This window comes from Tessaracoccus sp., assembly GCF_016714275.1.
Classification (GTDB): domain Bacteria; phylum Actinomycetota; class Actinomycetes; order Propionibacteriales; family Propionibacteriaceae; genus Arachnia.
In genome coordinates this window covers 1,075,070-1,129,926 of the sequence record NZ_JADJNP010000001.1, presented here as the reverse complement: position 1 = coordinate 1,129,926, position 54,857 = coordinate 1,075,070, and the positions used below count along the sequence as shown (strand labels likewise).

At 69.7% G+C, this 54,857-nt stretch carries 54 protein-coding genes (2 of these 54 running past the window's edge); 23 read left to right on the top strand and 31 right to left on the bottom strand.

Annotated elements, in window-relative coordinates:
* The 5 genes from IPJ61_RS05255 to IPJ61_RS05235 all read right to left on the bottom strand — a co-directional run.
* On the bottom strand, positions 1 to 19 hold the 5' end (the start) of the coding sequence (locus tag IPJ61_RS05255) for a YdeI/OmpD-associated family protein (protein WP_297103856.1). It extends 650 nt beyond the left edge of the window; 19 of the gene's 669 nt are visible here — the first part of the coding sequence; its start codon is at positions 17 to 19; its stop codon lies beyond the left edge, outside the window.
* 22 nt (positions 20 to 41) lie between these two features.
* On the bottom strand, positions 42 to 452 hold the full coding sequence (locus IPJ61_RS05250; protein ID WP_297103854.1) for a VOC family protein: 411 nt from the start codon (positions 450 to 452) through the stop codon (positions 42 to 44).
* Between the two features lie 10 nt (positions 453 to 462).
* Positions 463 to 918 (bottom strand): helix-turn-helix transcriptional regulator, encoded by a 456-nt coding sequence (locus IPJ61_RS05245; RefSeq protein WP_297105540.1) that lies wholly within the window; start codon positions 916 to 918, stop codon positions 463 to 465.
* 5 nt (positions 919 to 923) lie between these two features.
* On the bottom strand, positions 924 to 1,895 hold the full coding sequence (locus tag IPJ61_RS05240; RefSeq protein ID WP_297103852.1) for an arsenic resistance protein: 972 nt from the start codon (positions 1,893 to 1,895) through the stop codon (positions 924 to 926).
* A 141-nt stretch (positions 1,896 to 2,036) separates the two neighbouring features.
* Positions 2,037 to 2,777: an EI24 domain-containing protein gene (locus tag IPJ61_RS05235; RefSeq protein ID WP_297103850.1), complete on the bottom strand. Its 741-nt coding sequence runs from the start codon at positions 2,775 to 2,777 to the stop codon at positions 2,037 to 2,039.
* A 32-nt stretch (positions 2,778 to 2,809) separates the two neighbouring features.
* On the opposite strand from IPJ61_RS05235, the gene IPJ61_RS05230 reads away from it, so the two are divergent.
* From IPJ61_RS05230 to IPJ61_RS05215, 4 genes are all read left to right on the top strand, one after another.
* A complete protein-coding gene (locus tag IPJ61_RS05230) occupies positions 2,810 to 3,457 on the top strand; it encodes a GyrI-like domain-containing protein (RefSeq protein ID WP_297103848.1) in 648 nt (215 codons plus the stop codon).
* A 3-nt stretch (positions 3,458 to 3,460) separates the two neighbouring features.
* A complete protein-coding gene (locus IPJ61_RS05225; RefSeq protein WP_297103845.1) occupies positions 3,461 to 3,847 on the top strand; it encodes an MmcQ/YjbR family DNA-binding protein in 387 nt (128 codons plus the stop codon).
* 150 nt (positions 3,848 to 3,997) lie between these two features.
* Positions 3,998 to 4,474, top strand: coding sequence for a CoA-binding protein (locus tag IPJ61_RS05220; protein ID WP_297103843.1), 477 nt, complete (start codon positions 3,998 to 4,000; stop codon positions 4,472 to 4,474).
* Positions 4,475 to 4,547: 73 nt separating this feature from the next.
* Entirely contained in the window at positions 4,548 to 5,474 is a 927-nt protein-coding gene (locus IPJ61_RS05215) for a VOC family protein (RefSeq protein WP_297103842.1), read from the top strand.
* Here the strand turns inward: IPJ61_RS05215 and IPJ61_RS05210 are convergent.
* The 3 genes from IPJ61_RS05210 to IPJ61_RS05200 form a co-directional block, all read right to left on the bottom strand.
* A complete protein-coding gene (locus IPJ61_RS05210) occupies positions 5,458 to 6,432 on the bottom strand; it encodes a threonine dehydratase (RefSeq protein ID WP_297103841.1) in 975 nt (324 codons plus the stop codon). The two genes, IPJ61_RS05215 and IPJ61_RS05210, sit on opposite strands and share 17 nt — an antisense overlap.
* Positions 6,433 to 6,521: 89 nt before the next feature.
* Positions 6,522 to 7,058: a YdeI/OmpD-associated family protein gene (locus tag IPJ61_RS05205; protein ID WP_297103840.1), complete on the bottom strand. Its 537-nt coding sequence runs from the start codon at positions 7,056 to 7,058 to the stop codon at positions 6,522 to 6,524.
* 9 nt (positions 7,059 to 7,067) lie between these two features.
* Positions 7,068 to 8,003 carry a hypothetical protein gene (locus IPJ61_RS05200; protein ID WP_297103838.1) on the bottom strand — a complete coding sequence of 312 codons (936 nt, stop codon included), beginning with the start codon at positions 8,001 to 8,003 and terminating at the stop codon, positions 7,068 to 7,070.
* A 121-nt stretch (positions 8,004 to 8,124) separates the two neighbouring features.
* On the opposite strand from IPJ61_RS05200, the gene IPJ61_RS05195 reads away from it, so the two are divergent.
* From IPJ61_RS05195 to IPJ61_RS05180, 4 genes are read left to right on the top strand one after another with little or no spacing between them, the layout of a single operon-like run.
* Complete coding sequence (locus IPJ61_RS05195; RefSeq protein ID WP_297103836.1) at positions 8,125 to 9,183, top strand: AAA family ATPase; 1,059 nt, start codon at positions 8,125 to 8,127, stop codon at positions 9,181 to 9,183.
* A gap of 59 nt (positions 9,184 to 9,242) precedes the next feature.
* Positions 9,243 to 10,265, top strand: coding sequence for a DUF58 domain-containing protein (locus IPJ61_RS05190; protein ID WP_297105537.1), 1,023 nt, complete (start codon positions 9,243 to 9,245; stop codon positions 10,263 to 10,265).
* Positions 10,265 to 11,227, top strand: a complete 963-nt coding sequence (locus IPJ61_RS05185) for a VWA domain-containing protein (protein ID WP_297103835.1) — start codon at positions 10,265 to 10,267, stop codon at positions 11,225 to 11,227. The genes IPJ61_RS05190 and IPJ61_RS05185 overlap by 1 nt, the downstream gene beginning before the upstream one ends.
* Positions 11,228 to 11,247: 20 nt before the next feature.
* Positions 11,248 to 12,180, top strand: coding sequence for a VWA domain-containing protein (locus tag IPJ61_RS05180; RefSeq protein WP_297105534.1), 933 nt, complete (start codon positions 11,248 to 11,250; stop codon positions 12,178 to 12,180).
* On the opposite strand, the gene IPJ61_RS05175 is transcribed toward IPJ61_RS05180, so the two are convergent.
* A complete protein-coding gene (locus IPJ61_RS05175; protein ID WP_297103833.1) occupies positions 12,177 to 14,072 on the bottom strand; it encodes a S9 family peptidase in 1,896 nt (631 codons plus the stop codon). The genes IPJ61_RS05180 and IPJ61_RS05175 overlap by 4 nt on opposite strands.
* Before the next feature lie 195 nt (positions 14,073 to 14,267).
* On the opposite strand from IPJ61_RS05175, the gene IPJ61_RS05170 reads away from it, so the two are divergent.
* From IPJ61_RS05170 to IPJ61_RS05150, 5 genes are all read left to right on the top strand, one after another.
* Complete coding sequence (locus IPJ61_RS05170; RefSeq protein WP_297103831.1) at positions 14,268 to 14,888, top strand: response regulator; 621 nt, start codon at positions 14,268 to 14,270, stop codon at positions 14,886 to 14,888.
* A gap of 4 nt (positions 14,889 to 14,892) precedes the next feature.
* Complete coding sequence (locus tag IPJ61_RS05165) at positions 14,893 to 16,134, top strand: sensor histidine kinase (RefSeq protein WP_297103829.1); 1,242 nt, start codon at positions 14,893 to 14,895, stop codon at positions 16,132 to 16,134.
* A 100-nt stretch (positions 16,135 to 16,234) separates the two neighbouring features.
* Positions 16,235 to 16,822 carry a DUF4956 domain-containing protein gene (locus tag IPJ61_RS05160; RefSeq protein WP_297103826.1) on the top strand — a complete coding sequence of 196 codons (588 nt, stop codon included), beginning with the start codon at positions 16,235 to 16,237 and terminating at the stop codon, positions 16,820 to 16,822.
* Positions 16,822 to 17,607, top strand: coding sequence for a polyphosphate polymerase domain-containing protein (locus IPJ61_RS05155; protein ID WP_297103825.1), 786 nt, complete (start codon positions 16,822 to 16,824; stop codon positions 17,605 to 17,607). The genes IPJ61_RS05160 and IPJ61_RS05155 overlap by 1 nt, the downstream gene beginning before the upstream one ends.
* A gap of 147 nt (positions 17,608 to 17,754) precedes the next feature.
* A complete protein-coding gene (locus IPJ61_RS05150; RefSeq protein ID WP_297103824.1) occupies positions 17,755 to 18,258 on the top strand; it encodes a DUF3145 family protein in 504 nt (167 codons plus the stop codon).
* Here the strand turns inward: IPJ61_RS05150 and IPJ61_RS05145 are convergent.
* From IPJ61_RS05145 to IPJ61_RS05125, 5 genes are all read right to left on the bottom strand, one after another.
* The gene (locus tag IPJ61_RS05145) at positions 18,255 to 19,514 is read right to left on the bottom strand and encodes a beta-ketoacyl-[acyl-carrier-protein] synthase family protein (protein ID WP_297103823.1); all 1,260 of its coding nucleotides are present in this window, start codon (positions 19,512 to 19,514) and stop codon (positions 18,255 to 18,257) included. The genes IPJ61_RS05150 and IPJ61_RS05145 overlap by 4 nt on opposite strands.
* 168 nt (positions 19,515 to 19,682) lie before the next feature.
* On the bottom strand, positions 19,683 to 19,928 hold the full coding sequence (locus IPJ61_RS05140; RefSeq protein ID WP_297103821.1) for an acyl carrier protein: 246 nt from the start codon (positions 19,926 to 19,928) through the stop codon (positions 19,683 to 19,685).
* Positions 19,929 to 19,967: 39 nt separating this feature from the next.
* A complete protein-coding gene (locus tag IPJ61_RS05135) occupies positions 19,968 to 20,954 on the bottom strand; it encodes a beta-ketoacyl-ACP synthase III (RefSeq protein WP_297103818.1) in 987 nt (328 codons plus the stop codon).
* 2 nt (positions 20,955 to 20,956) lie between these two features.
* Positions 20,957 to 21,889 carry an ACP S-malonyltransferase gene (locus IPJ61_RS05130; protein WP_297103816.1) on the bottom strand — a complete coding sequence of 311 codons (933 nt, stop codon included), beginning with the start codon at positions 21,887 to 21,889 and terminating at the stop codon, positions 20,957 to 20,959.
* A gap of 227 nt (positions 21,890 to 22,116) precedes the next feature.
* Positions 22,117 to 23,208 (bottom strand): PucR family transcriptional regulator, encoded by a 1,092-nt coding sequence (locus tag IPJ61_RS05125; RefSeq protein WP_459251263.1) that lies wholly within the window; start codon positions 23,206 to 23,208, stop codon positions 22,117 to 22,119.
* Between the two features lie 146 nt (positions 23,209 to 23,354).
* Between IPJ61_RS05125 and IPJ61_RS05120 the strand changes: the two genes are divergently transcribed.
* The 4 genes from IPJ61_RS05120 to IPJ61_RS05105 all read left to right on the top strand — a co-directional run bounded on the left by IPJ61_RS05120 (position 23,355) and on the right by IPJ61_RS05105 (position 29,747).
* The gene (locus IPJ61_RS05120; protein ID WP_297103812.1) at positions 23,355 to 24,128 is read left to right on the top strand and encodes a PHP domain-containing protein; all 774 of its coding nucleotides are present in this window, start codon (positions 23,355 to 23,357) and stop codon (positions 24,126 to 24,128) included.
* A gap of 104 nt (positions 24,129 to 24,232) precedes the next feature.
* Positions 24,233 to 26,992 (top strand): pyruvate dehydrogenase (acetyl-transferring), homodimeric type, encoded by a 2,760-nt coding sequence (aceE, locus tag IPJ61_RS05115; RefSeq protein WP_366505255.1) that lies wholly within the window; start codon positions 24,233 to 24,235, stop codon positions 26,990 to 26,992.
* A gap of 113 nt (positions 26,993 to 27,105) precedes the next feature.
* Complete coding sequence (locus tag IPJ61_RS05110) at positions 27,106 to 27,540, top strand: DUF3052 domain-containing protein (RefSeq protein WP_297103810.1); 435 nt, start codon at positions 27,106 to 27,108, stop codon at positions 27,538 to 27,540.
* Positions 27,537 to 29,747 carry a 6-phosphofructokinase gene (locus tag IPJ61_RS05105; RefSeq protein WP_297103808.1) on the top strand — a complete coding sequence of 737 codons (2,211 nt, stop codon included), beginning with the start codon at positions 27,537 to 27,539 and terminating at the stop codon, positions 29,745 to 29,747. The genes IPJ61_RS05110 and IPJ61_RS05105 overlap by 4 nt, the downstream gene beginning before the upstream one ends.
* A gap of 30 nt (positions 29,748 to 29,777) precedes the next feature.
* On the opposite strand, the gene IPJ61_RS05100 is transcribed toward IPJ61_RS05105, so the two are convergent.
* The 11 genes from IPJ61_RS05100 to IPJ61_RS05050 form a co-directional block, all read right to left on the bottom strand.
* On the bottom strand, positions 29,778 to 30,608 hold the full coding sequence (locus tag IPJ61_RS05100; RefSeq protein WP_297103806.1) for a hypothetical protein: 831 nt from the start codon (positions 30,606 to 30,608) through the stop codon (positions 29,778 to 29,780).
* 66 nt (positions 30,609 to 30,674) lie between these two features.
* The gene (locus tag IPJ61_RS05095; protein WP_297103804.1) at positions 30,675 to 31,778 is read right to left on the bottom strand and encodes a hypothetical protein; all 1,104 of its coding nucleotides are present in this window, start codon (positions 31,776 to 31,778) and stop codon (positions 30,675 to 30,677) included.
* 34 nt (positions 31,779 to 31,812) lie between these two features.
* Entirely contained in the window at positions 31,813 to 32,811 is a 999-nt protein-coding gene (locus IPJ61_RS05090; protein WP_297103802.1) for a hypothetical protein, read from the bottom strand.
* A 1-nt stretch (position 32,812) separates the two neighbouring features.
* The gene (locus IPJ61_RS05085; protein ID WP_297103801.1) at positions 32,813 to 33,871 is read right to left on the bottom strand and encodes a hypothetical protein; all 1,059 of its coding nucleotides are present in this window, start codon (positions 33,869 to 33,871) and stop codon (positions 32,813 to 32,815) included.
* A gap of 115 nt (positions 33,872 to 33,986) precedes the next feature.
* Positions 33,987 to 34,202: a hypothetical protein gene (locus IPJ61_RS05080; RefSeq protein ID WP_297103799.1), complete on the bottom strand. Its 216-nt coding sequence runs from the start codon at positions 34,200 to 34,202 to the stop codon at positions 33,987 to 33,989.
* Positions 34,168 to 35,826, bottom strand: a complete 1,659-nt coding sequence (locus tag IPJ61_RS05075; RefSeq protein WP_297103797.1) for a hypothetical protein — start codon at positions 35,824 to 35,826, stop codon at positions 34,168 to 34,170. The genes IPJ61_RS05080 and IPJ61_RS05075 overlap by 35 nt, the downstream gene beginning before the upstream one ends.
* A gap of 17 nt (positions 35,827 to 35,843) precedes the next feature.
* Positions 35,844 to 38,138, bottom strand: coding sequence for a hypothetical protein (locus tag IPJ61_RS05070; protein ID WP_297103795.1), 2,295 nt, complete (start codon positions 38,136 to 38,138; stop codon positions 35,844 to 35,846).
* 22 nt (positions 38,139 to 38,160) lie between these two features.
* Complete coding sequence (locus tag IPJ61_RS05065; protein WP_297103793.1) at positions 38,161 to 40,641, bottom strand: hypothetical protein; 2,481 nt, start codon at positions 40,639 to 40,641, stop codon at positions 38,161 to 38,163.
* Between the two features lie 34 nt (positions 40,642 to 40,675).
* On the bottom strand, positions 40,676 to 41,191 hold the full coding sequence (locus IPJ61_RS05060) for a hypothetical protein (RefSeq protein WP_297103792.1): 516 nt from the start codon (positions 41,189 to 41,191) through the stop codon (positions 40,676 to 40,678).
* 5 nt (positions 41,192 to 41,196) lie between these two features.
* On the bottom strand, positions 41,197 to 43,359 hold the full coding sequence (locus IPJ61_RS05055) for a hypothetical protein (protein WP_297103791.1): 2,163 nt from the start codon (positions 43,357 to 43,359) through the stop codon (positions 41,197 to 41,199).
* 9 nt (positions 43,360 to 43,368) lie between these two features.
* Entirely contained in the window at positions 43,369 to 45,684 is a 2,316-nt protein-coding gene (locus IPJ61_RS05050) for a hypothetical protein (protein ID WP_297103790.1), read from the bottom strand.
* A gap of 146 nt (positions 45,685 to 45,830) precedes the next feature.
* Here IPJ61_RS05050 and IPJ61_RS05045 point away from each other — a divergent pair, with 146 nt between their 5' ends.
* Positions 45,831 to 46,568, top strand: a complete 738-nt coding sequence (locus IPJ61_RS05045; RefSeq protein ID WP_297103788.1) for a hypothetical protein — start codon at positions 45,831 to 45,833, stop codon at positions 46,566 to 46,568.
* Between the two features lie 20 nt (positions 46,569 to 46,588).
* Here IPJ61_RS05045 and IPJ61_RS05040 read toward each other — a convergent pair whose 3' ends face one another.
* The 3 genes from IPJ61_RS05040 to IPJ61_RS05030 are packed head-to-tail and all read right to left on the bottom strand — an operon-like array spanning position 46,589 to position 48,485.
* On the bottom strand, positions 46,589 to 47,386 hold the full coding sequence (locus IPJ61_RS05040; protein WP_366505410.1) for a sensor histidine kinase: 798 nt from the start codon (positions 47,384 to 47,386) through the stop codon (positions 46,589 to 46,591).
* Entirely contained in the window at positions 47,320 to 47,823 is a 504-nt protein-coding gene (locus IPJ61_RS05035) for a hypothetical protein (RefSeq protein ID WP_297103785.1), read from the bottom strand. The genes IPJ61_RS05040 and IPJ61_RS05035 overlap by 67 nt, the downstream gene beginning before the upstream one ends.
* Entirely contained in the window at positions 47,820 to 48,485 is a 666-nt protein-coding gene (locus IPJ61_RS05030; RefSeq protein WP_297103784.1) for a response regulator transcription factor, read from the bottom strand. The genes IPJ61_RS05035 and IPJ61_RS05030 overlap by 4 nt, the downstream gene beginning before the upstream one ends.
* Positions 48,486 to 48,648: 163 nt before the next feature.
* Here IPJ61_RS05030 and IPJ61_RS05025 point away from each other — a divergent pair, with 163 nt between their 5' ends.
* The 5 genes from IPJ61_RS05025 to IPJ61_RS05005 are packed head-to-tail and all read left to right on the top strand — an operon-like array spanning position 48,649 to position 52,622.
* Entirely contained in the window at positions 48,649 to 49,338 is a 690-nt protein-coding gene (locus IPJ61_RS05025; RefSeq protein WP_297103783.1) for a hypothetical protein, read from the top strand.
* Entirely contained in the window at positions 49,335 to 50,447 is a 1,113-nt protein-coding gene (locus tag IPJ61_RS05020) for a peptidoglycan-binding domain-containing protein (RefSeq protein ID WP_297103781.1), read from the top strand. The genes IPJ61_RS05025 and IPJ61_RS05020 overlap by 4 nt, the downstream gene beginning before the upstream one ends.
* On the top strand, positions 50,444 to 51,121 hold the full coding sequence (locus IPJ61_RS05015) for an ABC transporter ATP-binding protein (protein ID WP_297103779.1): 678 nt from the start codon (positions 50,444 to 50,446) through the stop codon (positions 51,119 to 51,121). The genes IPJ61_RS05020 and IPJ61_RS05015 overlap by 4 nt, the downstream gene beginning before the upstream one ends.
* Positions 51,121 to 52,326, top strand: coding sequence for an ABC transporter permease (locus tag IPJ61_RS05010; RefSeq protein ID WP_297103777.1), 1,206 nt, complete (start codon positions 51,121 to 51,123; stop codon positions 52,324 to 52,326). The genes IPJ61_RS05015 and IPJ61_RS05010 overlap by 1 nt, the downstream gene beginning before the upstream one ends.
* A 20-nt stretch (positions 52,327 to 52,346) precedes the next feature.
* The gene (locus tag IPJ61_RS05005) at positions 52,347 to 52,622 is read left to right on the top strand and encodes an acylphosphatase (RefSeq protein ID WP_297103775.1); all 276 of its coding nucleotides are present in this window, start codon (positions 52,347 to 52,349) and stop codon (positions 52,620 to 52,622) included.
* Positions 52,623 to 52,652: 30 nt separating this feature from the next.
* Here IPJ61_RS05005 and IPJ61_RS05000 read toward each other — a convergent pair whose 3' ends face one another.
* The 3 genes from IPJ61_RS05000 to IPJ61_RS04990 all read right to left on the bottom strand — a co-directional run.
* Entirely contained in the window at positions 52,653 to 53,594 is a 942-nt protein-coding gene (locus IPJ61_RS05000) for a hypothetical protein (RefSeq protein WP_297103772.1), read from the bottom strand.
* 31 nt (positions 53,595 to 53,625) lie between these two features.
* Positions 53,626 to 54,405 carry a helix-turn-helix domain-containing protein gene (locus IPJ61_RS04995; RefSeq protein ID WP_297103771.1) on the bottom strand — a complete coding sequence of 260 codons (780 nt, stop codon included), beginning with the start codon at positions 54,403 to 54,405 and terminating at the stop codon, positions 53,626 to 53,628.
* A gap of 87 nt (positions 54,406 to 54,492) precedes the next feature.
* On the bottom strand, positions 54,493 to 54,857 hold the final stretch of the coding sequence (locus tag IPJ61_RS04990) for an aldo/keto reductase (RefSeq protein ID WP_297103769.1). It continues 622 nt past the right edge of the window; only the last 365 of its 987 coding nucleotides appear in the window; its start codon lies off the right edge, out of view; its stop codon occupies positions 54,493 to 54,495.

Here is a 54,857-nt window from a genome sequence, read left to right as displayed (position 1 = left end):
CGCCATGGCGTCCGATCATGACGCCATCCTGCCAGGCGCCGTCAGCCGGCCTGGTTGATCCGGATCATGTTGCCGGACGGGTCGCGGAACGCGCAGTCGCGGACGCCGTAGTCCTGATCGATCGGCTCCTGGACGACGTCGGCCCCCGCGGAGGCGAGCTTCTCGAACAGGCCGTCGAGGTCGTCGGTGGCCAGCGTGATGCCGGCGAACTCGCCCTTCGCCATCAGGGCGAGGATGGTCTCCTTCTCCTCAGCGGTGATGCCGGGGGTGACCGCGGGCGGCGTCAGGACGATGCCGGTCTCCGGCTGGTTGGCAGGGCCGACGGTGATCCAGCGCATGTTCTGGTAGCCGACATCCTGGCGGACCTCGAAGCCGAGCAGGTCACGGTAGAAGCCGAGGGCGGCCTCGGCGTCGGTGTGGGGGAGGAACGCGTAGTGAATGGTGATGAACATGTCGGTAACGCTACGACGCCGACCCGCCCCGCGCTTCTCGATTCCTGACCGGTCTCGTCACCTGCTTCGCCAGGCAGGGTGGGATGCCCTCGATGGCGCGGGAGGGGTCGTCCCGGTAGGCGGAAGGCGACACACCGACCAGCTCTGAGAACCGGGTGCTGAACGTGCCGAGGGACGAGAAGCCGACGGCGAAGCAGATGTCGGTGATGCTGAGGTCACCACGCCTGAGGAGCGTCATCGCCCGCTCGACCCGTCGGGTCATGAGGTACTGATACGGCGACTCGCCGTAGATCCGGCGGAACTCCCGGCTCAGGTGACCAGCCGACATGAAGGCGTCGCGGGCCAGCTGCTCGACGTTCAGCGGCGCGGCGTACTCGCGGTCGATCCTGTCCTTGACCCGCCGGATCGCGACGATGTTCTGCCGCTCGCGGGCGGCCTTGTCGTCGGCTGCGGACTTGCCGGGCATTGCGCTCACACCTCCTCGGGGATGGGGATGAGCCAGGGGATCAGCCGGACGAAGATCACCATGACAACCAATTCGACGAGTGTCTGGGTGAGGACGACGAGCGGGGCGAGCGCGAAGCGGTCGGGGAGGGCGAGCACCAGCGGGAGAACCACGAGCGAGTTGCGCGTGGCACCGCTGAACACGATCGCGCGGCGTCCCGGCGCGTCGAGCCCGGCGAGCCTGCTCGCGGCCATGCCGACGGGAACCATGATGGCGGCGAACGCCACGTACACGGGCACGGTCAGCAGCAGCGAACCGGACTGTGCGCCGACACCCGCGATTTGCGACGCCACGACCACCGCCAGCGTGAGCATCATCAACGGCACCATCGCGCCCAACACGACCTTTTGCGCGCGGACACCCCACTGCGTGCGCGCGGCGGCGAGCTGCGTGAGGCCCGCCGCCGCCAGCGGCAGCGCGATGAGCACCAGAAATGCCTTCGCAAACGGCGCGAGGTCGACGGCGGCGACGATCTCCGCGCCGACGAACACCCACAGATACCCCGGCAGCAGCGCCATCTGGAACAGCATCAGCAGCGGCGCCGCAGCGAGCAGCCTGTCCTTCGCGCCGTCCGCTATCCCCGTGAACACGATCACGTAGTCCACGCAGGGCGTCAGCAGCACGAACAGCACGCCGACGAGGAGCACCTGATCGTGAGCGACGAGCCGCGACAACAGGAAGACGACGACAGGCACGAGGACGAAGTTCACCGTCAGGACGGTGGCGAGGAAGCGCCAGTCGCGGACCGCTTGCCCGATCCGCGCGAACGGCACGCCCAGGAACGTCGCGTAGAGCAGCAGGCCGAGCACGGGGTTGATCGCCGCCTCCGCCGGCTGCGCAAAACCCGGCACCGCCAACCCGATCGTGCCCCCGGCGAGCAGCGCGGCCAGGTACAGGGGCACCTGATGCCGCTCCAACCGCTCACCTAGCGTCTGCATCGCTGCGATTCCGCCCTTTCCAACCCCGTTGCGACCTGCTTATCCGCGGCTCCATGGAGGAATGACGCACGGATGCCCTTCCTGTGCTCTGTTGAGCACCAGAGGCGCCGATGTGCGTCAAAAATCCATGAAGCCCATGTATCAGGTGTGTTCGCGCCGGTCGATGAGTTCGCGAGAGAGCATGGTTGCTCCGGCGACGGCGGCGGGCATCGTGACGACGGCACCCAGCGGGATCAGGAAGCACAGCTGTGTCGCGATGCCGAAGCCCAGCACGCGCCACCGGCCGGCTGCGATGAGCTGCGCGCGGCGAGAGTCGTCGAGACCTCTGGCGTCGAACGCGCGGGCCATCAGTTCGCGTGCGAGCAGGCGTCCGGTGAGTACCACGCCGACAACCGCGGCCAATGCGCCGCCGACCACAGGGAGGAAGCCAAGCACCGCCACGATCACCGCCACGCCGACGCCGCGCGCGACGAACCCGACGGCGCTGACAACCGCACGCCCCAGGCTCACTGATCCGCTGGGCTGTGGGCCGCCGAGGACCTCCTCGGTCTCGCGGTGGATGCGCTCGTAGAACGGCTCGCCGATGACCAGCGTGAGCGCCGTGAAGGTGACCACGGCCAGCGCAGCGGCGGCGCCGAAGAGCACGATCCCGAGCGTGAGCCGCAGCAGAACCTGGATCCAGTCGGCCCAGCCATCGGCGAAGTGTGTCGACCAGTCGACGACGCGGGGGAGGCTCACGCCCCACGCGGTCAGCGCGGCGGCGAGGACGGCGAACGCGATGGCCGCGGGCACGAGCCCGAGCGCCATCGTCCGACGGCGCCGTTTCCACATCCCGAACCCGCCGAGCAGCAGCCCGGCTCCGGCGAAGATCTCACTCAGCATTCCTCAAGGGTAGAGGCGGTCTAGGATCGGACATGAGGAGCGGCTCGCCGTCGAGCCGGGACGCCATGGCTGAAAAGATCGACTTCAAGAAGACCATCGACGGGTACCGCGCGCGGCAAGGTGAGTTCCGCGTCGTCGATCTGCCGGAGCTGCAGTATCTGATGATCGACGGACATGGCGACCCGAACACGTCCTCTGACTACGCCCACGCGCTCGCCGCCTTGTACCCCGTGGCGTACAAGCTGAAGTTTGCGAGTGCGCGCGGGCTCGGCCGCGACTATGTCGTCGGCCCGCTGGAAGGCCTGTGGTGGGCCGACGACATGGCGTCCTTCCTGTCCCGCAACAAGTCGCAGTGGCGGTGGACCATGATGATCCTGACGCCTGACTGGCTCGGGCAGGAGGAGGTCGACGATGCCGTCGCCCAGGCAGGGGCGAAGGACGCGCCGTCGTGGCTCGGGCAGGTCCGGCTGGAGACCTTGTCCGAAGGGCGGTGCGTGCAGACGCTGCACGTAGGCTCTTTCGACGACGAGGGCCCCGTCCTCGCCCGCATGCACGACGAGTTCATCCCCGCCAACGGCCTGCACATGACGGGTCGGCATCACGAGATCTACCTCAGCGACCCCCGTCGCACCGCTCCGGAGAAACTGCGCACGATCCTGCGCCAGCCCGTGGGAAGCTGAGGCATGGCGCACGAACTGGCATATGACCCCACCGATCCCGTCCTCGCCCGGGTCAGGGAGCTGGCGCTCGCGTTCCCCGGAGCGAGCGAGAAGGTGTCGGTCGGGCACGCCACCTTCTATACGAAGAAGGTCTTCGCCTGGTACGGCATGTCGTACAAGGACGACGACGGGTGGCACCGCGTGCGACAGTCGGTCTGCGTGCTCCTGCCGGAGGACGAGCGGCTTTCCCTGCTGGACCGCGACGATGTGTACGTCCCCGGCTACATCGGGCCGTTCGGCTGGATCGGGCTGCGCCTAACCGACGACACGGATTGGATCGAGATCGCCGAGCTCTTCGAGGAGTCCTACCGGAACACCGCTCCCGCGCGGCTCGTCGCTCAGCTTCCCTAACGCCGACGACGCCCGCCAGCACGCGATCCGCCGAGCGAACGACCTTCCGCGGCTGATCACACGCGGCCTCACAGCGGCGGCTGAGATAGACCCGGCCCGGCGGAGACGCGCGCGAGGCGGGGTCTACATTGGTAGGGAGGGAGGGTCGACATGACCAGTATCGAGTCGGCCGCCAAGGATTTCCTGGCGTGCCGACGCATCGCAATAACGGGTGTCTCCCGGCACCCCGAAGGACACGGCAGCAACGCCGTCTACGACCGACTCAAGCAACGCGGCTATGAGGTCTTCCCGGTCAATCCCCACGCCACGGAGATCGAGGGCGATCACGCGTACCCGGACCTGACGTCCATCCCCGGCGGGGTCGAGGCCGTCGTCATCGGCACGCGCCCGGAACGGGCGCGCCAGACCATGGTTGAGGCCGCGTCGCTCGGCATCGACCAGGTGTGGATGCACCGTTCGTTCGGCGGCGGCAGCGTCTCGGACGAGGCGGCAGACTACGGACGTGAGCACGGCATCACCGTGATCGACGGCGGCTGCCCGCTGATGTTCGATCCGGTATCCGACGGCGGGCACAAGATGATGTGCCGGGTCATGAAGATGACGGGCAAGGTGCCGCGACAGGTGTAGCGCTCTTGAGACTCCGCATGCCTTGTGGCTGCCCCCGGTAGAGGCGAATACTGGCAGGTGGAAGGAGAACGCCATGCAGAGGATCGTTCCGAATATCTGGAGCACGAAGAACGCCGAGGAGATGGGCGCGTTCTACGCCGACGCACTCCCCGACACCGAGTTCGAGGTCGAGTCGCGCTATCCCCACGAAGGCCTGCTCGACTTCCAGCGCGAGTTCGCCGGGTTGCCGCTGACCGTCACCGTCTGGGTGTCGGGCACGAAGCTCACGCTCATCAACGCGGGCGGTGAGTTCCGCCCGACGCCCGCCATCTCATTCATGCTCAACTTCGATCCCGCGCGGTTCGGCGGATCGTCCCCGGACGCGGTCGCGTCCGCGACGATCACCCTCGACCGCACCTGGGACGCCCTCGCCGACGGCGGCGTCGTCCGCATGGATCTCGGCGAGTACCCGTTCGCGAAGTGCTACGGCTGGGTCGAGGACCGCTACGGCGTCAACTGGCAGCTCATGCTCACCGACCCGGCAGGCGAGCCGCGGCCGTTCGTTGTTCCCGCGCTCATGTTCGGCGGTCCGGCCCAGGACAAGGCCGCGGAAGCCGCGGACTTCTACGTCTCGCTGTTCTCCTCGCTGCCGGGAGGTGCCGCCGTCGGTAACCGTTTCCCGTACGGCGTGCCGACGGGCCCAGCGAGCGCGGAGGCATTGGCCTACGGCGAGTTCCGGGTCGGCGACCAGTGGTTCATGGCCACCGACTTCGGCGCCGACCACGCGTTCGCCTTCTCGGAGGGCGTATCGCTGGAGGTCCAGTGCGAGGACCAGGCGGAGATCGACCGGTTGTGGGACGCCCTCTCCGTCGTCCCCGACGCGGAGCAGTGCGGCTGGCTGAAGGACCGCTACGGCGTCAGCTGGCAGATCGTGCCGATGAACATGGCCGAGCTGATGGCCCGCCCCGGCTCTTTCGAGCGCATGCTGGAGATGAAGAAGCTCATCATCGCGGATTTCTGAGGACGCGGGCGAAGACGTCGGCGTCGACGTTGCCTCCGGTCATCGTCACGCCGACGGTCTGGCCGGACAGGGACGCACGCTCCTTGAGCGCCGCGGCGAACGCGCCGGCGCCCGCACCCTCGGCCACGTTGTGGGTGTCGGTGAACAGGATCCGCATGGCGTCGCCCACCTCGGCGTCGGTGACCTGCACCACGTGGTCGAGATGTGGGATCAGGATGTCCAGGGCCTGCTGGTCGGCGACGCGCACGGCCATGCCGTCGGCGAGTTCCGTGCTGACTGGAGAGGCGACGACACATCCGGCGGCGATCGAGTCCGCGTACGTCGTCGCATGGCTGCTCACGACGCCGACGATCCGCATCTCCCGCCCCAGCGCCAGCTTCGCCGCGATCGCTGAGCACGCGCCGGACCCGAGTCCGATCGGCACGTACACGACGTCGAGTTGCGGCACCGCGCGGAAGAACTCCCACCAGTAGGTCGCGACGCCACCGACGAGGTCGGCGTGGAAGCTCGGCACCATGTGCGCGCCGCGCTCGACGGCGAGGGCGCCGGCATGCTCCCGCGCCTCCTGGAAGTCGTCGCCGTGCTCGACCACGTCCGCGCCCAGAGCGCGCATCGCCGCGTTCTTCTCGACCGAGTTGCCGTGCGGCACCACGATCGTGCACCTCACACCATGCCTGCGCGCCGCCCAGGCGATGGACTGTCCGTGGTTCCCCCGCGTCGCGCTGATCACCTCGGCCGGCAGCTCCGCGTTCCGCGCGAGCCGGTCGAAGTACGTGAGGCCGCCGCGGATCTTGAACGCCCCGACAGGCGTGTGGTTCTCGTGCTTCACCCAGCAGTCCGCGTCCAAGCGCTCGCTCAGCAACGCCCACCGGTACTGCGGCGTCGGCGGAAACTCCCGGTACACGACCTCTGCCGCGGCTTCGATGTCGGAAAGGGTGGGGAGGGAGGAGTTGGGCATGGTCGGCATCTTAGGGCGGGGGTTGGGTCCATGGACGTGTGCGGTCATTGGTAACGACCACGGACCCGGCGCTTCGCGCGGGGTCTGGCTCAACCAGCGGGGGTGATCAGCTTGCCGCTCGTAGAGACCTCGGGGTCCGTGCAGGAGGACAGGTCGAAGCAGCAGGGGCGGCGCTTGCCCTTGCGCAGCTTGTCGATACTCACCTCGACGCGACGCTCGCGGGTCTCCGGGTTCTTTGTCGCGCCGACCCAGCGCACCCACTCCCAGCGCGCCATGGGCGTGATGTCGTCCCAGGTGTCCGCGAGGTCCGTCGCCTCGGTCAGCGCCGCCTGCAGATCGGCGGGGACCGACGGCTCCGGCCAGTCCTTTATGGGCGTCAGCTCGACCTCGACGGGGTCCTCGCCGAGGTCAGCGGCCAGGGCGTCGTCGATCGCCAGCCAGTGACCGCGGCGGCCGTCGGGCTCGACCACCGTCTCGACGGCGTGCCCTCCGATGGTGCCGACGGCGGCGACCTGACCCCGCGAGGGCAGGGCGGCGCTCGCCGACTCCGGCAGTCGCAGGATCGTGCGGTCGCCGATCAGGTCAAGGATGCCTTCGAAACGAACCGTGGAGGGGGAGGCAGGCATGGGATCTCCTTAGAGCTTCGGATTAGGCGAAGGGTCGCTCGGGCCCGACTGGTTGCCGCTCGGGATGTTCATCGACGGCGAGTGCGAGTACGGGCCGCCGTTGTCGCCGCCCGGGGAGCCGCCGGCATCGCCGGAGCCGCTGGGCTCCGGAGACCCACCCTGCCCGGACTCGCCCGGCGACGGCGAGGCAGGCTGCGGCGAGCCCGAACCTGAGCCCCCGGACTGGGGTGACCCAGAGCCGGAACCGCCACCGGCGGAGGGAATCGGTTGCGGGGCGTTGACCAGCGGCTGGTTCTGGAACACCAGGATGGCCAGCAGAAGGGCGAGCGCGGCGACCAGCGCCATCAGCAGGAACGACACGAGGATCGTGATCCAGCTCGCCCGATCTCCGCGACCCGGCCAAGCCAGCGGCCAGATGCGCGTGGGGCCGTGCGCTGTGTCGTCGATCCAGTGCAGCCGGTAGTCGGGGCCCGACGGCGGACCCAGCGGCGGCGCCGTCGACAGGTCGATGGCTTGTAGCACGCGTTCGGCCTCGTGCGCGGCTGCGGCCGAGCCGTCGAACGCCAGCGCGACCCACGGCGCGAGCGGGGCGTGCCCGTCGAGCGTCGGGTCGTCGGTCTCGCCGCGGAACCGGACCTGCATCAGGCCCTCGTCCTGGTCCTGCCCACCGCGGGCGACGACGGTGTCGATGTGCATGGCGTTGATCTCGCCGGAGAACCGCGAACGCGCCGCAGGGTCCGCCGCCGCGCCTGCCGACAGCAGCATCAGCAGCGTGGCGTCCCCGCCGTCCTCGTGCGCGACGAAGGCGGTGCCCGCGGGTGTGGAGGCGACGCGCGCGTCGAGCCAGAAGTCGCCGACCTTCACGGGGTCGTCATCGAGCAGCGGAAAGAGAGGGGCCGCCTCCGGCTGCCCCTCCGAGACGCTGATCTCGTCGTCGCTGCTCATCGCCCCCATCGAACCACATCGCGCAAGCACCCCGCGCGGCGTGGCGCGTCCCCGGGGACGCTGGGGGCGGGGCGCTATCGTTGGCGGCGGACCCCGTCCCAGGAGAACCCGAGGAGACCGCGTGAGCACGACGCCCGATGCCCAGCTGCCGACGACCGTCGCCGACGCGGCGAAGCTGCTGGGGCAGGCCATCAGCCAGGTGCAGCGCGTCATCGTCGGCCAGGAACACATGGTGCAGCAGCTGATGGTGGCGCTGCTCGCCAAGGGGCACTGCCTGTTGGAGGGCGTGCCGGGCGTCGCGAAGACGCTGGCGGTGCGGTCGTTCGCGACAGTGGTCGGCGGCGACTTCGCGCGTATCCAGTTCACCCCGGACCTCGTGCCCTCCGACATCGTCGGCACGCGCATCTACTCCGCGTCGGCCGAGTCCTTCGAGATCGAGCTCGGCCCGGTCTTCGTGAACTTCGTGCTTGCCGACGAGATCAACCGCGCCCCCGCAAAGGTGCAGTCCGCGATGCTCGAGCTCATGGCGGAGAAGCAGGTCTCGATCGGCGGCAAGACCTATCCGGCGCCCAAGCCGTTCATCGTGATCGCGACCCAGAACCCCGTCGAGTCCGAGGGCGTCTACCCGCTGCCCGAGGCGCAGCGCGACCGCTTCCTCGTGAAGGTCGACGTGCCCTACCCGCGCGGCAACGAGGAGCTCGAGATCCTGCGCCGGATGAGCGTTTCGCCGCCGGAAGCCAACCGCGTGCTCGACCCCGTCGTCGTGCGGCACCTGCAGGACATGGCAAGCAACGTGTTCGTGCACAACCTCGTCGCCGAGTACATCGTGCGCCTCGTGCTCGCGTCCCGCACCCCGGCCGACTTCGGCATGCCCGACCTGACCGGCGTCATCCAGATCGGCTGCTCGCCACGCGCCACGCTGGGCCTCGTCGCCGCGGCCCGTGCCCTCGCGCTGATCAACGGCCGCGACTACGTGCTGCCCACCGACGTCCAGGCCGTGGCAAAGGACGTGATGGCGCACCGCATCGTCCTGGGCTTCGACGCCGTCGCCGACAACGTGCTCACCACCGACGTCGTCGACCGCATCCTCGCGATGGTGCCCGCGCCCACGCCCGTGTGGAACCAGGAGCAGCGCCAGGCGAGCCACGGCCAGCACGCGCACCAGCCCGGTCGCGGCTAGGTCAGATGGCCCAGCCCGGATTCACCTACGACGGCCCCCCGAAGGGGCCGCCGTTGGCGATGCCTGGGCCCGAGGGGGCCGAATGGTCGGTGCTGCGCGAGCCGAAGGGTCCGACGGTGCCCCTCAACAAGCTCGCCCCCGAGGCCGCGCTCCGACGACTCGAGCTCACCATCGTCCGGCGCCTCGAAGGCTTCCTCCACGGCGATCACCTCGGCCTCCTGCCCGGCCCCGGCTCGGACACCAACGACGCGCGCGTCTACCAGCCCGGCCAGGACGACGTCCGCCGCATGGACTGGGCCGTCACCGCCCGCACGACCGTGCCGCACGTCCGCGACACCATGGCGGACCGCGAGCTGGAGGTCTGGGCGCTGCTCGACGTCACGCCGTCGATGAACTGGGGGACCGAGGGCATAACGAAGCGCGACCTCGGCATCGCCGCCATCGCCACCATCGGCTTCCTGAGCCAGAAGATGGGCGACCGCTTCGGCGGCATGCTGATGCTTCCCGACAAGGTCAAGCGCTTCCCCGCGCGCTCCGGCCGCACCGCGCTGTACGGGCTGCTGCGCAAGATGCTGACCGAGCCCATCGTCCCGGACCACGCGCCCGGCACGCTCGAGCTCGCGGACGGCATCGAGCAGCTCACCCGCTCGCAGCGCCGTCGCGGCATGCGCGTCGTCGTGTCCGACTTCCTGACCGCAGGCGACGCCGAACTCGACCCGGACGTCCCACCCCCGTGGGAGCGCGCGATCCGCAGGCTCGCCGTGCGCAACCAGGTGCTGTGCGTCGAGGTCATCGACCGGCACGAACTCGATTTCCCGGACGTCGGCGAGATGCTCATCCGAGACCCGGAAACCTCCTTCTCCCGCTACGTGAACACCTCCGACGACGCCGCGCGCCGCCGGATGGACGCGGCCACGCGCGCCCAACGGGAGCGGATCAAGATCGCGCTGCGTCGCGCCGGAGCGGGCCACATCCAGCTCCGCACCGACCGCGACTGGGTCGCCGACATCGCCCGCTTCGTCCTCAACTACCGCCGCGTCGCCGGCATGCTGCACCAGCCTCCGCAGGGGGTGAGCAAGTGATGTCCTGGTGGCCGGAGTTCGAAAACCCCGAGCGGCTGTGGACGCTGGTCCTCCTGCCGGTGCTGATCATCGCCTACATCATCCTGCTGCGGTTGAAGGGCAGGATCGCGCTGCGCTACACCAACACGGGCGTGCTGGGCCGCGTCGTCGGGGCGCAGCGACGGTGGACGCGGCACCTGTTCGTCGCGATGTCGCTGGCGTCGCTGATCGCGCTCGGCCTCGCCTACGCGAACCCGCTGGGAAGCGAGAAGGAGCCGCGCGAGCGGGCCACCGTCGTCGTTGTCGTCGACACGTCGCTTTCCATGTCCGCGGTCGACGTCGAGCCCAACCGCCTGGCCGCGGCCAAGTCGGCGGCGCTGGCGTTCCTCCGAGCGCTGCCCAGCACGTTCAACGTGGCGGTGGTCGGCATGTCCGGCAACCCGACCATCGCGATCCCGCCGACGACCGACCGCGGCGCCACCGAGCGGGCGCTCGAGGCGTTGCAACTGGAGAACGGGACCGCGATCGGCGACGCGCTGACTGCTGCGATGAAGGCCGTCGATCAGGCGCCGAAGGGCGACGACGACGAGGAGGCGCCCGCGATGATCGTGCTGCTCTCCGACGGCACGAACACCGAGGGCCCGGCGCCGTCGGCCGCGTCGAAGGTGGCCCGCGAGCGCGGCATCCCCGTCTTCACCATCGCGTACGGCACAGACAACGGGTTCGTCGACGTCGACGGCCGCCGCGAGAACGTGGCCCCGGACCGGGAGACGCTGCGGCAGATCGCGACGACGACCGGAGCGGAGGCAGTGTCGGCCGACGACATCTCCTCGCTCGACGACGCCTACAAGAAGGTCGGCTCGGTGATCGGCTACGAGACCGTGCGAAAGCCGATCACGGCGACCTACGCCGCGGTCGCGCTCGGCTTCGCCGTCGTCGCCGCGCTCGGCGCCGTTTTCATGGCCGCGAGGTGGCCGCGGTGATCCCCCTCGCGCTCGAGTTCATGATCCCCAACCGGCTCTGGGCGCTGGCGATCATCCCCATCATCGCGGTGCTCTACGTCGTGCTCTCCGGGCGTACGGTCCACCGCCCCATGAGCTCGCGCCTGCGGCTGGTCGTCCCCAGGGACGCCGCGTGGAAGCGCCACGGGGCCGTGCTGCTTGCCTTGCTGAGCCTGGCCTCGCTGATCGTGGCATGGGCCATCCCGATGGACCTGGTCGACAAGCCGCGCGACCGCGCGACGGTGGTCGTCGCCATCGACGTGTCCTGGTCGATGGAGGCCCAGGACGTCGACCCCGACCGCCTCACCGCGGCGCAGTCGTCGGCCAAGACGTTCATCAACTCGTTGCCGGAGCGCTTCAACGTGGCGCTCGTGACGTTCGCGGGCACCGCGCAGGTCGTGGTGCCCCCGACGGTGGACCGCGGCGTGATCGACCGCGCCGTCGACGCGCTGGAGCTCGCGCCGTCGACCGCGGTCGGCGAGGGCGTCTACAAGAGCCTCGACGCGCTGCTCCTGACCCCGCCGGATCTGAGCGGCGACGACGAGCCCGCCCCGGGAGCCGTCGTGCTGCTGTCCGACGGCGCCACCAACATCGGCCGCTCATCCGCGGGCGCCGCGGAGAAGGCGAAGAGTCAGGGCGTGCCGGTCTACACGATCGCGTACGGCACGGACAACGGCTTCGTCGTCCAGGACGGCCAGCGTCAGCGCGTTGCGGTCGACCACTACGAGCTGAGCGAGATCGCCAGGCTGAGCGGCGGCAAGAAGTACGCCGCCGAATCGAGCGGCCAGCTCACGGACGTCTACCAGGCGATCCGGCGCTCGGTCGGCACCGAGCAGGTGCCCGACGAGATCACGGACCGCTACGCCGGCCTGGCCATCATCTTCGCCGTCCTCGCCGCCCTGGGCGTCATCTCGCTGGGCGCGCGCTGGCCCTAACTGATCTCGAGCCTCGGCACGTCGGGGCTCGCGGGGAGGCCGAGGACCTGTTCCAGGAACGACACCTGGGCCTCGAGAGCGCGGCGGCGGGTCGCCATCGCTCGGAAGCCGTGGCCCTCGCCCTCGAGCATGACCAGCGCCACGGGCAGGCCGGCGGCACGGACGGCGTCGGCCATCTGCACGGCCTGGTTGGGCGGCACCACCTTGTCCTCGGTGCCTTGCAGGATCAGCATCGGGGTGGCGAGCTTGTCGAGGTGGTTGATGGGGGAGCGGTCCTCGTAGACGGCGCGGCCCTCCGGCCAGGGCGCGACGAGGCCGTCGAGGTAGCGCGACTCCGCCTTATGCGTGTCCGTGGCCAGCGTCGTGAGGTCGCCGATGCCGTAGCGCGACACGCCTGCGGCGTAGACGTCGGTGGAGGTCAACGAGCGCAAGGTCGTGTATCCGCCGGCGCTGCCGCCGGTGATCGCCACGCGGGCGGGATCGGCGAGGCCGGACGCGGTGACGGCGCGGACCGCGGCGACGGTGTCGCTGACGTCGAGGATGCCCCAGTTCTCCCGCAGCCGGTCGCGGTAGGCGCGCCCGAATCCGGTCGAGCCCGAGTAGTTGACGTCGAGGACGGCGAACCCGCGCGAGACCCAGAACTGCACGGTGGCGTCGTACAGGCAGCGCGCCATTGCCGTCGGCCCGCCGTGGGTGAGGACGATCAGCGGCGGGTTGTCGGTGGCGGGGCGGTAGAGCCACGAATGCACGGGACCGGCGGCGCCGTCGGCCCAGATGGCCTCGGGGAGCGCGGCGCCGGGATCTCCGACGGTAGGCCCGGCGAGGACGTCGGGTTCCGGCTCGGGCGCGTCGAGACGCGCGACGTCGCCGGGCTCGTCGGGCAGGGGGACCCGGACCAGCGTCGCGTCGCGGTCGAGCCACTGGGCGACGGCATACAGGCGGTTGCCGGCGGCGGCCACCGACTCGATGTCCGCAGTGCCCGGCAGCGGGAAGTCGAGCGCGCCGGAGTCCGGCGACCAGAGCCCCAGCTCGCCGCGCCCCTCGCGATAGACGACGGTGGCGACGCGGCCGTCCGGCAGGCCCACCGCGGTGGCGGGATTCAGCACCCAGGTGGGCGGCGCGCAGTCGACGGCCGCCTCCTGGACGGGGCCGTCGTCGATCCGCCAGTTCCACCAGCCACCCTCGTCGGACACGAAGGCGAACCGACCGTCGGGCAGCCAGATGGGGTCGTTCGCCGCAACGCCGTCGGCTCGGTAGACGGGCGCGGCGGCTTCAGAGCCGTCAACGGTTCCGGCCCAGACCGCGCAGGTATCCCAGCTCATGTTCGGGTGGTCCCACTGCATCCATGCCACACGGTTGCCGTTTGTCACCACGCCCGCGTAGAAGTCGGCTCCGCTCGCAACCACGCGCCCGCCATCGTTCCTTGAGCCAGGCGCGTCGACGACGTCGACCGCGACTGCGTCGAAAAGTCCCGGATCCAGCGTCAACGCGACGATTTCCGTCCGCGCCTCCGGTGTGGCGTCGTGGTCCTCGCGCACCGCGAGCAGCACGTCGTCGGCGAGGCACAGCCCGCCGTAGACGAACCGGGTGCCGGCGGGCGTCACGGGACGTTCCCCGTGCGCGTCGCGGACCCAGACCTGTTTCGTCACATCGTCGCACCAGGCCAGCCGAGCGCCGTCGACGGCATACGCGCCGCCGCCGTATTCCATGGCGCGCGAGCGCACGTTCGCGGCCGGGGTCAGGTCCTCGGCGACGCCATCGATGAGTCGGCGCACCGTCGTCCTGCCATCTTCGGCGGCGATGGTCGCCAGCCAGTAGACGTCGTCGCCGACGGCGCGCACCTGCGCGATCGCGTCGGGGTAGTGCAGGACGGAGTCGAGGGAGCGTGCCATGGGGACAGCCTATGGCCACAGCTGGTTGAGCTGGCCCCGGCGCTTCGCGCGGGTGACCGGCCAACCACCGGGGAGTGGCACAACCAGCAGTCATCCGCCCGAGAAGTACGGCAGCCCTATTCGGCAAGGTTACGCTTGCCTAACAGGCTGGTTGGCCTGGGACTTGGGGATTCGTCGAAGGGGAGGTGAGGCGGAGTGCGTCGCGTCCTCGTCGTCGACGACCATGTCGTCGTCTCCGAACTCATCGCCAAGGCAGTCACGGCGGAGCCCGACCTGGAATGCGTCGGGGTCGCCGACGACGTCGGCTCCGCGCTCGCCAAGGCTGCTGCCCTGCGGCCGGACACGGTGCTGTTGGACGCGCAGCTGCCCTCGGGCGACGGCGTGGAACTCGTGACGACGCTGCGCGAGATCCTCCCCGAACTGCGGGTACTCCTGCTGACCGCCCGGCCGCGACCGGACCGCGAACGCGCGGCGTTCGAGGCGGGCGCCGTCGGCTACCTGGGCAAGGACGGCCGACTGTCCGACCTCCTGGCTGCGCTGCGCAACGCGTCCCCGGCTGAGCCTGCCCGCGACCCACAGCTGGCCCGCAGGGGAAGGGAAATGTCGGCCAGGGGACTTTCGCGCCGCGAGACGCAGGTGCTGGAGTTGCTGGCAGAGGGACATCACGTCCAGGACATCGCCCGCGCACTCGGGCTGAGTCCCTTCACGGCGCGCGATCACGTGAAGGCGTTGCTCGCGAAACTCGGCGCCCGGTCGCAACTCGAGGCGGTGGCGATCGCGGCCAGGGACGGCCTCGTGCGCGTCGGCGGTTCGTGACGAGATGAGCCGCCGACCCCTGTGGCAGTTCCTCGTCTCGACCTTCGTCGTTCTCCTCGCCGTGACGGGGGCCAGCACGGCCGCGGCATGGTGGGCGGCCCGGCATGAGGCCGAGCACGAGGCGCGGGCGGCATCCCGCTACTTCAGCGAGGCGGTGATCACCTCGCTGCGCGTCGACGAGTTGGAGCACCCGACGTCGCCGGCGGTGCAGGACCGGCTGGACCGCACGGTTGCCGCGCTCCTTGCCGACGGCACGGTCTACCGGATCAAGATCTGGCGCATCGTGGAGCCGGGGACCGCGCGGCTCGTCTACTCGGACCTCGCCGCGATCGACGGCATCGAGGTGCCGATCAACCCGGCGCTGGCGAGAGCGCTGGAGACGTGGCAACCGGTGGTCGTGCCGGTTCCCGACGATGAGGCCCACCGCACGGAGCAGCGCGGCGACGCCGACGCCGACGCCGTCTACCAGCCGTTCCGCGACGAGGACGGAAACCTGGCGGCGCTGGAGCTGTACCTCGTGTCGACGCTCAACCAGCGGGTGCTCGAGCTGGTGGCCGGCTCGCTGCCCTTGGCCGTCGGCGGCCCTGTGCTGCTGATGGCGCTGACGCTGCCGCTGGCCTTGCGTCTTGCCCGCAACCACGCCCGCGCGGAGGCGCGGAGGAGGAAGCTGGCAGAGGAGATGCTGGCCTCCTCTCAGACGGAGCGCCGGCGGCTCGCGCGCCTTCTGCACGACGGTCCCATCCAGGAGCTCGCCGTGCTCGGCATGACGCTGGAGCACGACGGGCAGGAGGCCGCGGAACAGGTGCGGGACCAGGTGTCGCGCATGCGAGGCCTCCTCGACGATCTCGATCCGCTCTCCGTAGAGGAGGGTGACCTCGGTGAGGCGCTGCGTTCGGTCGCGGCATCGCTGCCCGGCCATGCGGCCACCGTCGATGTCAGGGGGGACGGCCTGGTCGAACTGAAGGGACCGACCCGGACCCTCGTGTACCAGTGCGCGACCGAGCTTCTCCGTAACGCCCTCATCCACTCCGGCGCCCGCCTCGTGACGGTCGACCTGAGCGACGTCGGCGAGTCCGTCGAGGTTCGCGTGTCCGACGACGGTGTCGGCTTCGACCCGAGGGGGAAGCCGGAGGGTCATCACGGCCTCCGCCTGGTGCGATGGGCGCTGGACGGTGCCGGTGGAACCCTCGACATCGAGAGCGGCGAAGCCGGCACGACCGCGACCTTCCGGGTCCCCCGAGCGTAGGACGGCGTTCACAGGGAACACACAGCGGTCCCACACTGGCCGCACCGGTCGGACCGATTGACTCCTTCTCAGATCACTCGACGAGAAGGAATGAACCACCATGACAACGATCCAGCTGGCCCTCATCGGCCTCGACCTCGCGGCCGTCGCCGTTCTCGCCTTCGCGTTGTACTACCGCAGGCACCACCGGAGGGATCTCCTCGTTGCGTTCCTCGGCGTCAACGTCGGCGTGCTGGCGGTGACCATCGTGCTCGCCGGGTCCGCCGTTGGCACCGGCCTCGGACTCGGGTTGTTCGGCGTGTTGTCGATCATCCGGCTGAGGTCGTCCGAGATCGGGCAACGGGAGGTCGCCTACTACTTCTCGGCGCTGGCCATCGGGCTCATCGCGGGCCTTCCGCACACGGCGCTCACCGTGCCGACGATGCTCATCGGCCTCGTCCTCCTCGTGATGTTCGCCGCGGACCACCCGAAGCTGCTGAGCCGCAGCCGCGCGCAGCTCGTGCGCCTGGACCGGGCCATCATGGACGAGAGGGAGCTGTGCCGAGAGGCCGAAGCGAGGCTGGGGCTGCCGGTCACCGCGCTGGACGTCAAGGAGGTCAACCTCGTCAACGACACAACCCTCGTCGAGGTGCGCTACACGAGGCCCCGCGTTTCCACGCTGCCGGTGGCGCTGAGGCGGGCCGCCTGATGGGGGCGCTGGCTCCGCTGGGGCGTTTCCGGCCCATCGGTCTCGACGACCTCGTCGCCCAGGCGGAGATGCTCACCCGCATCGACCGCAAGTACCTGCTCACGCCCGCGCAGGCGGAGGAGTTCCTGCTCCGCCTCGATCCCTCGACGGAGGCCCTCCAGATCGACGGCGCGCTGGCCGCCCGCTACGAGACCGTCTACTTCGACACCGCGGACTGGATCAGCTTCCGGATGAGCGCCCACCAGCGCCGGGTGAGGATGAAGGTCCGCACGCGCACTTACGTCGACTCCGGCGCCACCTTCCTGGAGGTGAAGTCGTGCGGGGCGTCCGGCGTGACCGTGAAGGAGCGCATCCCGTACGACGGCGGCCGTGACCGGCTGACCCTCGACGCCCGGGCCTACCTGGCCGACGCCGCGACGCGCCTCGGCCTGGGCGGCGGCCTGGCCTACGAACTTTTTCTCGTCATCCGCACCACCTACGACCGCAGCACGCTCCTGGCACCCGGGGGTGCCGGTCGTGTCACCGTCGACACGGACCTCGCGTGGAGCCTGCCGGACGGGGCGACCCTCGACCTGCCGGGACTCGCCATCGTCGAGACGAAGTCGCTCAGCGCGACATCGGTCACCGATCGTCTCCTCTGGCGCGCGGGCCACCGCCCCGTCTCCGTCAGCAAGTTCGCCACGGGGCTCGCCGCCCTCCGACCGGACCTACCTCGCAACCGTTGGGCACGGATCCTCCGCGGCGCATTCGCGGCGCGGAGTCCCGAGCTCATGAGGGCCTCCTGAACCAGGTGGCGAACAGCGGACGTATGTGGGCCAGGGCCCGACGTGGCTGGGGTGGTGTCGGCTGGGAAGCCCTGGCAGAATGGGCCGCACTTCTGGACAAGCGGATCGCAGGGGAAGGCAATCCGGCCGAACCAGGAGGTACAACCCATGACTGCATCCACGACGCGTGGCGTGATCCTCGTCCACTCCGCGTCGGCAGCGCTGTGCCCGCACATCGAGTGGGCGATCGGCTCGGTTCTCGGCGCCGCCGCCGGCCTGACCTGGTCCGCGCAGCCGGCCGAGCCCGGCACCCGGCGCGCCGAATGGTCCTGGACGGGAGCGGCAGGCACCGGTGCTGCGTTGGCGTCCGCGCTCACGCGGCTCTCGGCGCTGAGGTTTGAGGTCACCGAGGAGCCGACGGCGTCGTCAGACGGCCAGCGCTACTGCTACACGCCCACGTTGGGCGCGTTCGCCGCGGTCGTCGGCGTCCACGGCGACGTGCTCGTCCCGGAGGACAGGCTGCGGCACGCGATCGCCACCGACGCCCTCGGTGGCGAGCCGATCCGTCGCGCGCTGGAGCGCCTGATGGGCGCGCCCTGGGACGAGGAACTCGACGTCTTCCGCTACGCGAGCGAGAACGCGCCCGTCCGCTGGCTGCACAGGGTCGGTTAGCGGCTCACGTTCGCGTTCGTCACCGCGATGGCGACGTTCGAGCCGCCGAAGCCGAAGGAGTTGTTCAGGGCCGCGAGGTCGCCGTCCTTCAGCTGACGAGGCGCGTTGGCGGCGACGTCGATCGGGAGGCCGGGCTCGAGGTTCTCGATGTTGATCGTCGGCGGAACCAGACGGTTCTTCAGCGCCATGACGGTCGCGAACGTCTCGACGGCACCCGCGGCACCGAGCAGGTGGCCCGTCATCGACTTGGTAGATGTCACCACCACGTTGTCGACGGCGTCGCTGAGCGCGGCGGCGATCGAACCCGCCTCCGTGACGTCGCCCTGCGGCGTCGATGTGCCGTGCGCGTTCACGTGGGAGATGTCCGACGGCGTCAGCCCGGCGGAGCGCAGCGCCTTGATCATCGCCTGCGCTTGGCCGCGGCCGGTGGGCTCAGGCTGAACGATGTCGTGGTTGTCATTGCTGATCCCGGCGCCGGCGAGCGTGCCGTAGATCTTCGCACCGCGCGCCTGCGCGTGCTCCAGAGACTCGATCACCATGATCACCGAGCCCTCGCCGAGCACGAACCCGTCGCGGCCGGTGTCCCACGGACGCGAGGCGTGCTCGGGGTCGTCGTTGCGGCGGCTGAGCGCCTGCATCTGCGCGAACGCGTTGATGGGCAGCGGATGGATGACTCCCTCGGTGCCGCCGACGACCGCGATGTCGCAGCGGTCGAGCTGGATCTGGTCGTAGGCCAGCGAGATGGCCTCATTGGCCGATGCGCAGGCGCTGACCGGGGCGTGCACGGCGGCGGCGGCGCCGAACGTGAGGCCGAGGTTCGCGGCGGGCGCGTTCGACATCAGCATGGGGATGGTGAAGGGCGACACGCGGCGCAGACCCTTCTCCTTCTGCACATCCCACTGCCCGAGCAGGGTGTGCAGGCCGCCGATGCCCGTGCCGACGCTGACCAGCAGACGGTACGGATCGACGGTGTTGTCCTCGCCCAGGCCGAGCCCGGCGTCGGTCCAGGCCTCGAGGCCCGCGGCGAGCGCGAGCTGGGAGCTGCGGTCGAGCCGGCGCGCCGCGACGCGATCCAGGCGCTCGACGGGATCACCGGCAGCCTCCGCGGCGAAGGTGACGGGCAGGTCCGCTGCCCACGGCTGCTGCAGCGTGTGCACGCCGCTCTTGCCTGCCAGCATGGCCTCCCAGGTGCTGGGGGCATCGGTGCCGAGCGGGGTGAACGCGCCGAATCCGGTGATGACGACGGTGCGAGACATGTGGGCTCCTGTGGGCGGGTCTATTGGTTTCGACACGGGCCGGCGCTTCGCGCGGGGCCCGGCTCAACCAGCGGTGGTTCGGTGCCGGCTTAACCAGCAATGGCGATGGTCCGGCAGTGGCGGGGCTCCCGGTCCGCAACCAAGGCGGACCGGGAGCTCACGCGGCGGCTAGGAGCCGGCGCGCTCGATGTAGGCGACGGCGTCGCCGACGGTCTTCAGGTTCTTCGCGTCCTCGTCGGGGATCGACACCTCGAACTTGTCCTCGCAGGCGTAGATGATCTCGACCATCGACAGCGAGTCGACGCCCAGATCGTCGACGAAGGACTTGTCCAGCTGGACGTCGTCGGCGGAGACGCCGGCAATGTCGTTGACGATCTCGGCGAGGTCGGCGCGAATCTCTTCGGTGCTTGCCATGAGAGTTTCCTTTCGGTTGTGGGTGGTGGTTGGCGTCGGTCAGGGCAGGGTAAGGGTCTGGCCGGCGAACACGAGTCCGGCGCCGAAACCGATGATCAATGCACTGTCACCGCTCTTGGCCTGCCCGGATTCGAGCAGAGCCTCCATCGCCAGCGGGATCGAAGCCGCCGACGAATTGCCCATGTGGATGATGTCGCGGGCGACCACGACATCCTCGGGCAGCTTGAGGTGGCGCAACATCGAATCGGTGATCCGGTTGTTGGCCTGGTGGGGGATGAAGCAGTCGAGCTCATCCGGGGTGAGGCCGGACGCCTCGAGCGTCTCGACGGCCTTCTGCACGATGGACGTGGTGGCCCACTTGAAGACCTCGCGGCCGTCCATGTGGATGTGCGCGCCGACCTCCGGGTCGACACCGCGCCAGTCGTCGATCTCGATGACGCGCGCGCCCTCCGGCTTGGATCCCCATACCGTCGGGCCGATCGCCGGGACGTCGGAGGCGCCGACGATGACCGCACCCGCGCCGTCGGAGAAGAGGAACGCCGTGGAACGGTCGTTGATGTCGACGTAGCGCGAGAGGACCTCGACGCCGAGCACGAGCACGTTGGTCGCCGAGCCGGCGCGGACCATGCCCTCGGCGACGCCGATGCCGTAGCAGAACCCGGCGCACGCGGCGGAGACGTCGAATGCGGCGGGGGCGGTGAGGCCGAGCTTCTCGGCGATGATGCAGGCCAGCGACGGCGTCTGCTGGTAGTGCGAGACGGTCGACACGATGATTCCGTCGATGTCGGAGGGCTGGAGCCCCGCCCGCTCGATGGCCTTGGTCGCCGCCTCGACGCCGAGGGTCTCCGCGTCCTCGCCGTCGGCGACCCACCGGCGCTCGGTGATGCCGGTGCGCTGCTCGATCCACTCAGGGGTGGACTCGATCATCGTGCACATTTCCTCGTTGGTGACGACCCGGCTGCCGCGGGCTCCGCCGACGGAGAGAAGCCGCGCGTACTGTGCTCCGGTGGACGACTGCAACGGCATGCCTACTCGCTTTCGGTGACGGAGTGGGCGGCGACGAATGCGCGCGCCTCCTCCAGCTGGTCGGGGGTGTTGAGGTTGAACAGTTCGACGCCCTTGAGGTTGCGCTGGGCGATCTTCGTGAGCGTGCCCGCGGGGGCGAGTTCGAGCATGCCGGTGACGCCGAGGTCGGCCAGCGTCGCCATGCAGAGGTCCCAGCGCACGGGGTTGGCGACCTGGTTGATCATGCGGGTGAGTGCATCCTGCCCGTCCGTGACGACGGCGCCGTCGGCGTTGGAAAGCAACGGGGCCTGGGGCGCGGAGGTGGCGACCCCGTCGGCGACGGCGGTGAGGTGCGCGACAGCAGGCGCCATGTGGACGGTGTGGAACGCGCCGGCGACGCTGAGCGGCACGAGCCGGGCGCGGCGCGGGGGGTTCTCGGCGAATGCGGCGAGCTGTTCGACGGTGCCGGCCGCGACGATCTGGCCCGCGCCGTTGTTGTTGGCGGGTGTAAGGCCCGCGGCGTCGATGGCCGCGAGGATCTCCTCGGGCACACCGGCCAGCACGGCGGTCATGGATGTCGGGCGGATCGCCGAGGCCTCGGCCATGGCCCGGCCGCGCTCGCGGACGAGCACGAGGGCGTCACCGTCTGAGATGGTCCCGGCGAGCGCCATGGCTGCGAGTTCGCCGACGGAGTGGCCGGCGAATGCGCCGACCCGGGCGACGTCGTCGCCCAGCAGCGCGCGTCCCGTGAGCAGCGCGGCGGCGACGAGGAGGGGCTGCGCGATGGCGGTGTCGCGGATGGTCTCGGCGTCGGCCTCGGTGCCGTAGTGCGCGAGGTCGATCTCGCAGACATCCGACAGCTCGGCGAGGCGCTCAGCCAGGGCTGCGTCCTCCAGCCAGGGGGCGAGGAAACCGGGCGTTTGGGCGCCCTGACCGGGCGCGACAATAGCTAGCACGAGGTATACCTTGCCCGGTCCTGGGCGGTCGTGTGGGCAGAAACGCCACGAAATAGTGCGAAGGGCCTTTGTGGGAACCCCACAATGACATCCGCGGCGGGGCCGGAGTCCTCGCGGAACCGTTTGTGCGGAGCCCTGAAATACATGGGTGTAGTTCAGAAACGGACGCGACGTTTGAGACGTCGCTCGCTCCTCCTCAACAAACGGTGGCTGGCCCGGGAGCGTCGTCAGTCCTGCAGCCGACCCAGCGTGATCGCCATTCGCAGCACGTACGCCTCGCGGGCGTCGGCCGGGTTGTAGCCGGTGACGTCCTGGATGCGGCGGAGGCGGTAGCGGACGGTGTTGGGATGCACGAACAGCGCGCGGGCCGTCGCCTCCATCGACGAGCCGCAGTCGAGGAAGCCGACGCAGGTCTCCAGGAGTTCCTTGCTCGTCGCGAGCGCGGAGTAGACGTCTCCCGCGAGCGTCCGGCGGGCGTGGCCGTCGCCGGCGAGCGCGCGTTCCGGCAACAGATCCGCCGATGGCAGCGTGCGCGGCCCCTCCGGCCAGGCCTTCGCGGCGCGGTACCCGGAGGCGGCGGCGCGCGCCGACTTATGCGCCCCGGCAAGGCCCTCAACGGTGGGCCCGACGACGATCGGCCCGTCGGCGAAGAACTCACCCAGCTGGGAGACGCGCTCGCAGGTCTCCACCTCGCCGTCGCCGACGCCCGGGCCGCCGAGGATGCAGACGAGCCGGTCACCCTGGGGCGCGGCGAGCACTTCGAGGTCGAGCTTCGCCGCGGCGCGGCGCAGGCCGTCGACGTGGTGCGACTGGGGTGCGCCGCCGATGGCGACGACCACCTTCGAGTCGGCTCGCCATCCCAACGTCGAGGCGCGCGACAGCACGGACTCGTCGGCCTCGGCGCGCACGACGGCATCGACGATGGTGGCCTCGATCCGGGAGTCCCACGCCCCGCGGGCCTCGGCGGCCTTCGCGTAGATGGCGGCCGCGGCGAAGGCGATCTCGCGCGAGTAGTGGACGATGCCCAGTTGCAGGGGCTGGCGGTCGCCGCGGGGGAGCAGGTGTTGGATCTGCTCCTCGACGACCTCCGTCGTCGTGCGCACGAGGTCGACCGTCTGTTGCAGCGAGATGCGGCGGGCCATCGCGCGCGGGGCGGCGTCGAACACGGACTCAGGCGTGAACTCCTCGCCCGCGAACCAGGTGGCGAAACCGTCGATGCCTGCGCGGGCCAGCACGCTGATCCAGGAGCGCGACTCGGCGTCCAACTGCCCGAACCACGCATGCCGCTCCGTCATGGCGGCGAGCGTCGCGGTGTTCATCGGCGACGTGGCGGCGCGCAGCCGCTTGATCAGTCCGGCGCGTGCGCGCGCGGAGGCGATCAAGGCCGGGGCCGTGCCTGGGCGTGGGTCCATTTCGCCAGCGTATCGCCCTGCCCGGGGCGGGTGCGGCGGTTTAGGCTGGACCCATGAGCCCCCGCCCTGCCGACGACCTGGTCTCGTGTCTGCGCGGCGATCTGCACGCCCACACCACCTGGTCCGACGGCGGCGCCTCCCTTGTCGACATGGCCGCCGAGGCCGAGCGACTTGGCCGCGACTACGTCGCCATCACGGACCACTCGCCGCGGCTCCGGGTGGCATACGGGCTGAGCAGGGAGCGGCTGCTCGCCCAATGGGCGGAGATCGAGCGCGTCCAGGAGGAGGGGGATATCCGGATCCTGCGCGGCATCGAGGTCGACATCCTCGGCGACGGCGCGCTCGACCAGGCCGACGACCTGCTCTCGCGGCTGGACGTCGTCGTGGCTTCGGTGCATTCGGACCTGAACGGATCGGCGGACGCGATGACCGCGCGCATGGTGCGTGCGGTCTCCAACCCGCACACGACGGTGCTCGGCCACTGCACCGGGCGGCGGCGCAGGGAGGACGGGACGTGGCGCGCGCAGTCGCGGTTCGACGCCGAGGTGGTGTTCGCGGCGTGCGCGATGTTCGGGGTCGCCGTCGAGATCAACGCGCGGCCGGACCGTGCGGACCCGCCGCTGGAGCTCCTCATGCTGGCCAACGAGGTGGGCTGCCTCTTCAGCATCGACTCGGATGCGCACACCACCCGGCAGCTGGTGAACCTCGGCCTTGGTGCCGCCCGCGCCGCCGAGGCGGGCATCGCCGCGGACCGGATCATCACGACGTGGCCCGTCGCCGATGTGCTCACGCACGCCGCGCGGCACCGGGAGCGCGTCGTCGGCTGAAGCGGAAATAAACGCACCGTTGCGGGCATGGTTTTGACGGTAGGGTGGGCGAAAATCGCGAGCTGGCGAATGGGGCGGCGCGCAGAGCAGGGAGAGGAATCACTGTGAGCCAAAACGAGGTTGGGCCGATTCTCAATGGGCTGCCGACGAACTTGCCGGACATCGATCCGTCAGAGACCGCGGAGTGGCTGGAGTCGCTCGACGGCGTGATCGAGGAGGGCGGCCGCAACCGCGCCCGATACGTCATGCTGAAGCTTCTCGAGCGGGCTCGCGAGCGTCAGATTGGCGTCCCTTCGCTGACCGGCACGGACTACGTCAACACCATCCCCGTCGACAAGGAGCCCGCGTTCCCGGGCGACGAGAACCTCGAGCGCGGCATTCGCCGCCTGCTGCGCTGGAACGCGGCCATCATGGTGCACCGCGCACAGCGTCCCGGCGTCGGCGTCGGCGGCCACATCGCGTCCTTCGCGTCGTCGGCGACGCTGTACGAGGTGGGCTTCAACCACTTCTTCCGCGGCAAGGACCACCCCGGCGGCGGCGATCAGATCTTCTTCCAGGGCCACGCCTCACCGGGCATGTACGCCCGCGCGTTCCTCGAGGGTCGCCTCGACGAGAACGACCTCGACGGCTTCCGCCAGGAGCACTCGCACTACGTCGACGGCGAGCTGCGCGCGCTGCCGAGCTACCCGCATCCGCGACAGAAGCCGGACTTCTGGGAGTTCCCGACGGTATCGATGGGCCTCGGCCCCATGAACGCCATCTACCAGGCGCAGTTCAACCGGTACCTGCACAACCGCGGCATCAAGGACACCTCACAGCAGCACGTGTGGGCGTTCCTCGGCGACGGCGAGATGGACGAGCCCGAGTCGCGCGGCGCGCTCCAACTGGCCGCCAACGACGAGCTCGACAACCTGACCTTCGTCATCAACTGCAACCTGCAGCGCCTCGACGGCCCGGTCCGCGGCAACGGCAAGATCATGCAGGAGCTCGAGGCGTTCTTCCGCGGCGCCGGCTGGAACGTGATCAAGGTCGTCTGGGGCCGCGGCTGGGATCCGCTGCTCGCCAACGACACCGACGGCGCGCTGCTGAACCTGATGAACTCCACGACCGACGGCGACTACCAGACCTTCAAGGCCAACGACGGCGCCTACGTCCGTGACTTCTTCTTCGGCCGCGACCCGCGCACCGCCGCCATGGTCAAGGACTGGAGCGACGACGAGATCTGGCGTCTGACCCGCGGCGGCCACGACTTCACAAAGGTGTACTCGGCGTACAAGGCTGCGATGGAGTTCACCGGCGCGCCGACCGTGATCCTCGCCCACACCATCAAGGGCTACTTCCTCGGCAAGCACTTCGCGGGCCGCAACGCGACCCACCAGATGAAGAAGCTGGCGCTCGACGACCTCAAGGGCTTCCGCGACCGCGTCGACGTGCCGGTCACCGACGAGCAGCTCGAGGCCAACCCCTACCAGCCCCCCTACATCCACCCCGGCCAGGACGATCCGCGGATCAAGTACCTGCAGGAGCGTCGTCGGGAGCTGGGCGGCTATCTGCCCGAGCGCCGCGGCGACCGGAAGTTCATCTCGCTGCCCCCGGACAAGACCTACGACTCGATGCGCAAGGGTTCCGGCAACCAGCAGATCGCCACAACGATGGCTTTCGTGCGCCTGCTGAAGGACCTCATGCGCGACAAGCAGTTCGCCCCGCGCGTCGTCCCGATCATCCCCGACGAGGCCCGCACGTTCGGCATCGACGCGTTCTTCCCGACGATCAAGATCTACAACCCGCACGGGCAGAACTACACCCCGGTCGACAACGAGCTGTTCCTCAGCTACCGCGAGTCGAAGCAGGGGCAGATCCTGCACACGGGCATCAACGAGGGCGGCTCGATCGCGGCCTTCACCGCCGTCGGCTCCTCGTATGCCACGCACGGCGAGCCCATGGTCCCGATCTACGTGTTCTACTCGATGTTCGGCTTCCAGCGCACCGGCGACGGCGCCTGGGCCGCCGCCGACCAGCTGGCGCGCGGCTTCATGATCGGCGCCACCGCGGGCCGCACGACGCTGACGGGCGAGGGCCTGCAGCACATGGACGGCCACTCGCCGATCCTCGCGTCCACCAATACCGCCGTCGTCAGCTACGACCCGGCCTACGGCTACGAGATCGCGCACATCGTCAAGGACGGCCTGCGCCGCATGTACGGCGAGAACCCCGAGGATCTCATCTACTACCTCACGGTCTACAACGAGCCGATCGTCCAGCCGGCAGAGCCGGAGGGCGTCGAGGTCGAGGGCATCCTCCGCGGCATGTACCTCGTCAAGCCGGGCTCCCTCGACGGGGTGGGCGAGGACGCGCGCCGCGCGCAGATCCTCGCGTCTGGCGTCGGGCTCGCCTGGGCCATCGAGGCTCAGGAGCTGCTGAAGGAGGACTACGGGGTGGTCGCCGACGTCTGGAGCGTCACCTCGTGGGGCGAGCTGCGCCGCGAGGGCCTCGAGCTGGAGAAGAAGCGCTTCCACGATCCGTTCGGCGCGCAGGAGCCGATCTGGGTACAGCAGAAGCTGGAGGGAGCCCCCGGCCCGGTTGTCGCTGTGTCCGACTACATGCGTGCTGTCCCCGACCAGATCCGCGAGTGGGTCCCGGGCGACTACACGGTGCTCGGCGCAGACGGCTTCGGCTTCTCCGACACCCGCGCCGCGGCGCGCCGCTACTTCAACATCGACGGCCCCTCGGTCGCCGTGGCGGTGCTGCAGCAGCTCGCCCGCGCGGGAGAGGTGCCGCAGGAATGGGCCACGGAGGCGGCCGCGAAGTACCGCCTCGACGACGTGACCGCAGGCAGCAGCGGCAGCGTGGGCGGCGACGCCTGACGACGGCGTCCTGATCCGACACGGAGCCCCCGGCGCGTCCTCGCCGGGGGCTCCGCGCTGTCCAGCGTGGGGGCGACGCTGACAGCGGGGGCGCAATCTGGCAGTCTTGGGGCGTGGACAACGCAGAAGGCAAGGACCGCGCCGTCGATTCGCTGTCAGGAGCTGACCTGCTCGGATTCGAGATGGGCATGCTGGTCCAGGAGCTGGGCTGGGACGAAGACGTCGATGCGGACCTACGCGACGACATCATGGACACCATCGACGCGGAGATGGTGGAGGAGCCGCTGGAGGCCGTGGATGCGGTGGTGCTCTGGTGGCGCGAGGAGGACGGCGACGTCGCCGACGGCCTCGTGGACGCGATGACAGACCTGGCGCCCACCGGGCAGATCTGGCTGCTGACGCCCAAAGTGGGGCGTTCCGGCTTCATCGCACCGGCGTCGATCTCCGAGGGCGTCACCGTCGCGGGACTCTCGCTGACGAACACCGTCAACGTGGCCGCCGACTGGCAGGCCACCCGAGTCGTCCGACCGAAGGGTAACCGCCGATGACCATCCGAATCGGAGTCATGACTTCGGGCGGCGACGCCCAAGGCATGAATGCCGCGGTGCGAGCCATCGTGCGCGCCGGGATCCACGAGGGTGCTGAGGTGTACGCGATTCGGGAGGGGTGGCACGGCGCCATCTCCGGCGGCGAGTACATCACGCATATGGGCTGGAGCTCGGTGTCCGGCATCCTGAACAAGGGCGGCACCGTCATCGGCACGGCGCGGTCGGCTGAGTTCCGCACACCTGAGGGACGCAGGACCGCCGTCGAGAACCTCATAAAGGTCGGGATCGACCGGCTGATCGTGATCGGCGGCGACGGTTCCCTCTCGGGTTCTCGCGCGCTCAGCCTCGAGTGGGACGAGCACATCGCGCAGCTGCGCGACGAGGGCCGGATCACGCCCGAGCAGGCGGACGCGCACCCGCGGCTGCACATCGTCGGCCTCGTCGGCTCGATCGACAACGACATGATCGGCACCGACATGACGATCGGCACCGACTCGGCGATGCACCGCATCACCGAGGCGATCGACGCCATCAGCTCGACGGCGGAGTCACACCGCCGGACCTTCGTCGTCGAGGTCATGGGCCGCAACTGTGGCTACCTGGCGCTCATGACGGCCATCGCCGGCGGCGCCGACTACACCTTCCTCCCCGAGTCGCCGCCGCGCGACGGCTGGGAGGACCGCATGGCCGACATCCTGGCCCGTGGCCGCGCGGCGGGCCGCCGCGACTCGATCCTCATCGTCGCCGAGGGCGCGAAGGACCGCCAGGGCGAGCAGATCACGGCCCAGCGCATCAAGGACGTGCTGCGCGAGCGCACCGGGGAGGATGCAAGGATCACGATCCTCGGCCACGTGCAGCGCGGCGGCACGCCGTCGGCCTACGACCGCTGGATGGCGACGGCGTGCGGAGTCGAGGCCGTGCGCCAGGTGCTGGTGGCCTCCGCGGACACCGAGCCGGTGCTCGTCGGGATGCGTCGCGACAACGTGGCGACTACCGGTCTGCTGAAGGCCGTCGAGGACACACGCGGCATCGTGGAACTCATCGCCAATGGCGACTACCAGTCCGCCGTCGAGGCGCGCGGCCGCGGCTTCACGGGCATGATCGAGGTCTACCGGATCCTCAACGGCGCCAGCCCTTCGGCGCGCGTGCCGGAGGGCGCGAAGCGGATCGCCATCATGCACGCGGGCGCGCTCGCCCCGGGCATGAACCCGCTGGCGCGCGTGGCCGTGCGCTCCGGGCTTGACCGCGGCCACCAGATGTTCGCCGTGATCGGTGGTGTGCCGGGGCTCGTCGCGGGCGACCTGCGCGAGGTCGGCTGGGCCGACGTCGAGGGCCTCGCGCACGCGGGCGGCGCCGCATTCGGGACCCGCCGCTCGGTGCCCACGGAGATGGAGCTCTACAAGATCGCGCGCACGCTCGAGGACCACAGGATCGACGCGCTGCTGGTCATGGGCGGCTACCACGCGTATGCGACGGTGGACCTCATGGAGCGCGAGCGCCGGCGCTACCCGGGGTTCAACATCCCGGTCGCGGTGCTCCCCGCCAGCATCGACAACAACCTGCCGGGCTGGCCGATGGCCGTCGGCTCGGACACCGCGCTCAACACCGTCGTGCGGGCCATCGACATGGTGCGCATGTCGGCCTCGGCGAGCAAGCGCGCGTTCGTGGTCGAGACGATGGGTCGTGGCTGCGGCTTCCTGCCCCTGGTCGGCGGGCTCGCCGCGGGCGCGGAGAAGGCATACACCCCGGAAACGGGAATCACCCTCGAGGAGTTGACCCGCGACGTCGAGGCGCTGGTCGACGCCTTCGCGTCCGGCCGCTCGTTCTATCTCACCGTGATGGGCGAGGACACCAGCGAGTTCTACACCAGCGACGTCCTCGCCAAGCTGTTCGAGGCCGAGGGTAAGGGCACGTACTCGGTGCGCCAAGCGATCGTCGGCCACGTGCAGCAAGGTGGCACGCCGACGCCGTTCGACCGCGTCAATGCCACACGCCTCGCCTATCAGGCGATCGTCAACCTCCATGACCAGCTCGCGGCTGGAACGTCGGACTATGTGGCGGCGTCCAGCGACTCCCCGAATCTGATGGCCCCGCTGCGCATCGTGCTGGAGGACATGGACTGGGAGAACCAGCGGCCGAAGCACCAGTGGTGGAGGTCGCTGCGCCCCGTGTTCGATCAGCTCAGCCGCAGGCCGGGCCAGGAGTAGTCTCGGGCCGACGGCGCGTCGCCCGACCGACTATGGGGTGGCGCAGCGCGTGATCTCGACGTCGAAGCTCGAGGCCGCGGAGCAGAGCATCTGCTCCAGCGCCTCCTCCGTGGAGGCCGCGTCGGGCAGCGCCGTCGGTACCGTTGCGCGGAACACCAGCGCGTGGTCGTCCGCGGCACGGCGGAGCACGCTGAATGTGACGGTGTTGCTCACCTTGTCACTGGAGCGCTCGCCGCTGAAGGAGCAGACGACGCCCTCGGCGTCGGCAGCAACCTCGATCGTGGCCGGTGCAGAGTCCTCGACGTCCGTGTAGGAGCCGGTGAGGTCTGCGACAAGGGCGGTGCAGGTCTCCTCCAGAGACGCGGCGACCGATGTCAGGGTCACCGCCTGGACGCGAGCGTCGGTGGCGTCCTCACGGAGTCTGACCAGCCGACGCCCGTCCTGCACCAGCTCGTCGTCCTGGACGGACCAGCCGTCGTAGACGGTGAGCGTCGCGTCGTTGAGCTGCAGCACCTCGCTGGTGGCCAGCGGGGTGACGGTGGGAGACGCGGACGTCGACGGCGAGGCCGAGGGCAGGGGAGAGCCGGTGCCCGACGGGGGTGCCGGCTCGGGGCGCCCGCCAAAGACCACGAAGGCGATGACGATGGCCGCGACGATCAGCACGGCGAGCCCGCCGAGCAGCAGCGGCGCACGGCGCCCGCGGAGGGTCGAGTGGGGCTCCTCGAGTACGTGGCGGGGCCCGGAGACCACGGCGACCGGGTCGTCGACCCTGCCGCGTCGCGGACGCGCGAGCGACGCCGGGAGGGGCCCCTCGGGCGGCTCGTCTGGTGACGCCGCGCGCCTGCCAACAGCCTGAGACATGACCGCCCCCTTCCCTGATGCGAGTTCCGCGGATCACAAGGGTAGTACCCCGGCCGAGCCGGTATCTCAGAACCCCGTCACGATCCCGAACATGCAGTTCTCGAAGTGGTCGAGCGTGAGGTCGAGTTCGTACATCTGCCCCCACGAGTAGACGTGGAACCGGATCCGGCCGCCGCCCTCGTCGAGCCCGCCGGCGTAGACGACCCAGTGGTCGGGCCACGGCGGGACGATGCCCTCGGGCGGATAGAAGATCTTCGAGTGGATCATCATGAACGCCACGCCCCCGCCCATGACCACCTGATCGGCGTAGCGGATGGCGTCGAACTCGCCCCACACGAAGGTGGTGCTGTTGGCGACGTTGTCCTTGAGGAGCAGCTCGCTCGTCCAGCCCTCCATCTCCCACGGCGTCGTCATCCCCTGAACCTGGCTCAACACACCCGTCGACGTCGGCGAGACCCCGAAGACGGCGTTCTCGTTCTCGCGGAGGGTGGCGATCAGCATCCAGTCGGCCGGCCGCATGTTCTGCCCGGACTGGGTGCCGCGAAGGCCCGGTGAGGCGTCGACGCGGTGCGTGCGCGACCAGAAGCCGCCGGTCTCGTACAGCTGGCGGCAGAGGTCGACGTAGCGCCGCGGTTGCCAGCGCGCGAGCTCGTACACGATGGACGTCGGGCCGCAGAAGTTCGAGTTGGCCTGGTTGATGGAGATCGGGTTCCAGCGGCGCTCGCGGAGGTCGGCGATGATGTCGGCCTTGTTCAGTCCCGGCCACGCCGACGGCGCGGCCGAGGCCTCGAACTGATCGAGGGCGAACGTCGCGAGGTCGGTCTCCCCGATGTCGGGGCGGTCGATCACCGAGTACGTGATCGTGTAGTCGGCGTCGTCCTCGCGGAACGTCGCCACCGCGTGCTGCACGTCCGCGGCGCCGATCGTGACGATGCCCAACGCGTCGTCGTCATCGCCGGGGAAGTCGCCGTCCTCGTCGAACAGCCGCAGCACGCACGTGCGGGCGAACAGTAGAGAGGCGCCGAGCGCCCAGTCCTCTCCGTCGTTGAGGTCGTGGCGGTAGGCGAAGTGGAGCTCGCCGTCGTTGTAGACCTCGAGCCGGCACTCGTCGGAGCCGAGCCAGTCTTCGGTGGTGGTGCAGTGGAGGTTCTCCAGTGTGATCTGCTTCATGATCGTGTCTCCTAGAACTCGTGAGTGGGATGGGTTACCGGCCGGAGTGACGCGGCAGAGGGGGCGGGGCGAGCCCGACGTGGTGGACGATCCCCGGAGCGCCGGTCGCGGCGACCTCGGAGAGCGCGGTGTGGAACGGACGGACCATCGGCTCCGGCGCGGCGAGCGGGGAAGAGACCGCGGCGTAGAGGTCGGTGCAGGCCCACCGCTCCGCGCGCGCCTGCCGGAGCACGCCGTCCCGGACGCGATGGTCGCGACCCAGGCGCTGGTGGGCGAAGGTGAACGCCGCGACGGCGGTGATCCGACCACCCGCCGCCGCGACGCTCACGGCATGGTTGCGCCCCTCGCCGGAGCCGTCCCCGACCGTGGCGTGGGCGAGGGGGTCGGCGAGTTCGGCAAGGCCGGCCCTCGCGGCGAGAACCCTGAGGAGGTCGCCGTCGGTATGGAACGGTCGCGCGTACACCTCGACGGCGGGGCTGTCGCCCAGCCCGATCCCCAGGAAGCGCACCGCGCCCGCGCCGCCCAGCGCCCGCCACGCCTCAGGCGCGAGCGCCTCGACGACGTCGCGCGCGCCTCGGGGATCGAGCTCGACGTACAGCTTGTGCCGGGTCGCCTCCGCGGTGTGCCTGCTGCCGAGCCAGGCGCCGTAGCGGGGCGCGAACCCCTGCTGGTGACGCTGCAGGAGGTCGGCGACGTCGGCGGCGAGGCCGGGCGAACCGAACGCGGAGGCGACGGCCTCGGCCGCCCGCAGCGCGGTGCGTCGATCGTCCTCAGGCGCGAGGACATCGACGACGGTGCGCAGCTCGTCGGTGGCGGACGTGACCGCGACCTCGACGGGATAGCGGCACGGCGTGAGGCAGCTCGACTCCCAGGCGAGGTCGCCCGTGACCGAGCGACGGAGCGCGCTGAGGGCGATCTCCAGCTCCGCTTGTGCGCGCGCGGCCTGCGCGGGGCGGACGAGCGCGACGCGGTCGATGAGGGCCGCGATGCGCGCCTCTCCCGTCACAGGCGCAGCCAGTATCGCCGTGCTCATGTCACGCCCCGCTGATCGTTGCATCCTCGGCGACGGACAGGAACTCGGCGTCGCCGGTGAACGGCGCGCCGCGCACGATCTCCCCGCCTGTGCCCAGCAGCGTGACCTGTGTCGTCGTCTCCCGCACCGTCGGGTCGACGACGCCGATCTCGACCCGCGCCGGGGACAGGCCCGCGCCGTCGAGTTCGAGGCGGCGCGCCACGCGGTGGGAGCCGTCGTCGTAGGTGACGTCGAGGATCACCGAGGCGAACCGACCAGGCGGAATCGCGAAGTCGACGCGACGGGTCAGGTGGTCCGCGAACGGCGAGCTGACCGCGACGGTGGTTGCGGTCGCATCGACGGGCTCGAAGACGATGGTCCCGCCGCCGGTGAGGTGGTAGGTGCGCTGGACCGTGTACGGGATCTGGTCGCCGTGTTCGGTCCGCACGCGCCACGTCTGCGGCTCGCTGTCGGGCCGCACCTCGAAGGTGCGGGTGGTGGTCCACCCGGTGCTCGAGGCGTGGGCAAGGACGACCGTGACCGACGACACCTCCAGCGGGTCGAGCCGCTCTGGCCGCACCTCGACCTGCAGCAGTCCGATGTAGGCGGTCGGGTCGAGCTGCAGCGTGCGGTCCTCGATCCTGCCCGGCTCGACGACGATCTCGTTGCGTTCCGCCGCCCAACCGGACTGCGGGTCGAAGTGGTACTCGATACGCGGCCGGTACCCGAGGTCGTAGTCGCCCGCGATGGGCACGATCCAGTGCTGCGGGGCGGTGCGCGTCGCATCGAAGACGAGGTCGGCGTGGCGGTGCTTCTGCGGGTTCCTCGCGTCGCCGTAGTCGAGCGCGACGGCGACCGACTGGAGCCCTATCGGCGCGAACGCCGTCGTCAACGACACCTCGACGTCGAGGGAACGGAAGAACGGGTCGTCGAGGTCGACCTCGATGAAGTGCCCGGGTCCCTTGAGGTCGTCGAGCATCATGCCGATCAGCGACTGCGGCGCGTACTGGCGCGTGACGGCCTGCCTGCGGTGGTACTCGAACACCATCGTTTTGCGCTCGACCTGCTTGATCGCCTTCATGGCGAAGGTGAGGATCGCGCCGGAGCCGCCGGCGCTGGCGCCGGGTACCGCCGGTGCGGCGCCAGGGGCGGCCGGAGTGCCGGAGCCGTTGCCTGCGGGCCTCGTCCCGCCACCACTACCGGGCTGGTTCGGCTGCGTCGGGGGAGCCGGCGGCGTCGGAGGGTTGGACCCACCGGGCGGGGTTGGCGGGTTGGTCCCACCGGGCGGAGCCGGCGGCGTGGGCGGTGCCGGTGGTGTCGGTGGCGTGGGCGGTGCCGGAGGTGTCGGCGGGGCGGGTGCGTCGCCGGGATTCGGGCTCATGATGCGCCTCCTGGTGCTGAGATGAAGCCATTCGAGGTGTCGAGGGCGATGAGTTCGTAGGTGTTGGTCCCCGTGACGCGGCGGCAGTCGTAGACGCCGCGCTGGAGGAGCTGACCGCCGGGGAAGATGGCGGCGACGAGGGCGTCGGGCGAGCTGGCCGACACGATGGTCTTCCTGACCGGGATCTGGAAGTCCGTCGCGAGCGGGCCGGGGCCGGGGTTCGGGAACTCCACGAAGGTGATCCCGAGATCGCCGGGGCGCTGCCCGCTGGCGACGACTTGCTCGCCCGTCGTCGCGTGGCGGCGGATCTCGTCCGCGTCCGCGATCGCGAGCTCCGGCAGCGCCCTGATGTTCGCCGCGATGCCGCCCGCCCAGTTAGCCGGAAGGGTCATCCGGACGCGCGCGGTGGACTCCGCGGGCGAGGTGTCCACGTACTCCTCACCGACGAGGTAGCCGACGGTGTAGAGGCCGGGCACCTCGCGCCCGGTGTCGCCCTCCACGAAGCGGGCGACGTACTCCCGCGTTCCCGGAGGCGTGGGAGTGGTGCCGCCGGGGTTGATCGACGGAACGGCCGGCTCTCCGGGGTTCCTTCCGCCCCCTCCTGGCGGCGTCGGGGGAGAAGGCGGGTTGCCGCCGCCTCCGCCGGGCGGCGCAGGAGGAGCCGGCGGATTCCCCCCGCCTCCAGGCGGCGGTGGTGGCGGGGGTGCGGGCGGCTGGGCGCCCCCACCCCCGCTCCCGCCCCCACCCGGCCGGGCCGGGGTGTCGCCGTCGGTCTTCTTCTTCTCGTCATCCTTCCCGAACAGGGACGTGCCGGTGGCCTTGGGCGCAGAGGCCATGCCGCCCTGCAGGGCACCCGGGGTGAGCGTGGGCGTGAACCAGGCCTGGAGTAGGTGTTCCATGAAGAAGTCGATGGCCATCTTCTCCTGGTCCTGCTTGTCCGCGGCCGTGCTGTAGTTCGTCACCTCGATCTTGATGGCGCCGGTCTGCACCAGTTCCTCGATGCCGGCCTGGATGGCGACCTCGACGTAGTAGAGGTTCGCGTTCAGCCCCGCGCTGAAGTGCTGATAGATCCGCTCGAAGTCGGCGGTGATCTTCACGTCGAGCGAGGGCTGCATGGCCGTGAACGTCATCGTGTAGATGACGCCGATCGGCGCAGCCCCCTGCGCGAACGCGGACTCGAGCAGCGTCGCGCCCTCCGCGCTCAGCGTGAGGCTGAACACCGCGTGGTTCTCGCCGAAGAGCGATGGCGTCCGCGCGCCGAGGATCTCCTGCACGGCGATGAAGGTGCCCGCCTCGCTGACGGTCGCCGTCGTGCCGCCGGGGCCCTGCAGGTTGAGGGCGACGCACTCGACGGTGCCGGAGTCGAAAGGAACGGCCGTCAGGTTCGCGTTGGCGGGGATCTCCGCGCGGATCTTACGCTCGACCGCCTCCGGGAGGGTGAGCGCGACGGTGAACATGAGGAACCCGCCGCCCTCGACGCCGCCCGCGGTGGCGGCGCGCTTGTACTTGATGAAGCTGAACTGGGGCCAGTTGTCCGGCTGCCGCCGGGCGATCTCGAGGTGCGCGGGGAGGTACCAGTACTGGTTCTCGTCCGCGTGGTCCGGGAAGACGGTGACGCCTTCGACGGTCTTCATTCCTGTGCCGAGCTGAAGCATGTCCTCTACTCCTCGTGCTAGTCGACGCGCGCGACGATGACGTCGCCGCTCGTGGTTGTCCAGGGGCCCTGTCGGGTGAGCCCGTTGTCGAACGTGTGGATCACCCGGTAGGAGATGGCGGGGTCGCCGTCGGCGTAGTCGTACTCGATGGTGTCCCGCGGGCTGTCCGTCGTGAGCGTGACCGAGTCCGCGAACCGGAGCCCGAGGGTCGGGCGCTCGTAGAGCGTCTCCACCGTCGCGTGCCGGATCCCGTTCGCGGCGAGGTTGACGCCGTCGGTCGTGACCGCGATGGTCCGGTGCCCGCGCATCTGCGCCGACACGAAGATCCGGTCCTGCTCCGTCGTCGACTCCGGGATGTCGACCACGATGCCGTCGGTGCGCAGCAGCGAGACCTTGTAGGTGACGCGGCGTCGCGCGGGATCCACCAGCTCGACGACGAAGCGCTTCGTTGCCGGGTCGGCGGCGCTCAGCTCGAACGACTCGCGCTTGCGCACGTTGTTGGCGAGGTCCTCGTAGCTCACGTCGATGAACGCCCTGTCCACCTGCGTGCCGAACATGGCGGCCGGGGCGACGATGTCGACGGTCCGGCGGGTCCCGAACGGGTCGCTGATCCTGATCTGGTCGTCGTCGGTCTCCAGGTCCCCGCTGTCCCAGGTGCGCCCATCCGTTCCGTGCAGGATCAGCCGGTAGCCGACCGTCCGCCGCGTCGGATCGAGCGCGAACACCGGCCAGGCGCCGGAGTTCTGGGCCTGGGTAAGGCCGTACTGGTTCGAGATCCGGATGCCGTTATCGGGGTCCTCGTAGCGGCAGTGCACCTCGATCGTCGGGTACAGCTCCCAGGGGAAGCCGGTGACGGTGAAGCTGATCCAGCGCAGCTCGTAGCCGGCGCCATCGCGCGGGGCGATCTGGATGACGTCGCCGTCGATCGACTCCGGGCCTGCCGTGATGCTGCGGGGCCGGCCCGTCGCTGCCGAGGAGAAGAGGACGTCGTAGGAAACGTCGACCGGCGCGAGCACCCTGCCGCCGGTGACGGTGCTCTGCCACTCGACGCTCTGCTCGCGCGTGGTGTTGTCGAGGATGACGTTCTTGACGGAGCCGTTGTAGTCGAGGCGCACGTTGATGGCCTCGATCTGGTCGGTCGTGAAATCCGCGCGGGGGATCACGCGCACGGTCCTGCGCTGGAAGAACGGGTCCTCCAGCGACACCTCGCTGATGAAGCGGTCCCACTGCAGGCCCTGCGACTCGATGGACCGGATGATCCCCGGCAGGTGGCCCTGGGGGTGGATCTCTCGGATCACGGACGTGCGCTCGCTCATGTCGATGTTGAGCTTCTTCCTGTCGATCCGCGTGATGTCGGTCTCCTTGCGCTCCCACACCGACGACATGCCGTGCGTCGCGAGGGTCCTCATCACGCGGCCGAAGTCGTCGATCGCGTCGCCGTGCTGCCGCTCGATGGGCTCGAGGCTCGGCTGGAAGAAGTTCTCGAACACCAGCTCGCGGACCTGCGCCATGACCGACTCGTACCGGCCGCTGGCGCCGCCGGTGTCGTCCTCGTCGGCGACGAGGAGGTCGCCCTCGATCTTGATGTACTGCTTCTCGACGAGCTCGTCGATCACCTTCTCGATCGTCTCCGACGCGATGAGCGGCACGTTGACCGACTCGGTCTCCTCGAAGTGCTTCTGCACGCGGTCCCAGTCGGCCTCGACCTTGATCTTGTATGCGGGCCGCAGGCCCACATACTCGAGGCTGTAGACGACGCCGATCGGCAGCATCTCGTCGCGGATCGCCTGGTCAAGGATGGTGACGCCCTCCTGGTCCAGCCGGACGGAGAAGGCGGCCTGGTTGTCGCCGTAGAGCGACGGCGAGGCCGCGTGCACGATCTTCTGCACGAACTGCGGCCCTGGCAGGGTCTCCTCGGGGCGGCGGCCGGGCAGGCCGGTCTCCTCCTTCGGCGACTCCTTGCCGAACAGCATCATCCGCACGGTCCCGCCGATCAGCGGCACCGGGGCGAGACGGGGCGCGTCGCGGAGGCCCGCCAGCCCACGCAGTTCGTCGCCGATCGCGGCGAGGCGCTCGCTGTCGATGCCGATGTTGCAGTCGAAGTCGAGGAAGCCCCCCGACACGATGTCGCTCGTCGGCGTCGGCCTGCCCGTGAACTTGATCACCTGGATCTTGGGGATCTTGAGGTCCCCCTCCTTCATGATGCTCACGTGCGGCGACATGGGCATGTAGTAGTACTGCAGCGGGTCCTCGTGATCGGGCATCAGCGTGACGCCGTCGATCGTGTAGTAGGGCGGGTTCAGGTACAGCATGATGTCCTCGCTCGGGTCGGGCTCACACGCCGGGGATCGGCGGGGGCGGCGGGGTGGCGCCGGGGCTCGGCGGCGGAGGCGGCGTCGTTCCCGGCGACGGCGGAACCGGCGCCGGCTGGGGTGTCGGAACAGGCGTCGGAACGGGTGTCGGGTCGGGAGTCGGCGTCGGCACGGGTGTCGGCTGCGGGACCGGGTCCGCGATGGGCGCGGGCGTCGGTTGGGGAAGCGGTGCGGGCACCGGCTCAGGAGTGGGCGTCGGTTGCGGCACCGGCGGGTGCTCCGTGCCCGGACCGGGCATCGGGGTCACCGGGTAGCGCGGCTGCAGCACGAGCGACGGCGCGGTCGCGTCCGTCGGGCCGTCGGTGGTCTGCGTGCCGTCGGTGAAGTAGTACGTGGCGCTCCACGCGTAGGTGGGGGCGTCACCCTCGCCCAGCGGCAGCTCCCAGCGCTGCGGCGCGGGGGTCTGCGGGGAGAACAGCATGTCCTTTGCCTTGCCGCCCGGTTGCTGGCCGTGGCGGAGGGCGACCTGCACGAGCCGGACGCGCGCCCAGTCGACCAGGTCAGCGACCACCGTCACGTCCAGCTTCTGGGAGACGACGTCGCCCACCATGATGGTGCCGTCGGCAGTCTGCGACGGGATCGGCTTGACCGTGCCGTCGTGGTAGCGGATCGTGCCGCTGTAGCGGACGATGCCGCCGCCCTCGCCGACGACCGCGTACGGCTGCGACAGCGACTCGCTGCCCGACTGCAGCACCGCCGACTGCTCGACGGAGTAGTTGTTCGCCGCGTCCTCGTACACGAGGTCGAGGAAGATCTGGGCGATGCGACCCACGAAGTCGCCGACGCCGCGCACCTCGAACTTGCGGGTGCGGCCCAGTGGGTCGTTGACCAGCACCATCGGCTGCTCGGTGGTCCGCTCGGGATCCTTGATCCGGCGGCCGTCGCTCAGGAAGTACTCGACCTGGTAGCTGATCGGCCTGCGCCGCGGCTGGTAGAGGACGTGCTGGACGTGGGCCGCCGGCGAGCCGGAGGTCAGCTGGACCTGCTCCTCGAAGTTGCTCGTCCCCGCGTCACGGTAGCCGACGCGGATCTGGGCGGAGCCGACCTTCGTCCAGTCGATGTCGCCGGTCTCGAACTGGAGGTCGAGGAGACCGATGTCGTCGACGTTGACCGTCAGCATGGTGTCGGTCGTCCGCTCGGGCGTCGACGTGTAGGTCTGCGCCGAACCGACGTAGTTGACCTGGTACGAGTACGTGTACTCACGGACGCCGTCGGCGATGTAGGTCCGGAAGGTCGCGATGGTGTCCGGCGACGTGAACGAGTACTCCTCGATCTTGTGCTGCGATCCCTGGTTGTACTCGAGCTTGACCTCGATCGAGTGGATAGGCAGCTTCTTGAAGTCGGCGTTCACCCCGACCCTGACCTCCAGAGTCTGGAAGAACGGGTCGTTCAGATCGACCTCGGTGGCGTGATCCTCCCATCGGACGGCGCTGCCGTCGGGCTTCTTGAGGGTCGTGATGCTCTGCAGCATGCCTTGCGGGGCGAGGTTCCATTCGATGGCGGAGTTCTCGCGGTACGTCATCTCGAAGGAGGCGACCTTCGTCGTCTTGAACGCGCGCTTGAGGTGCTCGATGTCCTCGGGGAGGCCGCGTGCGTCCTTCGCGACGGACTCGATGTCCGGGATCATCTTCCGCAGGACGGCGTCCTGGAGCGACCGCTCCATCATCGAGCGGATCTTCTCCTTCATCTTCCTGTCGGCCTCGGGATCCGGGAGCACGGCGTCGAGATGCAGTTCAATGCCCATGCTCTCGTGGTCCTCGAACTGCTCGGTGATCTTGTCGACGTACTCGTCGTCGCCGTACATCTCCCAGTCGACGTCGATGGTCTGCTGATAGGAGTAGAACTTCTCCGCCGAGAACCAGGCACGGCCGTTGATCTCCGGAAGTTTCACGACGAAGTTCAGGTCGTAGACGACCTGCACCGTGCCGCCCTTGCCCTGCAGCGCCTGCTCGAAAAGCGTCGCACCCTCGGGCGTGAACTCGACCATGAAGCAGGCGATGTTGCGGCCGAACAGTGACGGCTTGCCCGCGCCGCGGACCGCCTGGATGAGCGTGCCGCCGTCCTCCTTGAGGAGCAGGTTCGCCGTGCCGCGCGTATACGTCATGGTGCCGAGCCGCGCCTCCCGCGCGCCGGGGACCGACGGCCGGAAGCCGGGCTTGCCCGCCCGGGCCTGGACCTTGGCGTCGAGCACCTCCTTGATCTTGGCCAGCGTCTCGGGCGAGTAGGTGAGCTCCGTGTCGAAGAACACGAAGCCGCCGCCGCGCTTGCCGTCGGCCCGGTCGATCGGCATCCGGTACTTGAGGAACCGGAAGGCCGGGTCGCCGTTCTCGTCGATGCGGAACCGGGGGACCTCCGGGATGGAGTAGTAGACGTCGTCGTAGGTGTCGTCGCCCCAGACGGTGTAGCCGCCCTCGATGATTTCCTGCTTGTCGATCCGTAACATGTGCCGCTCCTTGCGTGCGTGGGGGTGGGTGGGGTCAGCCGATCCGGGTCCAGTCGGCGAGGTCTGCAGCGACGCGGGCCGGACCGGTCTCGGTCTCGATGTCGTAGGTGATGTGGACGTGGCCGGCTTCGCCGCGTAGCGCGGCGTCGACGGCGGGGCGGTCGTCGCGGGTCAGCGAGATCCCGAACGCCGCGGTGAACGGCGGGAACCCGCTGCCCGTTGAGGTGGCAAGGACGCGGGTGTCGTCGTCGGCGCCGACGGTGACCTCCACGGCACGGACGGTCCGGACGCCGCTCGTGAGCGTGATGGTCGCGGGGTTTCTCCCGGCGGCCAGCGTCGCCCGCACCTGATCCAGCGTCGCGCCCGGAGGGTCGAGCTGGGCGGTCAGCTGCAGGAAGGCGATGTCGCCTGCCGCCAGCAGCGACATCATCGGGCTGCCGTCGTGGGACTGTTGCGGCCACGGCGCGAGCGACACGTAGCTCCAGGTGTCGTCGGCGACGCGGCGGCACTCGACGCCGACGGCGACGATCCGGTTCGGGGCGGTACACATGGTCGTCACATCCCCGTCGGTGCGACGAACAGCTGGCGGCCGGTGATGGTGGCCCAGTCGGACCACTCTCCGGTGCCGGAGCCGCTCATATTGCGCCGTCGCCACTGGAAGGTCGGCTGCTCCGGCTTCATCCCCGCAGCGATGTCGCTCAGCCCGAAGGACACCTGCGCTGTGAGCTGTGGCTGGTCGGTGGTCAGGAACACCGTCACCGGTTGTGCGCCGTCGGAGCGCCGCAGTTCGACCTCGAGCCCGAACAGTCCCGTGAGCGTGGCGGGGATCACCTCGGGGTGCGCGAGCTGGTAGCAGATCACGTCGACGGAGGAGGAGACGGACCCCGTCGTGCCGGTGTCGTAGGCCGCGGCGAGAACCTGCTGCGGGTCGATGTCGACGGCGATGCCCGCGAAGGAGACGCCGACGGAGCCGTAGATGGCGGGCTGGTCGGTGGGGGCCGGGGTCAGGGCGATGTCGAGGGTGGACGGGGCGCCGTCGGCAGCGGGCAGCGTGAACGACGACGGCTCGGCCGTGGCGCGCACGGCCCCGATCGGGCTGGGCAGCTCGGCGTCGGTCACCAGCAGGCTGGCGACGGTACGCGCGACCGTGACCGCGTACGGCAGCGGGTTGCTGACCCGCAGCGTGGGCGGCGGGGGAACGGACTCCTCGTCGGCCGGCGCCGCGGGCACGAGAGTCGCCGAGAGCACATCCGTGGCGGGGCGGTCCAAGCGGAGTTCGATCCCCACTTTCGCGGTGCGTGGACGATCCGGATCGGAGACGAGCGCGACGGTCACCTCGGCGTCCAGGCCCTCGGTCACCAGCAGATGGGTGAGCGCGGTGTAGAACTCGCTTGTGCAGTCGAGGACGAGGTCGAAGCCTCGGGCGTCGACGCTGGTGTCTCCGCCGACGACCGTGGGCCCCAGGTCGTGGAAGACGGACGAGAGCCGACACGTGGCCTCCCGCATCCCTCCCACGAGGAGGTCCGGGTAGGGGACCCCGGTTTGTCTCGTGATCTCGGCCCGGAGCCGCTCGCGGCGCTCCGGGTTCACCCAGGGCACGATGCTGAATCGGGTGCGCAGCGTGTAGTCGGCACCGAAGCTCGTCGGGCCCTGTTCGCCCGCGGCGCGCTTCGGCGGGACGAGCAGCACCATCATCGCTGGCCGCCCGGTCTCCGCGTTGAAGGCCAGCCGGTACTCGTCGGGCAGGATGTAGAACTGGTCGGGGATCGGCGAGTCCAGGAACTGACCGTTCGGCGAGTCGACCCAGTCCGACCACGGCTCGGATCCGAACCCGGACGTGACCTGCGAGTAGATGGCGCGGTTGTTCATGACGTCGCGCGGGAAGCATGCGGCCACGCCGCTGTTGTCGGCGGCGCCCAGCGACAGCCGCGCGGTGTGCGACCGCCACGGCGCCTCCGGCTGCGCGGGCGTCGCCCCCGCGACCACGGACGCCGCGATCAGCTTGGTGACGTCCGGGTTGATCCGGACGGCGGCCAGGTCGCGGAACGCGGCGGCGGGCCGGATGGTCGCCTTCGGGATCGCGGCCGTGTCGATGCGCCGTCGGATAGGCGGCGTCTGCGTGGGCGGTGGAGCGGAGGAGCCGTCCTGCGTCGTGTAGTGCACGTCGGCCTCGACCCGGAGGCGCGTTCCGAGGGCCTCGAGCATCGGCACGACGGTGTTCGGGTCGACGACGACCTCGCAGTACAGGCGCGAGACGACGGTGTCGGCCTGGTCGCCGGCCGGCAGGTCGTCGCAGCGCGTGAACGCGATGGGCGATCCTGAGGCCGGCACGAGGGACACGGCGTAGTTGTCGACCGGCAGCGGCTGCGCGCCGCTGGGGACTGACGGGTGTCGTACGAGGTCGAACCACACCTGCAGCGTGACGACGCCCGCCGACTTCGCGAGGAAGACGTGCGGCGCGCCGGTGGCCTTCGAGCGCTGCGCGATCCGCGCCTGTGGCACGAAGTACACCGTGCCGTCGGCGCCCGTGAGGGCGCGCTCGACGCGGTCCGGGACCGACGTGACGCGCGGGGCGTTCTCGACGAGGTCCGCGATGCGCAGACCCCTGAGGGCCCGCAGGTTGAGCGCACGGTGCATCTTCACCGGCTCCAGGATCTGGGGGCGTAGCTGGAAGGCCTGGGCGGTGAGCGCCATGGTGGTGAACTCGTTGGTGGACATCGTCGGCTCCTAGAACTCGAGGACGAGCAGGGGATCGGTCGTCGGGGTCGGCTCGACGACATGCTTCTCGCCCGCGTAGCCGAAGGCCTGGATCTGGTAGCTGAACTCGCGGCGGGCCGCGTCCTTCAGCGGGATGTTCCAGACGAGCGCGTTCGGGTCCGGCGCCGCGGCGGTGAGCTGGATGATGTGCTCCGTGGGCGGTGCCCCGGTGCCGTCGGCGTAGGAGAGGCGCACGATCACGAGCTTCCACTTGGCCATGTCGAGCAGCGCCGGAACGACCTCGACGCGTAGCATCTCCCGCGCCACGTCGCCGACGAGGATCGTGCCCTCCGTGCCGGGCCTCGGTTCGCCAGCGCTCGACGAGCCGTCGGCATAGGTCACGTCGACCTTGTAGGTGAAGTCCCGCTTGGCACGGTCGCGCAGGTCGACGGTCCACTCCCAGGTCTCCGAGGAGTTGGTGAACGAGTGCACGTCGTTGACGTCGTAGTCGCCGTCGACGTAGCTGGCGGTCACGACGATCGAGGCGACGGGCGGGAAGCTGCCCTGGGGCACGAACGTCGCCCGGAGCTTGTCCTCGAACGGGGCGTTGATGATGAGGCGCTGCGTCGAGGACCGCAGGTTCTTCTGCGTGATCCGCTGACCGTCGGTCATGAAGAAGGTGACGTCGTACTCGTACTCGCGCGACGTGTTCTTGCCCGTGTAGGTGAACCAACCGGCCTGCGGGGAATCCAGACGCAGGATCGCGTCGGCCGTCGCGGAGGGAAGGTCGACCCCCGGGTAGCGGAACGAGACCTGCACCTGCTGCACGACATCGGCCGGGATGGCCCCCCAGTAGACGGCGACGTTGACGCAGTTCAGCTGGTCGTAGCCGATGACAAGGTTGCGGTCGTTGGTGGGGACCGGTTCGAGTTCCTCGACCTTGGCGCTGGCCTTGTAGATGATCTGGCTGCGGTACGTGTACTGGTCCTTCGGGGTGCCGTCGGGGTGCCGCGCCATGACGACGCGGAAGTAGAAGCGGTCGTCGTTGGAGTCGAAGAGGAACTCCTCGACCTGGCGCTTGCGGCCGCCGCCCTGCTCGTCCATCTGGTCGTACTCGAGGAAGACCTTGATGGCGGCGATCGGGTCGCGCTCGAAGTCGGCGGTCACCTGGACCGGCACGTCGAGCAGCGTGAAGTACGGCTTGCTGAGGTCGGCCTCCGTGATGCACTTCTTGATCCGCTCCGGGTCCGCCATGTCAAAGAGACCGGAGCTGGGGTGCTTCTCCACGACGAAGTTGGTGGCGCCCTCGAAGCTGAAGTCGATGTCGGCCTCCATCGTCTGCGAGAAGTCCTCCAGGTACAGCTGATTGCTGTCGAGGTAGGTGCCGTTCGGTCCACGGGAGACACCCTCCCGGCCGAGCTTCTTGGGGTCCAGGCCAGGCACGAACCCCGTCTTGAGGAACTTCTCCAGCACCATCTGCTTGACGATCTCGAAGACGAGGTTCTCGACCGCCTTCGTCGGATCCTCGCCTCCGGTCTCCGCGCCAGCAGCGCGGAAGTCGTCGCGGTTGTACTCGATGTGGAGGTTCGACGACATGTTCTGGAGCTCGGAAAGGCTCGACACCTGCGGGAACCGGTACCGGGTGCCCTTCTCGGTGATCTCCCGCTGGGTGTAGCCCTTGAGGTCCTGGTAGAACTGCTCGGACTTACCCCAGACCTTCACCCGGAGGTTGGGGATCCGGGCCACAAACGACACGGAGTAGGTGACGCCGAACGGGCTCTTGCCGTCCTCGAGCGACCTGCGGACCAGCCGCACGCCCTCCTGCCCGAGGAACGCGACGAACGATGCCAGGTTGGAGTTCACCAACGACGGCTTCTCCGATCCCTGCACCGCCTTGATGAAGGTCTCTCCGCCGCTCGGGAAGAGCAGCGAGACCTTGCCGTCGACCCACGTGGGATAGGTGAGCTTGATGCCGCCGCCTGGGAGTGCCCCGGCGCGGGAGAGGAGGATGCGCCTGCCGCTTAGCCGAGGCACCGGGCGGTTGCCCATCCCGCCGGCGATGTAGGCGCGGATCTTCTGCTGATCCTCCTGGCTGACCTCGAGGCAGGTAGTGAACTCGAGGAAGCCGCCCTCGGTCTCGGCCGCGCCGAGCGCCGTCGCCTTGTCGGCGAGCAGGGTGAAGTCGCGGGCGAACGAGATGAGAGTGAACGCCGGGCTGCCGTCCTGACGCGTGAGGAAGGAGGTCACCTCCGTGACCATGTAGAACAGCTTGGGGTCTTGGTCGTCGTGGAAGACGGTGACGTGTTCCACGCCAGGGACGGTGAAGTGATTGAGGAAATTGAGCACGGCACGCTCCTTCGTCGGATCTGAGTGCCGAGCTCCGCCGCCGGACGAAGCACGAGCACCTGACGTATCGAAGGAGCGCCGAGGAGGCGTTCTGATACATGCCGCGTCCACCGTCGTCTATTGACATCGTCACCTACCCTTGGGGCATGAGTCTCCGCCGCACCATCGCGTCCCTATCCCTGCTCATCCCCGCGGTCGCGCTTGCCGGCTGCGCCCCGGGACCACAGACCACCACACCGCAGGCCCCGGCTCCTTCGACGTCGTCGAAGGAGCCCTCACCGGCGCCCGAACCGTCGGCCCCGGCCGAGGGCATGCGCGCCGACGCGGCGTGGCTCGACGCCGGCCGCGTGATCGGCGTCGTGACGTGGGGCTCGTCGTCCTGCGTGCCGTTCGCGGAGGACCCCGCGGCGTCCGGCCAGGAGGTGTCGGTGACGTTGACCGACCCGGAGGGCAGGCCCTGCACGAAGGACCTCGTCGCACGGGCGAGCGTCGTCGGCGTGCCGGCGGGCGTGAACCCCAAGGAAGACGTCACGCTGAAGGTGAGTTACCTCGGGCAGGAGTCCTCCTTCGAACTCGACGGCGACGACGACCTGACCGGTACGCCCGGCGACCCGACGGACTACGCCCCGAGCGCCGGCTGGTTCGACGACGACAAGGGCATCGTGCTGCTCACGTGGGGCTCCTCGTCCTGCCCGCCGGTGGTGGAGAAGGTCGACGATGCCGCCGATGCCATCACGGTGAGCTTCACGACCACCAAGGGCGCCTGCACCGCGGATGTGGGGCCGCGCGCGACGGTCATCTCGGTGGCCAACGGTGGCGACGACGACCGCCAGCTCGTGCTGGTGGGTGACAACCTGGATGCGAAGGTGAAGATCCTGGGCTGAGCCCCGATCCACCGAGGGGCTCATTCTCCCGAGGGGAACTCGATCCTGGCGATGAGCCCACCATCGCGTGCAGGCCGGAGCGTCACGGTGCCGCCCAGCGATATGGTCACGTCCTGAACAAGGGTGAGACCGAGGCCGAGGCTGCGACCGGCCGGTGCGGTGCGCGTGTCGGGACCCCGGTTGAAGGGCTCGACGAGGCGGGCCGCCTCGGTGTCGGTGAGGTGCGGCCCGCTGTTGGCGATCTCGAGCCAGGCGCGGTCGCCGGTCTCGCCGGTGGCGATGTGCATGCGGGCGCGGTCGTCGTTGTGTCGGATGGCGTTGTCGACGAGGTTGTCCACGGCCAGCGCGAGCAGCGACTCATCGACGCCGGACACCCGCGCAGCGCTCGTGCTCGTGGTGACGGTGAGGCCCGCGGCTTCGATCTCAGCCCCGAGACGGCGGCGGCTATCGGCGACGACCAGGGCGAGATCGGTTCGCTCGCCCGGGTGGTCCGGGGCCTCGGCTCGGTGGGCGGTCCGTGCGAGCCGAAGGAGGGCGGCGATGAGCTGCTCGCTGCGCCGGTTCGCCTCGAGCGCCCGGGTGATCGCCGGGAGCAGGTGATCCGGCACCCGTCCCTGTGCGAGGGGGATCTCCAGCGCGGCGCGGGTGGTCGTGAGCGGCGTACGCAGCTCGTGCGACGCGTTCGCGATGAACCGTTCCTGCTGAGCGAACGACATCTCCAGGCGGTCCAACATGCTGTCGATCGTGTCGCTCAGCTCCTTGATCTCGTCGGCGGGACCCGGCAAGTCGAGGCGGCGGTGGAGGTCGTCGCGGGTGATTCTCTGCGTGGTCGCGGTGATCTGGCCGATCCTGGCGAGGAACGGCGCGACAACCATGAGGCGGCGACGACGGCCACCATCGCGAACGCGAGCAGCGTGACGACCGACCACACCAACAGCCCTGACAACACCTCCTGGGAGAGCAGCGTGCTCTGCTGCACCAGTACCGCGACGGTCTGTTCGGCGGTGTCGACATCGTTGGCGGCCTGGGCCGGCAACGAGGCGCAGCCGAGGCCTGTAGGAGGAGGCGCTCCGGTCACGACGGTGACGCCGGAGTCGTCGACGCACCCGGTCAGCGTGCTGATGGCCGTGTCGAAAAGGCGCCCGACGAGCAGGTACTGGACGCCGAGGAGCGCGACACCGCCCCCGACGAACACCACGGCGATCAACGCCGTGATCCGGGCACGGAAACCCCATCGTCGTGCCCGGGCGGTCACTTCGGGGCCCCGATCCGGTAGCCGAGGCCGGGGCTGGTGTGGATGACGTCGGGCGTGCCCAGCTTGCGGCGCAGCGTGTGCACGGTGAGCTTCACGACGGCGCGTGTCCGCTCCGCGCCGTGCTCCCAGACGTCGGCGAGGAGGTCGTCGGCGGTGACGTGGCCGCCGTCGGACAGGAGGAGGGCCTCCAGGACCCCCAACTCCTTCGGCGTCAGCGCGAGCGGCCGTCCGTCGCGCTCGGCGATGCGGCGCAGGGTGTCGACACGGATCCCCTCGGCGGACAGGACGACCTGACCCGACTGGGTGGTGCGGCGGGCGAGCGCGCGGAGGCGGGCCAGGAGCTCGACGTAGGCGAAGGGTTTCGCGAGGTAGTCGTCGGCGCCGAGGTCGAGCCCGGTGACCCGGTCGTCGAGGGTCCCCGCCGCGGTCAGCATGAGGATCCGCACCGGGTGCTGCTGGTCGCGCAGCAGGCGGCAGACGGCATCGCCGTGCAGCGCGGGGAGGTCACGGTCGAGGATCATGATGTCGACGTCGACCTGCCCGGTCCGCACGAGCGCGGCGGCCCCGTCGTGGACGACGTCGACGAGGTAACCCTCGCCGCGCAGTCCGTCGGCCAGGGCGTCGGCGAGGTCGGCTTCGTCCTCGACGATCAGGATCCGCATATCGGCACCTCCGGTCTTTCCTCTCCAGTCTGGCGCACTCCACAATGCGCGCCTCGCGGTTAGGTCTCGGTTAGGCCCATCAAGACTCGGCCCAAACTGACGCGTCCGTAGAACTGGTGGTGCAGCGGTGACCGGCACCGCCACCTACTTGAGGAGTTCTCCCATGAAAGTACGTCTTCTCGTTCCCGCACTCGCCCTCGCCGCCGTCGCGCTGGCGGGGTGTGGCGGCGCGCCGACACCAGCGCCGTCGAGCCTGACGAGCGCGAAAGGGGCCGACGACGCGGCCACCTTCCTCGCCTGCCTGACGTCGTCGGGTGTCGAGGCGCGGATCAACGACAGCGGCCAGGTCCTCGTCAAGGTGCCGACGGAGGGGACCGCCGGGAAGCAGGGCCTACACGAAATCTCCAGCGAGAGCGGCGGCGAAGGTCTGCTCGGAATGGAGGGCGACGACGCAGGCAACACCTGGGTGGCAGCGGCCAAGGCCACGGCCTTCGCTGACGCCGACACCCAGGACGCGTACGCCGCGTGTGAGAAGAGGCATCCCGGCTTCGTGCAGCCGCCGTTCGACCCGAACACCGATCCGGCCCACAAGGAGATGCTGGCCGAGCAGGAGAAGCAGGCGCTGGCCTTCGCACAGTGCGCCCGCACGAACGGGTTCCCTCAGATCGCCGACCCCGACTTCTCGAAGATGAGCGGCGTCCTGCTGCCCGAGGACATGACCGAGGACGAGTTCCGCGAGCTGCTGAAGGCGTGCTGGGATCCGAAGAGCAACCTGAGCTTCGGCACGAGCGCCGACGCGCCGTTCGAGCCGTGGCGGGTCATGGACGAGCTCGCGACCGAGGCCGGCTCGTGATCGCTCGCACGGGAAGGCGTCGGTGGCTGCGCGCCGTGGTCGTTGCCGTCGTGGTAGCGGCGGTCGTCGCCGGGGGAGTGCTGGTCTGGGAGCGGAAGCCGTGGGCACCCGCATCGCCGGCCGCCGAGGGAAACGCGCCCGCGCCTGCGGTGACGGCGCCCGTGGTGCGCGGCACCCTGATCAACGAGCTGCGGCTGAACGCCACGCTCGGGTACGACGACGCGGTCGAACTGCCGACGGCGGCGGGGATGCTCACCGCGCTTCCCGCTGTCGGGAAGGTGGTGAAGGTCGGCTCGCCCGTCTACGAGGCGGACGGGCGGCCGGTGATCCTGCTGAGGGGCGCGAGGCCCTTTTGGCGGGAGCTCGCCCGCGGCGTGCGCGACGGCAAGGACGTGTTGCAGCTGGAGCGCAACCTGGCCCGCCTCGGCTTCTTCACCCGGAAGCCGGACACCCGGTTCGACTGGTGGACCAGGGACGCGGTCAGGAAATGGCAGCGGAAGCTCGGCGTTCCAGTGACGGGCGTCGTCGCCAACTCCGACGTGGTCGTGGTGAACGCGCCGGGCATCCGGGTGGCGCAGGTCACGGGGAGGCTGGGCCAGACGGGGGTCAGCCCGCTGGCATACACCGCCACCAGGCTCCGCGCCGTGGCGAAGCTCACTGCGGCCCAGGCCCGGGAGTTGCAGCCCGGGACGCGGGTGACGGTCGTGCTTTCCGACGGGAAGAAGGTGAAGGCGAAGCTGGCCGCCGTCGACCCGGGCGGACAGCCCGCCAAGGAGGAGGGCCAGACCACGCCCCCGACGGCGGTGGTCGAGTTCCCCGACCAGACGAAGGTCGCCGAGGTCGGGCCCGGCTCCGTACGGGTGCTCGTGAAGAACGGCGTGCGGACCGACGAGACCCTGATCGTCCCTGCGACGGCGCTGATCGCTACGGCACGCGATAGCTACGCCGTCGAGGTACAGACCACGGAAGGGATCGTGCGCGTACCGGTCGCGATCGGGCTGGTCGCCGACGCGAGGGTCCAGGTCCTCGCCTCCGGGAGCGATGTCGACGGCGCCCCCGCCGGGGCGCGGCGGCTCAGGGAGGACGACGAGGCGGTGTTGGCGCGATGACGGCCGCGATAGAGGTGCGCGGCGTCTCGAAGACCTATCCGGGAAGCCCGCCGGTCACCGCGCTGCATCCGACCTGGTTGCGCATCGACCCCGGCGAGCAGCTCGCCATCGTCGGAGCCTCCGGCTCCGGCAAGAGCACGCTGCTGTCCATCCTCGGCACGCTCGAAGAGCCCACTGGTGGCGACGTGCTCGTCGAGGGCCGAGAGCTCGGCGGGCTGCGTGAGTCGGAACACTCTGCTGTGCGGGCCGCGCGGATCAGCTTCGTGTTCCAGCAGTTCCACCTCCTGCCGACCGTGTCGGCGACGGAGAACGTCGCCTCCGGGCTCCTGTACGCGGGCGTGCCTCCGAGGGCGCGGCGAGATCGTGCGATCCGGGCCTTGGAGGCCGTCGGTCTCGGGCACAGACTACGGAACCGGCCAGGCGAGCTGTCCGGCGGGGAGCAACAGCGGGTCGCGATCGCGCGGGCGCTCGTCAGGAACCCCGCCGTGCTCTTCGCGGACGAGCCGACGGGGGCCTTGGACTCGGTGACCGGCGCCGCGATCGTCTCGCTCCTCGCGGAGATCGCGGAGGCGGGCACCGCCGTCGTGCTGGTGACGCACGATCCCGGCGTCGCCGAGCGGTTTCCTCGGCGCGTGCGGCTCGTGGATGGTCGCGTCGTCGAAGGGGGATCGTGATGGTTCAGGCCCCACCTCGACGGAGCTGCTTCCGGCTGCGTGATCTGCTGCGCACGGCATGGCTCGGCCTGTCCGGCAGGCCGCAGCGTGCCGCGCTGGCCGCGCTCGGTGTGGCGCTCGGCATCGCTTCCCTGACCGCGCTGACCGGCGCCGCGGCATCGAACCAGGCCCACCTGCTGGCCGAACTGGACCGGATGGGCGCAAACCTCGCCGTGGTCACACCCGCGCAAGGGCCGAGTGAGGCGCAGGTGCCGCTGCCGAAGGTCGCTCCGGAGATGGTGCGGCGGGTCGACGGCGTCGCAGACGTCGGCGTCTTCGAGACCGCCCCGGACGGCCTGTCGGTCTACCGGACCGACGTCGTGCCCGTCGTCGAGACCAACGGCATCCGGGTCGCCGTCGCCCGCCCGGACGTGTTCGCGGCGATCGAGGCACGACTCGCCACCGGGCGATGGTTCGACGACGCCACACGCGGGCTGCCGGTGGCTGTGCTGGGACGTGCCGCTGCCGAGAGGCTCGGAGGCGTGCGTCCGGGCGACCGGGTATGGATCGGCGGCGAGTGGTACGGGGTGATCGGCGTGCTGGAGTCCGCGGGACTGGCCGCGGAGATCGACGCCTCGGCCATCCTCGGGGATCGGTGGGTACAGGCTCGTTTCGAGGGAGCGGCGATCGGCGAGATCGCCGCGATGTACGTCCGCGCCGAGCCCGGAAGGATCGATCAGATCAGGGAGTCGCTCGCCTCCGCCGCCAGCCCGGGATCGCCCTACGTCGCGGTCACCGCGCTGACCGACCTCGCCGAGGCCCGCGCCACGACCGACGACTCGCTGAGCACTCTGGGTGTCGTGCTGGCAGGCATCGCCCTGCTCGTCGGCGCGATCGGCATCGCGAACACGATGGTCGTGACGGTCATCGAGCGGCGCGGAGAGATCGGGCTTCGGCGCTCTCTCGGGGCGCGCCCGGTCCACATCGCGACCCAGTTCCTGACCGAGGCCGCGGCGCTCGCTCTCCTCGGAGGGCTGGCGGGCCTCCTGCTGGGTACCGGCACAGCGACGGTCCTGGCCCTCGTCAGCGACCAGCCCGTCGTGATCCCGCTGTCGGCGACCGCCGCGGGACCAGGGATCGCGGTCGTCGTCGGTGCCCTCGCGGGGCTCTATCCGGCCGTGCGCGCGGCCCGGCTCTCGCCGACGGTGGCCCTGCGGGCGGTGTGACGCTGTGTCAGGATGGCGGCATGAAGAGAGTCCACGTCGTCGTCACCGGGAGGGTGCAGGGCGTCGGCTACCGGTACTCGCTGTGGGCCGTCGCGCGCGGCGCCGGCCTGGCCGGGTGGGTGCGCAACCGCTACGACGGCTCCGTCGAGGCCGAGCTCGAGGGCCCGGAGTCCGCCGTCGACGAGGCGCTCGGCTGGATGCTCGACGGCCCCGCCGGAGCCCGCGTCGCGAACCGCCGCGTGACTCCTCGCACGGTCGAAGGCCGCGCGGGCTTCGAGATCCGCCTGGACGCGTGAGGTCGGCCATCCTCGTCCGTGTTGCTCCCCTCAGAGGGTGTGTCGCGCGCGCCATTTGGCGAATAGCTCGGGCACGCCGCTGGGGTCTGCACCCAATGCTTCGAGCGAATCCGTGACCCGGCCCTCCAGTTCGCTGCCGCGGAGGAGCCGCACGAGCTTCGCGCGTCCTTCTGAGATCGCAGCGCCCATCGTCGGGTGGGTCTGGTTTCGGGAGAACTGCTCCTCGACTTCCCTGGGATCGCTAACGGCCATGCAACGCCACATGTCAACCATGTCCTTGCCGACGTTGGCAGCTCGCTCGGGACGGTCAGGGTCGAGTCGGTCGCAGATCTTCTGGGCCTTGGCACAGATGATGCCGGATGGCCGAGCCACGTACGCTGGTCGGGTTGTGCCGTCCTCGAAGTTCTCGAACTCGACCAGGTCGCGTTCCAGGATTGCGAGTTCGATACCGGAGACGCGCCCGATCTTCGCCTTCCCGTGCGCGGGCATCGAGCGGGTCGAGCGTCCCTTGCCGCCAGCCAATGGTTCGGGAACGAGCAGGTCGACCTCTTCGATGGGCTGACCCGCGTCGTCGATTCCTGTTCCCCAAAGGCCCGGCCTGGAGAGCCAACGGGTCTTGCCACGGTGACCATCGGATAGGTCGGCTGCGATCTCCATCAGGGGGCGGAAGCCTTGCCGTCGCATCAGGGCTTCGATGCTCGGCTCATCGGTGGCCAGTTCTGGCGTCAGGGCGAGGTCGCCGTCCTTGGTCGAGGTAGATTCGACATCGGGAAGGCGCTTCGTGCGCTCGTGTACCGCGTGGGAGCCGATGACGGTTACGGCCTCGAACTGGGCGGCGAGGCCATCGAGCGCGCGGCATAGGAACGCCCTCGTTGTGACAAGCGTCGGGTCCAGCGTCTCAACGCGGCGGCCCGGGCCTGCGACGGCCGCCCGTTCGGGCTCATCCGTCGTATGTGGCCTGAAGCGCTTCAAGTGCTGGTTCGAGCGGTTGCCATCGCGGCGGTCAATCGTTTGAGTTGTCTTCCCAGGAGTCAAGGATCACGTCTGCTTGGTTGATCATGCGGTCGACGCCGCCGTAGCAGTCGAGGACGATCTGCCAGGGCGCGGCATACCAGAGGCCGCTCGGCTGGCTCTGCCAGCGTCCGCTGTCGTTGAACCCATCGAAGGCAATTAGCGTGGTGGATGGGCCGAACTGTCCCGGAAGACGGGGAATGATCCCCAGGGCTTCGACTGCTTTGGCGAGGTCACTCACGTAGAGCACGGGCCAAGGTTCGCTCGCATACGACACCAAGCGGTTCGCGCCAGCGCCGCCTGTGATCGCGTACTCGACCCCCGAGCTTCCGAGTGCCTTTCCGATCTCGGCAGCGGTGCCGACGCGGGGGAGCCTGACGGACATGGGCCGCCGTGCCAGGTAGCCCGAACGTCCCGCGCGCATCGCAAGCAGGCGTTCGTTGGTTGCTCGACCTTGGTCGTCCACGATTCCGAGCCTCTGCCACCGCTCGATCCAGTACGGAAAATCCGCCGGAAGAGGGGCTTCGTAGGTGTCCTCGTCCTCAAGCAAGGCGCGCGCAACATAGGTAGCCTCCGGTCTACCCAACGGTCTCAGGTCGGGACCAAGATCGGCAGCATCGATCAGCCGACGGTAAGTGCTCATCGCCACGTCCGAGCCATTTTCGGCCTTGGAGATCACTGATGGCGACAGTCTCCCGATTCGAGCCAGGTCGCGCAGCGAGATACCCGCGGCGCTACGGGCGACACTCAAAGCGGTGGCGAGTTCGGTCATGGACCGATTTTAGCAGCGTGTTCGGAAAAAGAAACACCAGTAGTCATCACGCGTGTTTCGCAGTCGATGCCGTGCGCTGATGGTGGCCTACAACCCCACCATCTTCATGCCCGCGTCGTCGTAGCGGTTCCCCGCGACGCCGAGGCGCTGGACGAGGCGGTTGAGGTCGGCGATGTCGTCGGCCGAGAGACGCACGGCGGTGGCGCCCGCGTTCTCGTCGATGCGGCCGCGGCGACGCGTGCCGGGGATCGGGACGATGGAGGGCCCCTGCGCGAGCAGCCACGCCAGCGCGATCTGGCCGGGTGTCGCCTCGCGTTCCGCGGCGAGGGCGGTGACGTGGTCGAGGAGCGCTTGGTTGGCGGCGAGGCTGTCGGCCTGGAAGCGCGGGACACGGGCGCGGATCTCGCCCGCGCCGAACTCCTGGCCGGCCTTCACGGTGCCGGTGAAGAATC

What these genes read in the sequence shown, in the direction of transcription:
- IPJ61_RS05250 (WP_297103854.1), bottom strand. Translation starts at nt 452, where the DNA reads ATGTTCATCACCATTCACTACGCGTTCCTCCCCCACACCGACGCCGAG.
- IPJ61_RS05245 (WP_297105540.1), bottom strand. Translation starts at nt 918, where the DNA reads ATGCCCGGCAAGTCCGCAGCCGACGACAAGGCCGCCCGCGAGCGGCAG.
- IPJ61_RS05240 (WP_297103852.1), bottom strand. Translation starts at nt 1,895, where the DNA reads ATGCAGACGCTAGGTGAGCGGTTGGAGCGGCATCAGGTGCCCCTGTAC.
- IPJ61_RS05235 (WP_297103850.1), bottom strand. Translation starts at nt 2,777, where the DNA reads ATGCTGAGTGAGATCTTCGCCGGAGCCGGGCTGCTGCTCGGCGGGTTC.
- IPJ61_RS05230 (WP_297103848.1), top strand. Translation starts at nt 2,810, where the DNA reads ATGAGGAGCGGCTCGCCGTCGAGCCGGGACGCCATGGCTGAAAAGATC.
- IPJ61_RS05225 (WP_297103845.1), top strand. Translation starts at nt 3,461, where the DNA reads ATGGCGCACGAACTGGCATATGACCCCACCGATCCCGTCCTCGCCCGG.
- IPJ61_RS05220 (WP_297103843.1), top strand. Translation starts at nt 3,998, where the DNA reads ATGACCAGTATCGAGTCGGCCGCCAAGGATTTCCTGGCGTGCCGACGC.
- IPJ61_RS05215 (WP_297103842.1), top strand. Translation starts at nt 4,548, where the DNA reads ATGCAGAGGATCGTTCCGAATATCTGGAGCACGAAGAACGCCGAGGAG.
- IPJ61_RS05210 (WP_297103841.1), bottom strand. Translation starts at nt 6,432, where the DNA reads ATGCCCAACTCCTCCCTCCCCACCCTTTCCGACATCGAAGCCGCGGCA.
- IPJ61_RS05205 (WP_297103840.1), bottom strand. Translation starts at nt 7,058, where the DNA reads ATGCCTGCCTCCCCCTCCACGGTTCGTTTCGAAGGCATCCTTGACCTG.
- IPJ61_RS05200 (WP_297103838.1), bottom strand. Translation starts at nt 8,003, where the DNA reads ATGAGCAGCGACGACGAGATCAGCGTCTCGGAGGGGCAGCCGGAGGCG.
- IPJ61_RS05190 (WP_297105537.1), top strand. Translation starts at nt 9,243, where the DNA reads ATGCCTGGGCCCGAGGGGGCCGAATGGTCGGTGCTGCGCGAGCCGAAG.
- IPJ61_RS05185 (WP_297103835.1), top strand. Translation starts at nt 10,265, where the DNA reads ATGTCCTGGTGGCCGGAGTTCGAAAACCCCGAGCGGCTGTGGACGCTG.
- IPJ61_RS05180 (WP_297105534.1), top strand. Translation starts at nt 11,248, where the DNA reads ATGATCCCCAACCGGCTCTGGGCGCTGGCGATCATCCCCATCATCGCG.
- IPJ61_RS05175 (WP_297103833.1), bottom strand. Translation starts at nt 14,072, where the DNA reads ATGGCACGCTCCCTCGACTCCGTCCTGCACTACCCCGACGCGATCGCG.
- IPJ61_RS05165 (WP_297103829.1), top strand. Translation starts at nt 14,893, where the DNA reads ATGAGCCGCCGACCCCTGTGGCAGTTCCTCGTCTCGACCTTCGTCGTT.
- IPJ61_RS05160 (WP_297103826.1), top strand. Translation starts at nt 16,235, where the DNA reads ATGACAACGATCCAGCTGGCCCTCATCGGCCTCGACCTCGCGGCCGTC.
- IPJ61_RS05155 (WP_297103825.1), top strand. Translation starts at nt 16,822, where the DNA reads ATGGGGGCGCTGGCTCCGCTGGGGCGTTTCCGGCCCATCGGTCTCGAC.
- IPJ61_RS05150 (WP_297103824.1), top strand. Translation starts at nt 17,755, where the DNA reads ATGACTGCATCCACGACGCGTGGCGTGATCCTCGTCCACTCCGCGTCG.
- IPJ61_RS05145 (WP_297103823.1), bottom strand. Translation starts at nt 19,514, where the DNA reads ATGTCTCGCACCGTCGTCATCACCGGATTCGGCGCGTTCACCCCGCTC.
- IPJ61_RS05140 (WP_297103821.1), bottom strand. Translation starts at nt 19,928, where the DNA reads ATGGCAAGCACCGAAGAGATTCGCGCCGACCTCGCCGAGATCGTCAAC.
- IPJ61_RS05135 (WP_297103818.1), bottom strand. Translation starts at nt 20,954, where the DNA reads ATGCCGTTGCAGTCGTCCACCGGAGCACAGTACGCGCGGCTTCTCTCC.
- IPJ61_RS05125 (WP_459251263.1), bottom strand. Translation starts at nt 23,208, where the DNA reads ATGAACACCGCGACGCTCGCCGCCATGACGGAGCGGCATGCGTGGTTC.
- IPJ61_RS05120 (WP_297103812.1), top strand. Translation starts at nt 23,355, where the DNA reads ATGAGCCCCCGCCCTGCCGACGACCTGGTCTCGTGTCTGCGCGGCGAT.
- IPJ61_RS05105 (WP_297103808.1), top strand. Translation starts at nt 27,537, where the DNA reads ATGACCATCCGAATCGGAGTCATGACTTCGGGCGGCGACGCCCAAGGC.
- IPJ61_RS05100 (WP_297103806.1), bottom strand. Translation starts at nt 30,608, where the DNA reads ATGTCTCAGGCTGTTGGCAGGCGCGCGGCGTCACCAGACGAGCCGCCC.
- IPJ61_RS05095 (WP_297103804.1), bottom strand. Translation starts at nt 31,778, where the DNA reads ATGAAGCAGATCACACTGGAGAACCTCCACTGCACCACCACCGAAGAC.
- IPJ61_RS05090 (WP_297103802.1), bottom strand. Translation starts at nt 32,811, where the DNA reads ATGAGCACGGCGATACTGGCTGCGCCTGTGACGGGAGAGGCGCGCATC.
- IPJ61_RS05085 (WP_297103801.1), bottom strand. Translation starts at nt 33,871, where the DNA reads ATGAAGGCGATCAAGCAGGTCGAGCGCAAAACGATGGTGTTCGAGTAC.
- IPJ61_RS05080 (WP_297103799.1), bottom strand. Translation starts at nt 34,202, where the DNA reads ATGGCTTCATCTCAGCACCAGGAGGCGCATCATGAGCCCGAATCCCGG.
- IPJ61_RS05075 (WP_297103797.1), bottom strand. Translation starts at nt 35,826, where the DNA reads ATGCTTCAGCTCGGCACAGGAATGAAGACCGTCGAAGGCGTCACCGTC.
- IPJ61_RS05070 (WP_297103795.1), bottom strand. Translation starts at nt 38,138, where the DNA reads ATGCTGTACCTGAACCCGCCCTACTACACGATCGACGGCGTCACGCTG.
- IPJ61_RS05065 (WP_297103793.1), bottom strand. Translation starts at nt 40,641, where the DNA reads ATGTTACGGATCGACAAGCAGGAAATCATCGAGGGCGGCTACACCGTC.
- IPJ61_RS05060 (WP_297103792.1), bottom strand. Translation starts at nt 41,191, where the DNA reads ATGTGTACCGCCCCGAACCGGATCGTCGCCGTCGGCGTCGAGTGCCGC.
- IPJ61_RS05055 (WP_297103791.1), bottom strand. Translation starts at nt 43,359, where the DNA reads ATGTCCACCAACGAGTTCACCACCATGGCGCTCACCGCCCAGGCCTTC.
- IPJ61_RS05045 (WP_297103788.1), top strand. Translation starts at nt 45,831, where the DNA reads ATGAGTCTCCGCCGCACCATCGCGTCCCTATCCCTGCTCATCCCCGCG.
- IPJ61_RS05030 (WP_297103784.1), bottom strand. Translation starts at nt 48,485, where the DNA reads ATGCGGATCCTGATCGTCGAGGACGAAGCCGACCTCGCCGACGCCCTG.
- IPJ61_RS05025 (WP_297103783.1), top strand. Translation starts at nt 48,649, where the DNA reads ATGAAAGTACGTCTTCTCGTTCCCGCACTCGCCCTCGCCGCCGTCGCG.
- IPJ61_RS05015 (WP_297103779.1), top strand. Translation starts at nt 50,444, where the DNA reads ATGACGGCCGCGATAGAGGTGCGCGGCGTCTCGAAGACCTATCCGGGA.
- IPJ61_RS05010 (WP_297103777.1), top strand. Translation starts at nt 51,121, where the DNA reads ATGGTTCAGGCCCCACCTCGACGGAGCTGCTTCCGGCTGCGTGATCTG.
- IPJ61_RS05005 (WP_297103775.1), top strand. Translation starts at nt 52,347, where the DNA reads ATGAAGAGAGTCCACGTCGTCGTCACCGGGAGGGTGCAGGGCGTCGGC.
- IPJ61_RS04995 (WP_297103771.1), bottom strand. Translation starts at nt 54,405, where the DNA reads ATGACCGAACTCGCCACCGCTTTGAGTGTCGCCCGTAGCGCCGCGGGT.